General features: G+C 56.4%; 45 protein-coding genes (2 of these 45 running past the window's edge). 21 read left to right on the forward strand and 24 right to left on the reverse strand.

Annotated features, from left to right (window positions below; translation table 11 throughout):
* From nuoG to MKJ04_RS05795, 7 genes are all read right to left on the reverse strand, one after another.
* Nucleotides 1-1,107: the start of an NADH-quinone oxidoreductase subunit NuoG gene (gene nuoG, locus MKJ04_RS05765; RefSeq protein ID WP_241640145.1), read on the reverse strand. The gene continues 1,623 nt to the left of window position 1, outside the view; only the first 1,107 of its 2,730 coding nucleotides appear in the window; it begins with the start codon at nt 1,105-1,107; its stop codon lies off the left edge, out of view.
* Entirely contained in the window at nt 1,089-2,390 is a 1,302-nt protein-coding gene (gene nuoF, locus MKJ04_RS05770) for an NADH-quinone oxidoreductase subunit NuoF (protein WP_241640147.1), read from the reverse strand. Before nuoF ends, nuoG begins: the two co-directional genes overlap by 19 nt.
* A gap of 17 nt (nt 2,391-2,407) precedes the next feature.
* Nucleotides 2,408-2,872 carry an NADH-quinone oxidoreductase subunit NuoE gene (gene nuoE / locus MKJ04_RS05775; RefSeq protein ID WP_241640150.1) on the reverse strand — a complete coding sequence of 155 codons (465 nt, stop codon included), beginning with the start codon at nt 2,870-2,872 and terminating at the stop codon, nt 2,408-2,410.
* 410 nt (nt 2,873-3,282) lie between these two features.
* Nucleotides 3,283-5,031, reverse strand: a complete 1,749-nt coding sequence (gene nuoC / locus MKJ04_RS05780) for an NADH-quinone oxidoreductase subunit C/D (RefSeq protein ID WP_241640153.1) — start codon at nt 5,029-5,031, stop codon at nt 3,283-3,285.
* A gap of 248 nt (nt 5,032-5,279) precedes the next feature.
* Nucleotides 5,280-5,918 carry an NADH-quinone oxidoreductase subunit B gene (locus MKJ04_RS05785; RefSeq protein WP_262918057.1) on the reverse strand — a complete coding sequence of 213 codons (639 nt, stop codon included), beginning with the start codon at nt 5,916-5,918 and terminating at the stop codon, nt 5,280-5,282.
* A gap of 141 nt (nt 5,919-6,059) precedes the next feature.
* Entirely contained in the window at nt 6,060-6,452 is a 393-nt protein-coding gene (locus MKJ04_RS05790; RefSeq protein ID WP_241640154.1) for an NADH-quinone oxidoreductase subunit A, read from the reverse strand.
* 129 nt (nt 6,453-6,581) lie between these two features.
* A complete protein-coding gene (locus MKJ04_RS05795; RefSeq protein ID WP_241640155.1) occupies nt 6,582-7,013 on the reverse strand; it encodes a CBS domain-containing protein in 432 nt (143 codons plus the stop codon).
* 924 nt (nt 7,014-7,937) lie between these two features.
* Here MKJ04_RS05795 and MKJ04_RS05800 point away from each other — a divergent pair.
* Nucleotides 7,938-9,227: a hypothetical protein gene (locus MKJ04_RS05800; RefSeq protein WP_241640156.1), complete on the forward strand. Its 1,290-nt coding sequence runs from the start codon at nt 7,938-7,940 to the stop codon at nt 9,225-9,227.
* A 117-nt stretch (nt 9,228-9,344) separates the two neighbouring features.
* Here MKJ04_RS05800 and MKJ04_RS05805 read toward each other — a convergent pair whose 3' ends face one another.
* On the reverse strand, nt 9,345-10,433 hold the full coding sequence (locus tag MKJ04_RS05805) for a c-type cytochrome (RefSeq protein WP_241640158.1): 1,089 nt from the start codon (nt 10,431-10,433) through the stop codon (nt 9,345-9,347).
* Nucleotides 10,434-10,826: 393 nt separating this feature from the next.
* Between MKJ04_RS05805 and MKJ04_RS05810 the strand changes: the two genes are divergently transcribed.
* Both MKJ04_RS05810 and MKJ04_RS05815 read left to right on the forward strand, forming a co-directional pair.
* Nucleotides 10,827-12,152 (forward strand): OprD family outer membrane porin, encoded by a 1,326-nt coding sequence (locus MKJ04_RS05810; protein WP_241640159.1) that lies wholly within the window; start codon nt 10,827-10,829, stop codon nt 12,150-12,152.
* A 45-nt stretch (nt 12,153-12,197) separates the two neighbouring features.
* Nucleotides 12,198-12,446 (forward strand): hypothetical protein, encoded by a 249-nt coding sequence (locus MKJ04_RS05815; protein WP_241640160.1) that lies wholly within the window; start codon nt 12,198-12,200, stop codon nt 12,444-12,446.
* Between the two features lie 51 nt (nt 12,447-12,497).
* On the opposite strand, the gene MKJ04_RS05820 is transcribed toward MKJ04_RS05815, so the two are convergent.
* The 11 genes from MKJ04_RS05820 to MKJ04_RS05870 all read right to left on the reverse strand — a co-directional run bounded on the left by MKJ04_RS05820 (nt 12,498) and on the right by MKJ04_RS05870 (nt 21,275).
* Nucleotides 12,498-13,418 (reverse strand): sterol desaturase family protein, encoded by a 921-nt coding sequence (locus tag MKJ04_RS05820; RefSeq protein ID WP_241640161.1) that lies wholly within the window; start codon nt 13,416-13,418, stop codon nt 12,498-12,500.
* Between the two features lie 25 nt (nt 13,419-13,443).
* Nucleotides 13,444-13,899 (reverse strand): DsrE family protein, encoded by a 456-nt coding sequence (locus tag MKJ04_RS05825; RefSeq protein ID WP_241640163.1) that lies wholly within the window; start codon nt 13,897-13,899, stop codon nt 13,444-13,446.
* A 30-nt stretch (nt 13,900-13,929) separates the two neighbouring features.
* The gene (locus MKJ04_RS05830) at nt 13,930-14,373 is read right to left on the reverse strand and encodes a rhodanese-like domain-containing protein (RefSeq protein WP_241640164.1); all 444 of its coding nucleotides are present in this window, start codon (nt 14,371-14,373) and stop codon (nt 13,930-13,932) included.
* Nucleotides 14,374-14,448: 75 nt separating this feature from the next.
* The gene (locus tag MKJ04_RS05835; RefSeq protein WP_241640165.1) at nt 14,449-15,081 is read right to left on the reverse strand and encodes a TlpA disulfide reductase family protein; all 633 of its coding nucleotides are present in this window, start codon (nt 15,079-15,081) and stop codon (nt 14,449-14,451) included.
* 155 nt (nt 15,082-15,236) lie between these two features.
* Complete coding sequence (locus MKJ04_RS05840; RefSeq protein WP_241640166.1) at nt 15,237-15,605, reverse strand: hypothetical protein; 369 nt, start codon at nt 15,603-15,605, stop codon at nt 15,237-15,239.
* Nucleotides 15,606-15,733: 128 nt separating this feature from the next.
* Complete coding sequence (locus MKJ04_RS05845) at nt 15,734-16,981, reverse strand: MFS transporter (RefSeq protein ID WP_241640167.1); 1,248 nt, start codon at nt 16,979-16,981, stop codon at nt 15,734-15,736.
* Between the two features lie 156 nt (nt 16,982-17,137).
* Nucleotides 17,138-17,551, reverse strand: coding sequence for a YeeE/YedE family protein (locus MKJ04_RS05850; RefSeq protein WP_241640171.1), 414 nt, complete (start codon nt 17,549-17,551; stop codon nt 17,138-17,140).
* 48 nt (nt 17,552-17,599) lie between these two features.
* Nucleotides 17,600-18,157: a YeeE/YedE family protein gene (locus MKJ04_RS05855; protein WP_241640173.1), complete on the reverse strand. Its 558-nt coding sequence runs from the start codon at nt 18,155-18,157 to the stop codon at nt 17,600-17,602.
* 93 nt (nt 18,158-18,250) lie between these two features.
* On the reverse strand, nt 18,251-18,577 hold the full coding sequence (locus MKJ04_RS05860) for a rhodanese-like domain-containing protein (RefSeq protein WP_241640175.1): 327 nt from the start codon (nt 18,575-18,577) through the stop codon (nt 18,251-18,253).
* Between the two features lie 327 nt (nt 18,578-18,904).
* Nucleotides 18,905-20,317 (reverse strand): MBL fold metallo-hydrolase, encoded by a 1,413-nt coding sequence (locus MKJ04_RS05865; protein WP_241640176.1) that lies wholly within the window; start codon nt 20,315-20,317, stop codon nt 18,905-18,907.
* A gap of 103 nt (nt 20,318-20,420) precedes the next feature.
* Entirely contained in the window at nt 20,421-21,275 is an 855-nt protein-coding gene (locus MKJ04_RS05870) for a sulfite exporter TauE/SafE family protein (protein ID WP_241640178.1), read from the reverse strand.
* A gap of 213 nt (nt 21,276-21,488) precedes the next feature.
* Here MKJ04_RS05870 and MKJ04_RS05875 point away from each other — a divergent pair, with 213 nt between their 5' ends.
* Nucleotides 21,489-21,875 (forward strand): DUF302 domain-containing protein, encoded by a 387-nt coding sequence (locus MKJ04_RS05875; protein ID WP_241640180.1) that lies wholly within the window; start codon nt 21,489-21,491, stop codon nt 21,873-21,875.
* Between the two features lie 64 nt (nt 21,876-21,939).
* On the opposite strand, the gene MKJ04_RS05880 is transcribed toward MKJ04_RS05875, so the two are convergent.
* Together MKJ04_RS05880 and MKJ04_RS05885 are read right to left on the reverse strand one after the other, a co-directional pair.
* Nucleotides 21,940-22,587, reverse strand: a complete 648-nt coding sequence (locus MKJ04_RS05880; RefSeq protein ID WP_241640181.1) for a Crp/Fnr family transcriptional regulator — start codon at nt 22,585-22,587, stop codon at nt 21,940-21,942.
* Nucleotides 22,588-22,859: 272 nt separating this feature from the next.
* On the reverse strand, nt 22,860-24,197 hold the full coding sequence (locus tag MKJ04_RS05885; RefSeq protein WP_241640191.1) for an MBL fold metallo-hydrolase: 1,338 nt from the start codon (nt 24,195-24,197) through the stop codon (nt 22,860-22,862).
* Between the two features lie 744 nt (nt 24,198-24,941).
* Here MKJ04_RS05885 and MKJ04_RS05890 point away from each other — a divergent pair.
* The 9 genes from MKJ04_RS05890 to MKJ04_RS05930 all read left to right on the forward strand — a co-directional run bounded on the left by MKJ04_RS05890 (nt 24,942) and on the right by MKJ04_RS05930 (nt 36,525).
* Nucleotides 24,942-26,261, forward strand: coding sequence for a TolC family protein (locus tag MKJ04_RS05890; RefSeq protein WP_241640194.1), 1,320 nt, complete (start codon nt 24,942-24,944; stop codon nt 26,259-26,261).
* A gap of 5 nt (nt 26,262-26,266) precedes the next feature.
* On the forward strand, nt 26,267-27,442 hold the full coding sequence (locus tag MKJ04_RS05895; RefSeq protein ID WP_241640196.1) for an efflux RND transporter periplasmic adaptor subunit: 1,176 nt from the start codon (nt 26,267-26,269) through the stop codon (nt 27,440-27,442).
* The gene (locus MKJ04_RS05900) at nt 27,439-30,513 is read left to right on the forward strand and encodes an efflux RND transporter permease subunit (RefSeq protein ID WP_241640198.1); all 3,075 of its coding nucleotides are present in this window, start codon (nt 27,439-27,441) and stop codon (nt 30,511-30,513) included. Before MKJ04_RS05895 ends, MKJ04_RS05900 begins: the two co-directional genes overlap by 4 nt.
* A 139-nt stretch (nt 30,514-30,652) precedes the next feature.
* Nucleotides 30,653-31,066 carry an EamA family transporter gene (locus MKJ04_RS05905; protein WP_241640199.1) on the forward strand — a complete coding sequence of 138 codons (414 nt, stop codon included), beginning with the start codon at nt 30,653-30,655 and terminating at the stop codon, nt 31,064-31,066.
* 328 nt (nt 31,067-31,394) lie between these two features.
* Nucleotides 31,395-32,981, forward strand: coding sequence for a hypothetical protein (locus MKJ04_RS05910; protein WP_241640200.1), 1,587 nt, complete (start codon nt 31,395-31,397; stop codon nt 32,979-32,981).
* 112 nt (nt 32,982-33,093) lie between these two features.
* Complete coding sequence (locus MKJ04_RS05915; RefSeq protein WP_241640201.1) at nt 33,094-33,888, forward strand: hypothetical protein; 795 nt, start codon at nt 33,094-33,096, stop codon at nt 33,886-33,888.
* Nucleotides 33,889-33,985: 97 nt separating this feature from the next.
* Nucleotides 33,986-35,392, forward strand: a complete 1,407-nt coding sequence (gene dacB, locus MKJ04_RS05920) for a D-alanyl-D-alanine carboxypeptidase/D-alanyl-D-alanine-endopeptidase (protein WP_241640205.1) — start codon at nt 33,986-33,988, stop codon at nt 35,390-35,392.
* A gap of 208 nt (nt 35,393-35,600) precedes the next feature.
* A complete protein-coding gene (locus MKJ04_RS05925) occupies nt 35,601-35,924 on the forward strand; it encodes a hypothetical protein (RefSeq protein ID WP_241640206.1) in 324 nt (107 codons plus the stop codon).
* 193 nt (nt 35,925-36,117) lie between these two features.
* Nucleotides 36,118-36,525, forward strand: coding sequence for a hypothetical protein (locus MKJ04_RS05930; protein ID WP_241640207.1), 408 nt, complete (start codon nt 36,118-36,120; stop codon nt 36,523-36,525).
* A 70-nt stretch (nt 36,526-36,595) separates the two neighbouring features.
* On the opposite strand, the gene MKJ04_RS05935 is transcribed toward MKJ04_RS05930, so the two are convergent.
* Both MKJ04_RS05935 and MKJ04_RS05940 read right to left on the reverse strand, forming a co-directional pair.
* On the reverse strand, nt 36,596-38,725 hold the full coding sequence (locus tag MKJ04_RS05935) for an FUSC family protein (protein ID WP_241640208.1): 2,130 nt from the start codon (nt 38,723-38,725) through the stop codon (nt 36,596-36,598).
* 161 nt (nt 38,726-38,886) lie between these two features.
* Nucleotides 38,887-40,035 (reverse strand): putative sensor domain DACNV-containing protein, encoded by a 1,149-nt coding sequence (locus MKJ04_RS05940; RefSeq protein WP_241640209.1) that lies wholly within the window; start codon nt 40,033-40,035, stop codon nt 38,887-38,889.
* Between the two features lie 276 nt (nt 40,036-40,311).
* Here MKJ04_RS05940 and MKJ04_RS05945 point away from each other — a divergent pair, with 276 nt between their 5' ends.
* From MKJ04_RS05945 to MKJ04_RS05970, 6 genes are all read left to right on the forward strand, one after another.
* Nucleotides 40,312-41,346 carry a LacI family DNA-binding transcriptional regulator gene (locus MKJ04_RS05945; RefSeq protein ID WP_241640211.1) on the forward strand — a complete coding sequence of 345 codons (1,035 nt, stop codon included), beginning with the start codon at nt 40,312-40,314 and terminating at the stop codon, nt 41,344-41,346.
* 728 nt (nt 41,347-42,074) lie between these two features.
* Nucleotides 42,075-42,968, forward strand: coding sequence for an ROK family protein (locus tag MKJ04_RS05950; RefSeq protein ID WP_241640212.1), 894 nt, complete (start codon nt 42,075-42,077; stop codon nt 42,966-42,968).
* Between the two features lie 55 nt (nt 42,969-43,023).
* Complete coding sequence (locus MKJ04_RS05955) at nt 43,024-45,330, forward strand: GH92 family glycosyl hydrolase (protein ID WP_262918058.1); 2,307 nt, start codon at nt 43,024-43,026, stop codon at nt 45,328-45,330.
* Between the two features lie 48 nt (nt 45,331-45,378).
* Nucleotides 45,379-47,250 (forward strand): family 16 glycoside hydrolase, encoded by a 1,872-nt coding sequence (locus MKJ04_RS05960; RefSeq protein ID WP_241640214.1) that lies wholly within the window; start codon nt 45,379-45,381, stop codon nt 47,248-47,250.
* A gap of 19 nt (nt 47,251-47,269) precedes the next feature.
* On the forward strand, nt 47,270-49,285 hold the full coding sequence (locus MKJ04_RS05965) for a hypothetical protein (protein ID WP_241640215.1): 2,016 nt from the start codon (nt 47,270-47,272) through the stop codon (nt 49,283-49,285).
* A gap of 106 nt (nt 49,286-49,391) precedes the next feature.
* Nucleotides 49,392-50,489: a glycoside hydrolase family 43 protein gene (locus MKJ04_RS05970; protein WP_241640216.1), complete on the forward strand. Its 1,098-nt coding sequence runs from the start codon at nt 49,392-49,394 to the stop codon at nt 50,487-50,489.
* Nucleotides 50,490-50,933: 444 nt separating this feature from the next.
* On the opposite strand, the gene MKJ04_RS05975 is transcribed toward MKJ04_RS05970, so the two are convergent.
* Nucleotides 50,934-52,346, reverse strand: a complete 1,413-nt coding sequence (locus tag MKJ04_RS05975; protein WP_241640217.1) for a glycoside hydrolase family 125 protein — start codon at nt 52,344-52,346, stop codon at nt 50,934-50,936.
* Between the two features lie 776 nt (nt 52,347-53,122).
* On the opposite strand from MKJ04_RS05975, the gene MKJ04_RS05980 reads away from it, so the two are divergent.
* Nucleotides 53,123-56,296, forward strand: a complete 3,174-nt coding sequence (locus MKJ04_RS05980) for a SusC/RagA family TonB-linked outer membrane protein (RefSeq protein ID WP_241640218.1) — start codon at nt 53,123-53,125, stop codon at nt 56,294-56,296.
* 20 nt (nt 56,297-56,316) lie between these two features.
* Nucleotides 56,317-57,671: the 5' portion of a RagB/SusD family nutrient uptake outer membrane protein gene (locus MKJ04_RS05985; RefSeq protein WP_241640219.1), read on the forward strand. 232 nt of this gene lie beyond the right edge of the window; the window shows 1,355 of its 1,587 coding nt (coding positions 1-1,355); it begins with the start codon at nt 56,317-56,319; its stop codon lies beyond the right edge, outside the window.

Below are 57,671 nucleotides of genomic sequence, written 5' to 3' on the forward strand. Positions count from 1 at the left end.
TTTCTCCACTTCTCTCAGCGATGGTGTCCGGGCCGACCCGTCGCGCAGGATGCCCATCGCCAACTCCACCAGGTCGTGCTCCAGATCGGCCACACCGTGGTGGAAGTTATCCTCGCCCACCAGTTTCTTCAGCACGTAATTCGATTCCAGGGAAGCGCGCGGCGACCCGATGCCGATCACCCGACCGGCTTTGATGGCGGAGGCGGCTGCTTCGAGAGCTGTGTGCTTGTCGGTGGCCTCTGGCAGTTGGCTGCGCACGAGCGGCTTCCGCACCCGGCCCGCGCTGTTCACAAACTCATACCCAAAGCGGCCGCGGTCGCAGAGGAAATAGCCGTTCACCTCGCCGTTATACCTGTTGGTGATGCTGCGGATAGTGCCATACCTTTCCCCAGCAATGGTGTTGCAGCCCAGGCTGCAATGGTGACAGATGGAGGGCGCCATCGTCAGGTCCCATTTGCGGGTATAGTGTTGTTTCAGCGTTTTGTCCGTGAACACGCCCGTCGGGCATACCTCGGCGAGGTTGCCGCTGAACTCGCTCTCCAGCACGCCTTCCTCGGCGCGGCCGAAGTATAAATGGTTGTGGGCGGCAAACACATCCAGGTCCTTGCCGCCGGCATAGTCTTTATAATAGCGCACGCAGCGGTAACACTGGATGCAGCGGTTCATCTCATGGTTGAGGAAGGGGCCGAGGTACTGGTTGACGTAGGTGCGCTTGTCGAAGCGGTACTGGCGGTAGTTGTGGCCCGTCATCACGGTCATGTCCTGCAAATGGCAGGAGCCGCCCTCGTCGCACACGGCGCAGTCGTGGGGGTGGTTGGTCATGAGCCAGCCGATGATGTGCGCCCGGAACTCTTTGGCTTCCATATCGGCAATCGACACCCGCATGCCGTCGCGCACCTGCTCCATGCACGACATGAACAGCTTGCCTTTGGTGTCGTTCTCGTCGCGATATACCTTCACGGCACACTGGCGGCAGGCCCCGATGGAGCCCATGGCGGGGTGATAGCAAAAATAGGGCAGGTCGAGGCCGAGGGAGAGGCAGGCCTCGAGCAGGTTCTTGCCTGCCTTCACGTCGTAGGCTTTGTTATCTATATGGATGGTTGCCATGCTTTGGTTTTGCTCCAGGGACAGTGTTGCTCGTGTATGTGTCGTTCAAAATCCTCTCTGAAGTATTTCAGAGCGCTCTGCAGGGGTTCCATGGCACCGGGGGCCAGCGCACAGAACGTGTTGCCGGGGCCAAGATATTTGGTATGGAAATCGAGGGTGGTCAGGTGTTCTGGTTTGCCTTCGCCGCGGTCGATGGCGAGCAGTATTTTCTCAACCCAGGGCAGGCCCTCGCGGCAAGGGGTGCAGAAACCGCAGGATTCCTGCGCGAAGAAGTGCTGCAGGTTGTGCACAAAACCCACGGGGCAGGTCTGGTCGTCCATGATGATCATAGTGCCCGTCCCCAAACGGCTGCCCGCTGCCTGAATGGAGGCGTAGTCCATGGGCACATCCAGGTGTTCTTCCACCAGGAAATCGGTGGAGGCCCCGCCGGGCAGAAGGCCTTTGAACAGGTAGCCTTCCTGCATGCCGCCTGCGTACTCTTCCAGCAACTCCCGTATCGTCACGCCCATCGGCAACTCCCAGCAACCAGGGGTTTTCACGCGCCCGCTCACGCCGTAGAGTTTGGTGCCCGCATCGTCTGTCAGGCCAAGCTGCATAAACCAATCCGCGCCTTTGTTAATGATGTGCGGCAGGTTGCAGAGCGTTTCCACGTTATTCACGATGGTGGGCTTGCCAAACAAACCGCTTACCTGCGGGAAGGGGGGCTTGGCCCTGGGGTTGGCGCGTTTGCCTTCGAGGGCGTTGAGCAGAGCTGTTTCCTCGCCGCACATGTAGCGCCCCACGCCGGTGTGCAGGTGCATCTCGAGGTTAAAGCCGGAACCGAGGATGTTTTTACCCAGGTAGCCCGCCTCGTAGGCCTCGTGCATGGCCTTGGTTACCTCGTGGGCAGCCAGTTTGTAAGCCCAGCGCAGGAAGACGTAGGAGATGCTGGCCTGTATGGCATAGGAGGCCACGATCATACCCTCAATCAGCTGGTGCGGATTGCCCTCCAGCAGCACGCGGTCCTTAAAGGTGCCGGGCTCCATCTCATCGGCGTTTGCCACCAGGTATTTCGGCTGCGCAGCTTCCGGCCCCATCGGCACAAAACTCCACTTCAGGCCCGTGCTGAAACCTGCCCCGCCGCGCCCGCGCAGTTTTGAGTCTTTCACCAGTTCCTGCACCTCGGTGGGTGTCATTTCCTTCAGGATTTTGCGCACCGATTGGTAGCCGCCCACCTTCTCATACTCCTTTAAGCTGAGGGGCTGGCGGCCCGGTACGATGTGTTGGGTCAGGGGCTTCTCCATAGGTGCCCGCTTGGGTTTTAGGTGTACTTGCTTAGTATCTCATCCAGTTGTTCCACCGTCAGGTCACGGTACAGGTCGTTGTCAATCATAAGGGCGGGGGCACGGTCGCAGGTGCCGAGGCAGCAGTTGGGGAGCAGGGTATAGCGGCCATCTGCTGTGGTCTGGCCATACTGTATATTCAGTGCGGTATAAAGATGATCGCGGATGCCGTCGTAGCCCATCACGTAGCAACTGATGCTGTCGCAGAGCAGGATGACGTGCCGGCCCACCGGCCTCCGGAAAATAAGGTTGTAAAAGGTCGCCACGCTGTCCAACTCGGCCGTCGACATGCCCACAAAGTCGGCCACATCTTTCAGGCTGTCATCCGAAATCCAGCCGTGGCTGTGCTGCACGATCTTCAGGGCCTCGATGCAGGCGTTCTTGGGTGAAGGCACCAGGCTGATTTCGTGCTCTATTTTCTGTTTTTCCTCTATACTTAGCATGTTTCAGACACAAGTAGCAAGACGTTAGACACAAGACCTTTTCTGATTTGTGCTCCTGCCAGTGCGAGCTTGCGGTTCGGTTTTGTCAGGACCAAACCAGTAAGCTCGCACCGGCGGAGACTTGAACTTTTTTTATATCTTTTATTGGCCGGTTTTAATGGCCAGTAATCTTTTCAAATAAATGAACCACCCCGCCTGCGGCACCCCTCCTTGAAAAAAGGAGGGGAGTTGGAACGCTTGGCTTTTGCTGGTGTGAGCTTAGGTGTTTATGTTTCATTGTTACTGTTCGCTTCTTTATCAACTGTCTTTCATCCCCCTACCCCCTTCTTCGTCAAGGGCCCCTACCCCCTTCAAAGGGGGACTTTTTCCCATCTTTACCTAATTCGGAATTCGTAATTAGTAATTCGTAATTATCTGTCAATATCCGCCAGCACATAGTCCATGGCTCCGAGTATGGATAGTAGATCGGCGACGGTATAGCCTTTGGTGATATAAGGGAGCATTTGCATGTGCGGGAAAGACGGAGTTCGGATGCGCAGGCGGTAGGGTGAGGTGTTGCCGTCGCTGGTGACGTAGTAGCCGTTTGCGCCTTTTGTGGCCTCGATGCAACTCATGGCCTCGCCGGCAGGCATCACCGGCCCCCAGCTCACACCCAGAAAGTGTGTGATGAGGGTTTCGATATCGTGCATGGTGTTTTTCTTGATCGGTGGCGTAGTGAGCGGGTGGTCTGCTTTGTAAGGGCCTTCCGGCATGTTCTTCAGGCACTGCTCGACAATCCGCAGGCTCTGGCGCATCTCCGCCACCCGCACCAGTGCACGATCGTAGCAGTCGCCGTTGGCAGCGGTCGGGATGTCAAAGTCGAATAGTTCGTAGCCGGAGTAAGGCTGCTTTTTGCGAAAGTCCCAGTCGAAGCCGCAGGCGCGGAGGTTTGGCCCCGTCACGCCCCACTCAATGGCTTCTTCCTTTGTAAAGATGCCGATGCCTTTGGTGCGCGCCTTGAACAGGCTATTCTTGAGCACCATGTTGTCGTACTCTTTCAGCCGTTTCGGGAAGTAGTCGATGAACGTCTGCACCAGTTTTTCCCAGCCCTTGGGCAGGTCCTGTGCCACGCCCCCGATGCGGAACCAGTTGGGGTGCATGCGCCCGCCCGTGATGGCCTCCACGATGTCAAATATCCGCTCGCGGTCCGTGAACATATAGAATACTGGCGAAAGCTGGCCCACATCCTGGGCAAAGGTGCCATACCATACCAGGTGGCTGGCAATCCGGAAGAGTTCGCACAGCATCACCCGAATCACCTTCACGCGTTCGGGCACCTGTATGCCTGCCAGCTTTTCCACGGCCATCAGGTAGGCCAGGTTGTTCATCACGCCACCCAGATAGTCCACGCGGTCGGTATAGGGCAGGTAGGTGTGCCACGACTGGCGCTCGGCCATTTTCTCCTGGCCCCGGTGGTGAAAGCCGATATCGGGGATGGCATCCACGATATCCTCGCCGTCCAGTTGCAGGATGATGCGCAACACGCCGTGTGTGCCGGGGTGCTGCGGGCCGATGTTCAGGAACATAAAGTCGCTGTCCTCGCTTTGCCGTGCCAGGCCCCATTCCTCGGGTTTAAACTGCAGGGCAGCCTGTTCCAGGTCTACTTTGTCGTCATATAGCGCGAAAGGGCCCATTTCGGTGGCGCGGGCCGGGTGCTCCTTGCGCAGCGGGTGGCCCACCCAGGTGCGCGGCATCAGGATGCGCGACAGGTGCGGGTGCCCCTCGAAGCGGATGCCGAACATATCGTATACCTCGCGCTCATACCAGTTGGCGTTGGCCCACAGGCTGCTGATGCTCTGCACGGTGGGGAACTCGTCGCGGAAGCCGACCTTTAACCGGATAAAGCAGTTGCGCTCAAAGGATAGGAGGTGGTAGATGATGGTGAAGGCAAAAGGCGCATGGCCGTTCTCGTGCTTGCGGGTGCGCTCGTCGGTAGCGGTCAGGTCGTAGAGCAGGGGGAAGGGTTGCGGAATCTCCGTTTTCAGGAAAGCCAGCACGTCTTTTATTTTGTCATGCGGCATCCAGAGGGTGAGAATCTCATCCTGGGTGGTTTGCGGTTTGAAGGTGTCTTCTCCGAACCGTGCCTGCAGTTGCTCTAAAATGCCACTTCCGTTTTCCATGTATAGGAAAGTTTAAATGCCCTGTATGCTTATTTCATCTTATGCTATGTGTGTATTGTAAGTTGTTTTTATGCTGCTTTATACTTGGTAGTGAGAAAAAAACCACCCCGCCTGCGGCACCCCTCCTTGAAAAAAGGAGGGGAGTTAGAAACTTGCCTTTGCAGCTTGTGAATGTGCTATGCTCTTTTAACTGTTTTGATTTTAGTTTGAAAGTCTAAAATCTTGTGTCTTTCGTCTTAAGTCTAATTTTACACTTCATCCGGCGAGCGGAATTCGGTCATCTTGGACCGGGCTTCCTGCCGCCTTTCTTTCACATCTATCTTTTCGGGCCGGATCACGCCCTGTTCGCCGATGGTCCAGCTGAGGGGGCGTTTCTCTTTGCCCACTGATTCGGCCAGCAGTATGAGGCCCTCCATAAAAGCGTCGGGGCGGGGCGGACAGCCGGGCACGTATACATCCACCGGCAGGAACTTGTCCACGCCCTGTACTACAGAATAAATATCGAACATGCCGCCGGAATTGGCGCAGGAGCCCATCGAGATTACCCAGCGGGGTTCCATCATCTGCTCGTGCAGGCGCTTGATGATGGGGGCCATTTTGATGAAGACGGTGCCGGCAATGATCATCACATCGGCCTCGCGCGGCGTGCCGCGTATTACCTCGGCACCGAAGCGGGCCACGTCATATTTTGGGGTCATGCTGGTGGCCATCTCCACGAAGCAGCAGGAGAGGCCGAAGTGGAAGGGCCACATGGAGTTCCTGCGGCCCCAGGCCAACAGGTCCTGCATGGAACTCAGCATCACGCTCTGCTGTATAGTCTCCTCGTACGAACTGGTGCCGCTTGTCGCGCGCGCCGGGTCTTCTGGTTTACTTAGCCACCATTTCATAGGCTGTCGGGGTTAGGGTGTTAGTTCATGTTTTCCGAAGGGTGATGGTGTGAAAAGTGGCGCGCAATGCGGTAGGTGAAAGGAGCAGGTGTTATATGGTGTTATATGGTGTTATATGGTGTTATATAAGGTATAGCTGTTTTAGGAAGCGGGTTTCTGTGTCAGGCGTTTGTAGGCGGCCAGGATTTTCTTCCCGTCAGGGCCGAAGTCAAGGGCTCCGTTGCGCCACTCATAGATCAGCACCACAACCAGCATCAGCATGAACACACCCACGCCAGCGTAGCCATACCAGCCCAGTTCGCGGAAAGCGATGGCCCAGGACAGGATGAAAACCGTCTCCACATCAAAAATGACGAAGAGCATGGCAACCAAATAAAACTGAGAGGAAAAACGGATACGGGCAGAGCCAGCACTCAGGATACCCCCTTCGTAGGGCTCGTTTGTGGCATGGCCGGTGTGCCTTTGGCCCAGCACATAGGAGAGGCCGAGGATGATGGCCACCAGGCTAAGCACAATGCCGCCGTAGACCACCATGGGCCATAATAGGGTAGAGTTTTCGCTTGAATTGCCCAATGCTACTTCGCCTCCCTGCGAATATTTAAGTTTCCGTATATAGTAAAGGTTAATCGTAAAAATAAAAGGGTATGCTGCATCTGCCGGCTGTTAAGAACCAGCAATATAGTGTTCAAGGTTTTCGATGATAAACTGCTGGTCCTCAATGATGTATTTCACGATGTCACCGATGGAAACCAAGCCTACCAGTTTGTCGCCTTCTATAACGGGAAGGTGCCGGATGTAGCGCCGGGTCATCAGGGCCATGCACTCTTCCACTTTTGTATCCGGTGTCACCGTTATCGGGTGCTCGCTCATGATATCCCGGATATACGTGTCGCGCGACGACTTCCCTTTCAGCATGACTTTGCGGGCGTAGTCGCGTTCCGTGAAGATACCCATGAACTTGCCGTTTTCCATCACCAAAAGCGAACCCAGGTTCTTTTCAACCATCAGTTCCAGTGCATTGTACACGGTAGAGTTTGGCTCTACTGAAAAAACGTCGTTGCCTTTTTTTTGCAGAATGTGCCTTACTGTTCCCATACTGCCTCCTTTTGTTTAAATTAATGTTCGAAAAATTTAATATTGTTTGTTATACGGGCGCAAAACAAAATATGTATGATTTATCCTGAAAAAAGTATATAGCCGCATGGTATCGTATCTGCCGGTCACGCGAAGGGCTGTTCTGGACGGCATGCAGCGGGCTTGTTTTGTAATATACTGTATATGAATAACTAAGTCAAGAGTGAGGAGGCTCTGTCAGAACTTAATTTATTTTTTAAAAGGCCAATAGTGCTACATTTTATCGATAAAGTTAAGGTGGTGGCTCCTGATAAGCATTTTGCTGTTTTTGTAAGAAATAGAGTTTAGTGTTGATAATTAGTTAGAATTGTTAAACAAAAACGCCATAAACTTATGCTTCGCCAAATTAAAAAATAGAAATTGAGAATTAGAAATGAGGTATAAAATCCGTTTCTATGCATATAAAAGCTAACGCTACTTCTGGTAATTAAATTGGTTGAGTTCTACTGCGCGCTGTTTTTCAAACAGCGGCCTTGCCCTTTACCCCTTAAGGGTGCAGGTACACCCACTTACACAGATAAAGTACATAAACAGGATGAATTAGGAGGCTAAGAGTTAAACTCATTTGGTTCATCACAGTAAAATATAAAGAAGGCTTTGTACTGAACCGGTTTATCTATAGGAAGCAGGAAGCGAGATTCACCCCCCTGCCTTTGCCCTGCGAGGTGATCCGATGATTCCAAACAACACGTAGGTTTTTGCCTCTCACATCAAACAAAACCTCAGGGTAGCCCCGCCTTCCAACTCCAGAGCAATCAGGCCCCTATAACTATTTCATGCCGGGTTGGCCGGGCACAGCAGATTTACTGAAGCAGGTGCAACATGGGGTGTAGAGGCATGGATGAAGCGCTTTTGTTTGATGTGAGTTAAAAGAAAGGAGATGGTATGGCTACGCACAATGTTCCCCCTGGTTTTCAGGATATGATGCATTTCGGTTTGGTGGAGGCTTTGTTGGGCCGCCGCTCCCGCCGTTTTTTTATGGGTGCGGAGATTCCCGATGGGGTGCTCGCTTATACCTCGAAGCACAAGCCGATGCCGCTCAGCGAGCTGGAGAAACTACTGGTGGTAACGGCCTGTGGCGGCAACACGGGCTGGCACCACATGATTTACCGTGCGCAACGCTACGCGCCGCACCTCTCCAACTATGCCGGGGCGGCAGGCGGACGCACGTTCCCGTCGGCTGCGGGCTTCCATACCAGCAAGACTTTTTTTACGGATGATACTGGCGTGTACGTGCTGGATAACCGCGATGCGCCTGCCGCCGCCGACAAGTTCGAAGACGGTTCGCTGGAACTCGACGCAGTAGTGGACGCACTGAAAAGCCACGTCCGGAAGCTGCGCGATGGCCGGATGACGGTGCCGCCGGAGGTGCCCTATGTGGAGGCGCACAACACGTGGGTGGCCAACAGGGAGGGCACGCTGCTGGTAATTCCGGTGGCCGATCTTGCCCAGCACGTGCTGCTGAGTCTCTGTTATATGCTGCAGAACGGCCTTGTCCTGACCGACGACATAAACAAGCGCCCGATTCCGGGCATCGAGAAGTATAAACACCTGGTCGATATCAACAACACCTGGAGCATCACGTTTGTGGAGCAACTGTCGCTGGCGGAGGTGACGGCCGAACTGTCCACAAGCTGCTACGCCGGGGCCCTCATGCTGCAGGCGATGGGGCTGGGTGGCTGGATGTACGATGGGATCGACCTGTTCAGCGTGCTGGGCGCGAGCGGCGTGCCCGGTATAGACGGCCTCGGCTTCCGGTATGACACCGACGCGCGGTGGCCATACCCCAACCCCACAGGGCTGGCGGGCGTGATGGAAGGGTTCTGCCCACCGCATTACCCCGACATGCGCGCGGCTGTAGAGGCCGTCTGCAACAGAAAATTCGGTGAAGGCGGCCCGTTTAACGCTAGCACCCCGGGGCCCTGGAAAGACGCTGCCAAGGTGCGGGGAGCGGCCGAGGTGCACAGCGAGGAGTTCAGGGAGTGTGTGGCCCTGCAGGCACAGTATGTGTACGACACGTTCGGCAAGTTTCCGGGCACGGTTCCGTCCATGTTCCTGCTCACCTACCTGCAGGCCCACCACCTCGACCTGGATTTCTATGACAAATTTTACAAGCCTGGTGCCTACCTCAGCACCCACGCCAACCACATGAAACGCTGGCACCCAGAGGTATAAGCAATTAGCGGCACATGCCAGGGTATAGAATGCTTTTATATGAGAAGTAGCTGAAAGCGCGTTTTGGTCAAGTGAAACTACCTTGGAAGGCAGACGCTGCATGTAACATGGTATACCTTACTTCTTCATCTCTTTAGCCGCCAAAATCTCCTGGTAAGGGCCGAATTTATGCTGCTTTTCTGAGAAGGAATCGGCGTAAGGGCCAAAGGGATGGTCCATTGGTTTCTTCGAGATGTCCGGCCAGTCTTTGGTGTTGCCTTTGGGCTTGACGGGGCGGGGCAGAGAGTTTACATACGCCCCCAGGTCCCAGGACTCTTCGTCCGTGAGTTGCGGACGGTCGTAGGTGGCACCCAGCGGCATGTTGGCTTTCACGTACTTGGCGAAGTTGGATACACGGTATAAACCGGCCCCATTGTTATAGCTGTGCTCGCCCCAAAGCGGCGGGTACTGGTACTCTTTGCCATCTGCCATCAGTTGGCCCTCGCCATTCGCGCCGTGGCATACCTGGCATTTCTGGGTATACACCAGCTTTCCTTTCTCGGGGCTGGCGGCACGGTCCAGCAGCTCAATGTCAATCAGGCCGGAGCCTTTTACTTCCTCCTCTTTCTGCACATCCTTCCCCACCCACTTGATATAGGCCACCATCGCTTTCATTTCCTTTGATTCGGGCTTCAGGGCCTCGCCGTTCAGGCTGCGCTCAAAGCAGTCGTTGATGCGTTTCTCTACGCCCTCTTTGGTGCCCGATCTGGACCTGAACTTTGGATAGGTGGAAGCCACCAGCGAGTAGTTGTTGCCATAAGGTTTGGTGCCGCCGTCGAGATGGCAGTTCTGGCAATTCATACCGTTGGAGATCTGCAGCACGCTGCCCTTCGGGCCCAGATACTGGGCTGTGTGGGCCACCAACTCACGTCCGTAGCGTATCTCGTCGCCCTCCGGCGTGGCCGGCAGCGAGGCCAGGTCCGGCGCATGCCACATGTCATCGGCAGGGACATTGTTTGTGAGAGCATCGGTACTGGCTATTGCAGGTGCTGCATCTGCGGCGGCGGGCTCACTGGTGGCCAGCTGTATTTTCGGAACGGCGGCGGGGTTTACCACCAGCAGAATAACCAACCCGAGTAAGAGAATGACAGCGAAGGAGGTCAGCGCTAAAATACGGCTGATCTTGACTAAAAAGCCTCCCATGTTATGTTCCTGATTCGATTTCATATGGTACGTTTTAAAATCGTGCGAAATGTAGAAACAAGTTACGCAAGTGTGCTATGCCGTTACGTGACTTTGATCACAAAGCCTCTCATAAAATAAGAGCAACTTACAGCCATATATGGCGCTTCGGGCAAACCAATGGCTGCCAGTGCCAATGCGCTACAACTGAAAATGCCGTATGGCGATGAACAGAGAATTACTTTTTATACCTTCATGACACGTTTTAGCAGACACCCCGCTGCCAAGCGAAGGGAAACCCGCAGGCTGTTGCTTACAGCAGCTGTACTAGTGCTGCAGTTGGGAGTGGCTTTTGGCCAACCTGTCCCCGTTGATTCGGCTTTAAAAACGGAGCTGCTTATCAGCAAAGGAGATACCGCAAGGCTACCGACTTCTACTATGCCCGCACCGGACACCACACTGCCCCAAAACCTAACGTCCTTTTTAAAACAGGGGAAGTTCAGTGGGCAGGTGCGCAACTTATTTATGTTCACAGATAATGAGGCTGACTTACCAGACTATCATTCGCTGGCATTAGGTGCAGGGCTGGGCTATGAGTCTGCGAAGTTTCATGGCTTTCAGGTGGGGGTGAGCGGTTTCTTTATCTTCAATGTGTGGTCCAGCAACCTGGGCACAGACCCCGCAACAGGTTTTAGGAGCCGCTACGAAATAGGAAACTTCGACCTGCTTGACCCCGATGACCGCTATGATCTGGGGCGAATGGAGAATTTATACCTGCGCTATACCTATAAAAAGTCAGCGGTAACGCTTGGCAGGCAAAAGATCAACACGCCTTTTATCAACCCACAAGACGGACGTATGCGCCCTACCTTGATAAACGGGCTTTGGCTGGAGTATAAAGAACTGGGAAAGCTCAGTTTTAACGGTGGTTTGATCTATGGTTTTGGTCCGCGGAGTACAGCTGATTGGTTTAGCGTGGAAGAAAGCATCGGCTCTATAGCTGCGGCCAGGAATGTCTACGGCACACCCTCGCAATATATAGGAAATATCAGCAGCAAGGGGATAGCTGTCGGGAGCATAACCTACCAGCCTGCCAAAACTATAAAATCAAGCCTGTGGCACTATTATGTGGAGAACCTGTTTACCCTTTCCTTTTCTCAAACCGACGTATCGATACCAGTTTCTCAAGATAAAAAGCAAAGCGTTGTGCTGGGTTTTCAGGCGGGCTACCAACGGACCTCTGGCGATGGGGGCAATGCAGACACGCTGAAAGCCTATATGCCAAAGGGCGCCAACACCTGGCTGTTTAGCGGAAGGCTGGGGTATAAAACCGATAAAGTAGAAACGACCCTGAACTATACCCGGATTGCAGACAGGGACAGGTTCCTGTTTCCGCGGGAGTGGGGGATCGAGCCTTTTTACACCTTTCTGTCTAGAGAGCGCTTCGAGGGCGGGGCTGCCAGTATGGCCATTGCCCTAAAAACAGAGGTCAGACTAAACCCCCAATGGAAAGCGAGTGTAGGGTATGGGCTTTACGATACACCTGACGTTAAAAACGCGCGCCAAAGCAAGTATGCCATGCCCTCTTACAGCCAACTTAACCTGCTGACAAACTACGCTTTGAAAGGCTACCTGGATGGGCTGGTTTTGCAGGCGCTCTACGTGTATAAAGGCGCGCGTGGCGAGACCTACGGAGACCCTCGGTTTATCGTGAACAAGGTAGACATGTCGCACTATACCTTCGTGATGAATTACCAGTTTTAAGAGGCCATATTACCCTTGTTTATTGAGCCAACACACCACTATACTATGAAAAAACTAACCATAATACAGCTAAATGATAGCCATGCTTACCTGGAGCCACACCAGGAAATGTTTTGGGAGGGAGGCAAGAAAGTATACCGAAAAACGGGTGGCTTTGCCCGCATGGCATTGGCTAAAAACCTGAAGCCAGACGATAAGCTAAACGCTGTGGGCGGCCTGATCTGGATAAAACCGAGCATATTAATTTACCCACCCCTGCCCCTCCGAGGAGGGGCAGGGGTGGGTTCTCCCTAGCAAATAGTCTTAATTATAAAGAGAGAGCAGCCATACCTGGCTGCTCTCTCTTTATGCTGTTTCCCGTTTTTGATTGTTCACAGCGTCGGGTTTAGGTTTGGCTTCCATGTTCTCCCGAAAGGGGTATAACTGCTGCTCCATAAACGACTTCGGGTAATGTTCCACCTCGTCGAAGCCCAGTTCAATATCACGGCCATCTTCAGGCTCGTAAGCTGTTCCGAAAAGGTAATCCCAAACGCTTAGCGTGATGCCATAGTTGGCCCCGAAGCGCCGTGGCATGTGCTTGGCGTGGTGCCAGATGTGCATCTGCGGATTGTTGAACAGAAAGCGGAACGGGCCTAGCGGCACCTTAAAGTTTGAGTGGTTAAAATGGCCTACTGCTGTGGCGAAAATGTGCACCAGGAAAAAGTCCTGAATGCCAAAGCCGATCATGGCCAGCGGAATATACTCTAAGGTACGGTATACCACCGTTTCGCCCCAATGGAAACGCAGGTGAGCGGCAAAACCCATCTGCTGAACCGAGTGGTGTACCTTATGGAAATTCCACAGAAACTCAAAGCGGTGTAGCAGGCGGTGCACGTTCCATTGTATAAAATCGCGCACCACAAATAGCGTAAGCAACTGCGCCCATACCGGCCACGACTGCACCTCAAAAGCCACGAGGTTGGTTATCCCAAACAGGCTTAGGAAATCGTTAAACGCCTCGACGCCGATATTGGAGACCGCATTGAAACCAACCAGTGAGAACAGGAAAAAATTGAAGAACATGTAAAAGCCATCGAGCCAGAAATCCATACGGATCTTGGCCTGATGCTGTCGCCAGGGGGCAATAACCTCCAGCAGCCAGAAGAACAGCGACAAGCCGATCAGCCAATAGAAGTAATTGCCCCAACTCGGGTTCAGGACCTCACGCCAGAGGTAACCCCCATAGTCAGCGAAAGAGTTGATGAATATGTTTCCGTATTTTTCCATGTAATGGATAAAAGTTTAAAGGCTTTTACAGCTTGATGTAGCTATAGCCCTCTTCTTGTTTTTCGATAATCTCTACAACGCCCATCGGCACCGTGATCACACCGGGCAGCAACTGCTCTTTTTGCACATTGTGGGCACGCATCGCATTCTCGCAGGCTGCAAAAACCACGCCTTTCGCCTGCAATGCCTTCAACTCTTCGGCATTGGCGGCTTTGTTTTTCATCAGCATCTCCAAGCCGTTGCCGTGCACCACTACCTCCAGCCTGGCCTCGGGCCAGTGGTCCATCATTCTGTCCAGGTGCTGCATAATCTTGCCTTGCCGTGCGCTGTCCGCCGATACCACATCATACACCACGCGGTGCTGCTTGGCGGCTGGTGCTGTTTGGCTGCCAGCAAGCTTTGCCTTTGTTTTTGTCTGGGCAATAGTAGCCTGCGCTGCCAAAAGAAAAAGGGCTGCAAAAAAGATCAGTTTAAGTTTCATGGGTTTTTAGGTTAGGTGAGATTTATACAGTTATTCGACAGGAACACCGGCGTTTTTCAAATTCGAGAAGCCTTCGGTGGCATCGTATACCTGCTTAAAGCCGAGCTGTTGCATTTGCTGGGCTGCCTGGTGGCTCCTGCCTCCAACGGCGCAGTATACCAGGTAGGATTTCGACTTATCCAAGGCCTGCAGCCGCTGCGAGAAATCGGCGGCGCTGATGTCAACCAGCGTGGCGTTCTGCAGGTGGCCGGCGGCAAACTCCGCGGGCGTGCGCACATCCAGCACAACGATGCCCGGCTCTTGCGCCAGCAAAGCCTTCGCCTCCTGGCTGTCTACTTTTTTCGCTTTTGCCGTTTCTGCAGCCGTTTGGGTTTGTGCCGCGACTGCTACCGTAGTATCGCCGGATGAGGCGGACTCGGCACTGCAGGAGGCCAGAAGCGCGCCTGCTACCAGAACTAAGGATAATTTTTTCATATGGTTTTTTTAAAGAGGGTGTTTTAAAGTATGCTGACCGCCGACAGGCAGCAGCCAGCATACCCTTTGTTTCTATTATTTTGCCATTCCCTGCAGGAAATCCCGCACTTCCTGGGTGTCGTATTCGGCCATACCCTCCTGCTTGGCCACAATCTTGCCTTCCGGCGAGATGATGAACGTGGTGGGGATGGCGTTGCTGTAAAACTCCTGCGGCAACTGGCCGGCCGGCATGTATACCGGAAACGTGAAGCCTTTCTTGTCGATAAACTTCTTCACTTTCTCCGGGCCGCCCTCATCCACCGACAGCATCACAAAGGCGATTTTGTCGGAGCCTACCTTTTCGTAAAGCTTCTGGATGTTCGGCATCTCTGCCACGCAGGGCGGGCACCAGGTGGCCCACATATTCATGAACACCACTTTCCCTTTCAGGCTTTCGAAGTTCACGGTCTTGCCATCCAGGGTCTGCATTTTAAAACCGGCTCCAGCCATAGGCGAGGCGCTCATTTCTGACGTCTTAGCAACGTCTCCGGCAGTTTTTGCAGGCAGATTATCGGGCATGTCAGCGTTTTTTATACCTGTTGCCAGCAGCAGGCGCTGCACCTGCCCGATGGCCTCGGTATGGAGGCCGGTGAGGTATAGCATCCCAAAAATGGCCAGCGTAATAGCCCAGCCCGGTATGTCTTTGAATGAAAATCTCTTCTTATCCATCTTATAATATTTGTGCGTTTACTACTTGTTTAACTGAGGCATAGCTATACCATACCCGTGTTCCTGATGATACAGGATGCACACAGCACCAGTTGAGCAACAAGCATATGTTTGCCCATGCTACTCAGTGCGCGTACTGATTTATCGGAAATAGTTTAAGAAAACCGGGGTGGGTCAGGGTCTGTCGCCAGATCGGGGGGGAGATGGATGCGGACATCCTTCAGGAAGCGTGTTCGCTCCACCTGAATTGTGTATGAAGCGTTGTGATCCGATGCCGACAAAACAGCATATACCTGCTGCCCGCAATCAGTGGCAAAGCTGGCCGCGCCCTGCTGCTCGGAGTGGGTCTGGTGCTTGATGCACTTTTTGCGGCATGTGCGCTTTAAGGCAACTTTGCTTTTGCTGCAAGAACTGTTCAGTTCGCTCTGCCCGTTACCTCCATTGCCCCGCAAGCCACTGTTGTTTTTCGGCAACGCGAAAAGCAGCAGGAGGGTGCTCAGGAATAATAACAGGTATGGCTTCATAGGCAGATTAGGGCAATATTATTTGCAGTTTTATACTTGATCTTAGTTTGAACAACAACCCAAGGGGTATAAATCGTTTCAGCGGATTGGTTTACAGGTATAAATGTAGGCATTTTGGGGTTCTAATACTACCCGATACCGCATTCGCGGCTATGCCAGAGCAGCTTTTTGGTGCAGCACATTCGCACCTCCGAAAGCACACCCGCACCGATGGTCAGCAAGGCCGTACCCAGCAATACCGCCTGCAGGCCAAACAGGTCGCTGAACACACCGGCTATCACGGCACCGGCCACGTAGCCGAAATCACGCCAAAATCGGAAAATGCCCAGGCTCTGCGGCCGTTGGGCTGGGTGCGTGTTCTCGGCCACCACCGACAGGAAGTTAGGGTATACCAACGCAGTGCCCGCGCCCAGTATCACCAGCGCCGAAACCAGGATAGGGTAGGAGCCGGAAAAGTACAGGAGCCCGATCGCCGCGCCCTGTATCATCATGCCCAAACTCAACAGTTGTTTTTTGCATACCATATCCCCGAGCTTTCCCGTCACCAGTTGGCCCAGGCCCCATACCACCGGGTAGATACCTGCCAGGAAACCAGTCTCCGTCAGGCTATACCCCTTCGACAGCAGCAGCACAGGCAACAGGCCCCACAAGATGCCATCGTTCAGGTTATTCACAAAGCCGTTGAGCGTAACAGAGCCCAGGTTGCGGTGGCGCCAGGTCGTGTCCTTCCAAATGTTGCGCAACAGCGGGATGCTGGTTTTGGCCGCTTCGGTTTTCACGTGCGCGTGCGTATCCCGGATAAAGAAGACCGTGAGCAGCAAGCCGATGATGGAGAAGGCGATGCCCGGTGTGAAGGCATAAGACACAACGCCCGTTGTAGAGGCGATGTATCCCGCCAGGAACGACATCAGACCCACCGCCAGGTAACCGGCAAACTCGTTGATGCCCATGGCCAGGCCACGGTTCTTTTCGCCAACCAGGTCAATCTTCATCACCACAGTGGCAGACCAGGCGAGCCCTTGGTTAAGGCCCAGCAGAAGGTTGGCGGCAATTACCCACCACCAGTTACCGGCATACAGCAACAGCCACGGCACTGGCAGGGCAAAGAGCCAGCCCAGGGTTAACAACTGCTTTCGGGTATACCTGGTAGTCAGGCGGCCCATCATCAGGTTGGCAAACGATTTCGCCAGCCCAAAGGCCACGATAAACGACAGCAGCGCGGTATGGCCGCTGATGCCGAAAACAGTCTCGGCAAACTCCGGTATAACCGAGCGTTCCAGCCCAACCATCGCGCCCACAAACCCGTTGATCAGCACCAACAGCCAGAACTGTGTGGCGTTTTCCCTTAATCCAAGTTGTGTGTCCGTTGAACTCATCTTTCTGTTTCTGTCGTCAGTAATATGTACGTGCTGCCGGATAGGGTATGGCTTGGGCCAAATTGAAGCACCAAGTTATACCTACGCAACCGCCTATAAGCACAGAACCGATGGACTTTGCAGGGCCATCGGTTCCGGGTTTGTTTTCATTATTGCTTAATGCGGGAGCCTGTCGCGCAGCAGGCCATACAGGTATGTGCCTATCAAGGCGCCGCCAATGGCGATCAGAATGGCCCAGTAGCCATACCCCAGGTTCACGAACATCGGGCCCGGGCAAGCGCCTGTCAGTGCCCACCCCAATCCGAAGATGGTGCCGCCAATCAGGTAGCGCGGAACTGATTTCTCCTTCGGCGTGAAGATGATCGGGTTGCCCTGATAATCCTTCATGTTATACTTCTTGATCAGGTAAGTGGCAATGGCTCCCAGCACAACGGCTGTTCCGATGATGCCATACATGTGGAAGGCCTGGAAACGGAACATCTCCTGAATTCTGTACCACGAGATCGCCTCTGACTTACTCATCACGATGCCGAACAAAATGCCGGCTACTATAAATTTTAATCCTTTCACGGTATAAACTCTTAGTTGATGGATGTATGATTTAGCGCGCTGCTGTGCTTACAGTATGAACGGCAGCAGTAGGTGTGTCATGATCAGGCCACCGATGAAGAAACCGATAACCGCGATCAGCGACGGCAGCTGCAGGTTAGACAAACCGCTGATGGCGTGGCCCGATGTACAGCCACCTGCGTAGCGTGATCCGAAACCGATCATCAAGCCACCGATCAACATGATCAGGAAACCGTTTGCCGTGAAGAGGGCCTCCAGACTGAAGATCTCATCCGGCTGCATGCCATCCGGGGCTGCCACCCCCAGGGCGTTCAGGTCCTGGATGGTAGCCTGCGAGATCTGTACAACGTCGCCGTTAGACAGGAACTCAGAAGAGATCCATCCGCCCAGTACAGCGCCCACTACAAACAGCAGGTTCCAGGTTTGCGCGCGCCAGTCAAAATCGAAAAAATTGACTTTCTTGCCCGCGCCGCAGGCTGCGCAGATTACGCGCAGGTTAGATGAAAAGCCAAACGACTTCCCGAAAAACAGGAGGATCACCATCACAAATGCGATCAAAATTCCTGATGTGTACCAAGGCCAAGGCTGGCTAAGTAATTCTAACATTTTCCTTATTCTAAATTATTGGGAGTGTACGGTTGAAGTAGGTATGAACAGGCCACTTGCTGTTCTGTTCATACCCAGGCTTTATTTCGAAAACTATCTTGGCCAGGAGCCTACGCCGCCAACCAGGTTATGGGCTTTAAAGCCTTGGTCTGCGAGCAGCTTGCAGGCAGAGCTGCTGCGGTTGCCGCTGCGGCAAAACACGTAATACTCCTTGTCCTTGTCGAGCTTCCTGGTGGCAACCTGAAACTGGCCAGACAGGAAGTCGAGGTTTTTGGATCCGGGGATAGTGCCAGATGCAAACTCACTTGCGGTGCGCACATCCAGCAGCTCGGCCTTTGGGGACTTATCGAACTCAGCCTTGAATGTCTTCCCGTCCAGGTCAGCATAATTCTTTGGAGTTGATTTGAATATATTTAGCATGGCTATATTTCTTTAGATGGTTCCTTTACAACTTACTATACAAAGGTCCGGGTTTTCCAGCCCCAGTTCAGTGACTTAGGTCACGTAGTGGGGAATTTTGAAATTTGTAAATCTTTGATGCAATCCGTGTTTGAAAAATCATCCCCCTGCCCCCTTCTTTGTCGAGGGCCCCTACTCCCAAGGGGGACTTTTTTCTGCTATATCAGTTTCCATACATTAAGCTTTGTAGGGACGATGAATTACACATAAATCTTAGTGTGTTCTACTCGTGCAGAACGTCCCCCTTTGAAGGGGGCAGGGGGATGAATTACATTCCCAACATAGCTCTTACTTCAGCGTAGAAGGGCAAACGAAAGCCGTTTTCGGAATGGCTGTTTCGCTGATGGACTTAAAGCCACCTTCCACATTTACAACGTTGTCAAAACCTCTTGCCTTCAGGATAGAGGCGGCGATCATGGAGCGGTAGCCACCAGCGCAATGCAGGTACATATCCTCCGTCTTTGGCAACTCAGCCAGGAAGTCGTTCAGGAAGTCTAGGGGCGCATTTTCCGCTGTCTCCACGTGCTCCGACTGGAACTCGCTAGGCTTGCGCACATCCACCACCTTGATGCTGTTGTTCTGGGTATAGCGGTCCGCAAACTCTGTAGCGGCGATAGAGCTGATCGTGTCTACTTCCTTGCCTGCGTTTGCCCAGCTTTTAAAACCACCTTTCAGGTAACCGATCGCGTGGTCGTATCCCACACGGGCCAGTCGGGTTACTACTTCCTCCTCGCGGCCTTCCTCCGCCACAAACAGGATCGTCTGCTTGATGTCCGGGATCAGGGCGCCTACCCATGGGGCAAAGTTACCGTCGATACCGATGTTGATGGCGTTCGGGATAAAGCCTTTGGCAAAGTCCTCCGGCTTACGGGTGTCCAGTACCAGGGCTCCGGTCTCGTTCACGGCTGCCTCAAACGCGTCCGGCGCTAAGGCCTGCAAGCCCTGCTCCATCACGTCGTCGATGTTGGCGTAGCCTTCTTTGTTCATCTTCACGTTCAGTGGGAAGTAGCTTGGCGGCGGTGCCAAACCGGCTGTCACTTCTTTCACGAACTCCTCTGCCGTCATGTCTGCGCGCAGGGCATAGTTGGTGGCCTTCTGGTTGCCGAGTGTGTCAGACGTCTCCTTGCTCATGTTCTTGCCACAAGCCGAGCCCGCGCCGTGCGCCGGGTATACGATCACGTCATCCGCCAACGGCATGATCTTGTTGCGAAGCGAGTTGTACAAATGCGTTGCAAGCTGCTCCTGCGTCAGCTCCGATTTTGCGGCCAGGTCCGGGCGGCCCACATCCCCGATAAACAGGGTGTCGCCGGTGAAGATGGCATAGTCCTTTCCTTGCTCGTCTTTCAGCAGGTAGGTAGTCGATTCCATGGTATGGCCCGGCGTGTGCAGCACAGTGATTGTGACATCCCCGACTTTCAGCACCTCGCCGTCTTTGGCGATGTAGGAGTCAAAACTGGTCTGGGCGTTCGGCCCGTAAACGATCTGCGCATTGGCGGCTTTCGCCAGGTCGATGTGGCCTGAAACGAAGTCGGCGTGGAAGTGCGTTTCGAGCACATACTTGATCTTCACGCCGTTCTGCTCCGCTTTCTCCAGGTATGATCTGATCTCGCGAAGTGGATCAATGATGGCGGCCTCGCTGTTGCTTTCGATGTAATATGCGCCCTGTGCCAGGCAACCGGTATATAGCTGTTCTACTTTCATGGTATGTAGTGTTTTATGGTGTGAGTGCCATCGCTAATCCTTGATGACAGTACAAATATCGTAAGATAATAAGCCCGGGTCAGTGACATTGGTCACGCGGGGGTTAGGCGAAGAATATTTCCTTGGCAATGATGTAGACACCCATCGCCAGCACAAACCAGCCGAAGGAAGTCTTCAGTTTATCCGCGTGGATTTTGGTGGACAGGAAGGAGCCCAGAAAGATGCCGACCACAGAGAAGGCGGAGAAGATAGCCAGGAACATCCAGTCGATCTCGTAGTTGTAGATGTCGCCGACAAAGCCGAACAGCGATTTGGCCGCAATGATGAGCAGGGAAGTGCCTACCGCCATTTTCATGTCCAGCTTACTGAACAGTACCAGCGCCGGGATGATCAGGAAACCGCCCCCGGCCCCCACAAGTCCCGTCAGGGTACCTACCACTAGGCCTTCGGCCAATATCCCGATGTAGTTGAACTTAGGCTTTGGGTGCGGTGCCGTGGCGCTCTCGTACTCCACATCAATCGCCGTGTCGATATTATCGTCCACGCTGCCGTTTGCCTCCTTTTTCTGACGGATCATGCTGATAGACGCGAACACCATGAGCGCGGCAAAAAGCAGCATCAGCATCACGCCTTTGGTAACGGCAAAATCGCCCACGTGAAAGAGGTTTTCGGGGATGGCAGGCACCAGGTAACGGCGCGTGGTATACACCGCAATGATAGACGGTATGCCAAACACAACCGCTGTTTTGAGGCTTACGAGGCCCTTCCTGTAAAACCGGTAGCTGCCAAAAAGGCTTGTAAGCCCTACGATGAACAGGGAGTAAGCCGTGGCGATCACCGGACTCAGGCCCAGCAGGTAAACAAGCACCGGAACAGTAAGGATAGAGCCGCCACCACCAATCAAGCCCAGGGAAAGCCCGATGATGAGGGCCGCAATGTAACCGAGTATAACAATCATATGCTTTTAGTTTAATTTTCAACACTACAAAGGTACGGCAGGCGAACCCCGATCACTGTGACAATGGTCACATAGATAGGAAACACAGAATATATTTTCGGCCCGCATTTAGGATTAATTGTGGCATGTGCTGCGTCTATGCCGCGATTGGTTAACGGTTCAACCACACGCCGTGCTGCGCGTATGCTAAAAGGCACAACTTAAGCGATAACTATGAATTACAACTTCACGAAAAAAGTAGACTATACCTTTCAGGAGGCACTGGAAAAGACAAAAGAGGCACTCAAAGCCGAGGGCTTCGGCGTAATCAGCGAGATCGACCTGAAAGAGAAATTCAAGGAGAAACTGGATCTTGATTTCAGGGAATACATGATACTGGGCGCCTGCAACCCGGCCCTCGCGCACAAGGCCATTGAGCAGGAAGACAAGATCGGGACCATGCTGCCCTGCAACGTGCTGGTGCAGGAGCACGCTGGCGGAAACGTGGAGGTCACTGCCATCAACCCGATGGAGTCGATGTCGTCGGTCGGGAACGATAACCTAACGGAGGTCGCCAAAGAGGTAAGCGAGAAGCTGAAAACAGCACTCGACAAGCTGTAAACCGGCATCCATACCCATACATACAAAAAGCCCTGGCATTTGAATTTGCCAGGGCTTTTTGCTTTTAGATATTGTCCAGGTCGTGTACCTCCAGGTAGCTGCGGTGCAGGGTAATGGCCCCGGTCTGCTCCAGCTTTTTGAGCAGCCTCGAGATCACTTCGCGGGAACTGTTGAGCTCGTAGGCGATCTGCTGGTGCGAAAGGCGTATCTCGTTGCCGCTCACTTTTACATGGCGCTTCAGGTAAAAGAGCAAACGCTCGTCAAGGGCCTTAAAAGCAATGCTATCGAGTGTTTGCAGCAGTTCATCAAAGCGCTGGCGGTAGGAGGCGATCACGAAGTTGTGCCACGTTTTATACTTGGCCAGCCAGGCCTCCGAGAAGTGGGACGGGATGAGGATAATTTCTGACGCGGCCACCGCCTGGGCCTTTATCTGGCTTTTCTCGTTCTTAGCGGTACACATCATCGAGAGGGCACAGGCGTTGCCGGGCTCCAGGTAATACATCAGGAACTCGTTGCCCTCTTCATCCTCGCGGTATACCTTCAGCAGGCCGCTCAGCAGCAGTATCGTGGATTTGATGTATTGGCCCGTGCGCATGGCTTCTTCGCCTTCCTCAAGTTCTTTCAGCGTGCTCTCACTCATGATCTCTTCCAGCAGGGGTTGCTCCAGTTGCGGGAAGATTTTGTGCAGAATGTGTTCGGGAATCGTTTCCATGGACGAGGGTATAGGTATGGTAAAATGTGTGTTTAAATATACGAGGTTAAAAAAATAAAACCAGTATGGGCAAATGTATGCCCATACTGGTTTGTGTATCAGGGGTATAAAGTAATCTGTTTTTTATTTGAATGCTTGCCCTCGCTCGCCTCTGGCGAGTGTGAGATTTTCAGAGGCGTCCCGCCACGTGTGTTTTTTGCAGCGGCCAGAGGCCGAACAATGACGCACACTCGCCAGAGGCGAGCGAGAGCATGCATAGGCTAACCCGTTTCTTATTTGAAGTCGTTCACGGCTTCGCTTAGGTCCAGCACTTTGGTTTTAGGCAAGGCGGATTCCACGATGCTGCTACCAGCCGCAGAACGGTAGCCGCCAGCGCAATGCACCACCACAGGCTTGTCGTTCGGTATCTCGTTGGCGCGCTCACGCAACTCCGGCAGCGGAATGTTGATGGAGTCTTTAAAGAACTTCTGGCTCTTTACCTCCGATGCGTTGCGGATGTCCACGATGGTATACTTATCCTGATTTTCCTTGAAGTCAGCAAGGTCAATCTTTGGAGAGTCAACCGCCGCCTCGGCATCCAGCACAAAGGCTCCTTTTATCAGCGCCTCATACCCGATCTTGGCTGATTTCGCGATCACGGTTACCAGTTGCTCCTCATCGGCAGCCACTAAATAGAACTGCTCCTCAGGGCCTGCGATGCTTCCCAGCCAGGTCTCAAATTTGGCTCCCTCCTGTATGTTGATTGCGCCTTCCTGGTGGCTCTTTTTGAACGTCTGCTGGTCGCGGGTATCCACGATGATCGCGCCTGCTTCCGGTGTGAAGTTCTTCTCCAGCCGCTTCACTTTTTCGATGCTTTGCCGGTAAGCCGGAGCGCCTTTCTTGTTCAGGGCCACATCATACCCAAAGTATTTCGGCACGAACGGCTGTTCTTCGGTAATGAGCTTCACAAAAGCCTCCTCCGTCATTTGCTGCAGGGCATAGTTGCCCATTTTCTCAGCGCCGATGGTGCTGCTGTTGGCTTCGCTCAGGGCTTTTCCGCAAAGCGTTCCGGCTCCGTGCGCAGGGTATACCAACACATCGTCTGCCAGCTTCATCAGCTTGTCGCGGGTGCTGTGGTACATGTCGCGGGCCAGTTCCTCTCTTTTGGCGGTCACGTTACCGGCGCTCTCGCGCAGGTCGGGGCGGCCCACATCGCCAATAAACAGGGTGTCGCCAGTAAACACGGCCTTGTCCTTTCCGTCGTGCTCCAGCACAATGCTGATGCCGTCGGGCGAGTGGCCGGGCGTGTGCAGCGATTTCAGCTTGATCTTTCCGATCTCCAGCTCCGCGCCTTCGTCAAAAGCCTCGAACGGGTAATCTGCGCCTACCAGGCTGTGGGCGTATATCGTGGCCCCTGTCTTCTGGTGGATCTCTAAATGCGCGCTCACAAAGTCGGCATGGGGGTGCGTTTCGATCACGCCCACAATCCGGGCATTGTTTGCCTCGGCGTAAGCATAGTATGGCTGCGGGTCGCGGGCCGGGTCTATCAAAACAAGCTCGCCTGCGCACTCACTCAGAATGGCATACGAGTAATGCGCCAGGCCTTTATCTTCAAACTGTTTAATCTTCATAAATAATCAGTTTTGGTTTGTTGTCCAGTTTATAGGGCCGGATGTTGTGCCTGCCCTTGGGTGAAGCCGCGAATGTGCAGCTGCTTTATACTTACAAAAGTACGATGCTTTCGCCCCCGGTACTGTGACGTTTGTCACACAGCGGCGGCGGGGCTGATTTTATACCTTTTTTTTCGGCGGCACTACCTGCACCCAAAACGGCATCCGCCTGAAATTCCTGCCCCTTCGTCCAAAAGAGTCTCGCGCGCGCTTGGCGTAAAGCTATTCTCAGGCCGCCAAATTCCTGTTAAAGCAAATCGGGGGTATAGCGCATATAAGGCAAAAAAGAAGCAGCGTCGGAGGTATACCTCCCAAACATTTGGAATTGCTGCCATTAGTTTGATTTTTTATGTAGAAATTACGCTGTAAAGTCTACCCATTGAACTACCGGCTCCTGCGGCATTGGTTACACAAGGTCTTTGGGAAAAGGAAAGGGGCGGGAAGAAAAGCGCTCTGATCGGGGTTAGTGGCTGGAGGCACGAATCAGTTGCCTGCTAGCGAAGTTGTCGCGCAGCACCAATTCCAAAAGCTTCCTTCTCCCTTGCTGCGTGCCTTCAACAGCAGGCCAACAGCGGTTGTTAAAGTTAGCAGATTATTTTGGTCCGAGATTTAAGTTGCCGATGCTAACCGGGCTTTACAAAAGGTGTGATAATAGTAGGACGGTATAAAAGGGGTTGTGGGGAGAGCGTAAAAAAAGCGATTATAATGCGACAGAGAACAATAGCTTCAGTCTTACTCAGCGCCCTCCTCTTCAGCGGCTGCGTTCGCACGTCCTCTTTCGATAGGACGTATGTCGGGCAGAAAATTGCCGCGCAGCGCCACGGTGCGGTGGGGGAACAGGCCGAACCTGGCCTCCTCTTGCTCCCAGAGGGTGTGAACCTGCAGGACGGACTCACGCAGCAGGAAGCCGTGTCCATCGCGCTTTTCAACAACGCGCAGTTCCAGGCCGACCTGCTGAGCATCTCCATCGCGCAGGCCGATTTGATTGAAGCCGGGCAACTGCCCAACCCTCTCCTGAACGTCATCTTCCCCACCGGCACCGACGTGCTGAAGGGTACCCTGAATTTCTCGCTCGACGTGCTCTGGCAGCGCCCCCTCCGGGTGAAGGCCAGCCGCCTCGAGACCGAGCGCACGGCCGAGAACCTCGTGGCGCTGGGGCTGCGCCTGATCCGGGATGTGAAGCTGGCGTACGTGGCGTATACCTACGCCCAGCAACGTGCCGGGGTAGGGGCTGAGAGCAGCCGGCTTCGCAGCGAGATGGCCAGCATCACGCGCAAGCGCTACAACGCCGGTGACCTCAGCCAGATGGAAGCCTCCATCGCCACCGCCGACTCGTTGCGCGCGCTCGATGACCAGCTGCAGTTCGTGATGGAGGAAAGCCTGCAAGGGGCCAGGCTCTACAACCTGATGGGTATAGACAGTGCCGGGAATGCGCTGAAGCTGGCTCCCATACCGCCTCCCGCCCCGCTGATCCCGCAATTGGACACGCTCATGCCCCTGGCGCTGGCCTCCCGGCCCGAGCTGCGGGTGGCCGCCCTGGCCATAGAGGCAAAGGCGAAACTGATCGGCTGGGAGAAGGCAAAGGTGCTGAATTTCGTAGGTATTCTGAACGCGCGCCGGGAGCACGAGGGCGGACTCGCGCTCGGTCCGGGGTTTCAGCTCCCCGTGCCCGTCTTTAACCTGAACCGGGGCCGCATCATGCGGGCAAGGGCCGAGATGGAGCAAGCCGCCTACAGCTATGTGGTGGCCAAACAGCAAGTACAGCTGGAGGTGCAGGAAGCGCTGGCCCGCTACCAGGCGGCAAGGCAAACTGCAGCCCTCTGGCAACAGAACCAGGCACCTGTTCTGGCTACCGCCGGGCAGGCGCGCAAAGCCTTTGAGGCCGGGGAGGTGTCGTACTTTTTTTACCTGCAGACCGTGCTGCAAGTCACGGACGTGCAGCTGCGCATCGTCGATGCCACGGCCGCCCTCAACCGGGCAGCCGTGCAGCTGAACTATGCTATCGGACAACAAGTGATATACTAGAGCGCATGAAAGACAACGTGTTCCTATTCCTGGCGCTGGCGCTGCTGACCGCCGCCTGCAAAGACCAGCCGGAGGCCGAGAAGACAGCACCTGCTGAGGTAACCTCTCCCGTGAAAGAAGCAGCCCTGACCTCTGTTACCCTTACCCCGGAAGCAGTGAGAAACCTGGGCATCAAAACAGTGACGGTGGGCAGCGAGGCCGTGTCGGGTATGCTGGAGGTGGGCGGGAGTGTGCAGGCCGAGCCAGGGCAGGCGGCTACCATCTCGGCCCCCATGAAGGGAACGCTCGCCCTGCAAAAGGGGGCAGCCATACCCCAGACAGGAAAAGCCGTGAAGCAGGGGCAGGTGCTCTACCGCCTGACCATACTCCCCGCCGAGGGCGACCTTGCCAACAATACGCAGGAACTGGAAATGCGCCGGGTGCAGCTGGAAACAGCCCAGGCCAAGGCCGCCCGCATGGCACAGCTCCTGAAAGACGGGGCCGTGAGCGAGCGCTCGAAGCAGGAGGCAGACGCCGAGCTGGCCGTGGCCCGGAAAGCCTATCAGGATGCGTCTGGCAAGCGGGAGCTCCTGCAGGGCGGCACAGGGCCATCCGTCAACCAGTCCGTGTTTATCATCAAAGCCCCCATCAGCGGCGTGATCCAACAGGTGTACGCCAGCGCCACGCAAACCGTGGCCGCTGGCACTCCCTTGCTCGACATCGCTGGCCTCTCCCCGGTGTGGGTGCGGGTGCCGGTATACATGGGCGACCTGGAAAAAGTAGACCAGCGGCAGCCCGCGCAGGTCAGGAGCCTGGCGGGGGCGGACAAGGCGGTACGAGAGGCCATACCTGTCTCCACGCCCGTGGCCAGCGGCGGCGCAGCAGCCCTCACCGACCTGTTCTATACCTTCCCCAACACCGACAAGGCCTTTTACCCCGGCGAGAAGGTGATGGTGGCCTTGCCCACCACGGAAAGCGCGGAGGGTCTGGTGGTGCCGTACGCTGCCCTGGTGTATGATATCAACGGTGGCGAGTGGGTGTATGTGCAGACAGCGCCGCAGGTATACCAACGCCAGCGGGTGGAGGTGAGCGCCATACGTGGCCAGCAGGCAGTGCTCTCCAAAGGGGTGGAGGCAGGTATGAACGTGGTGACGGACGGCGCGGCGGAGCTGTTCGGGACCGAGTTTGGAGGTGGTAAATGATGCGCTGGCTGGTTTCCTCGTCCCTGCAGCTCCGCGTGATTGTGGTGGCGCTGATGTTTGTGCTGCTGTACGTGGGCTTCGATAGGCTCAGCAACACCCCCATGGACGTGTTCCCGGAGTTTGCCCCGCCCTACGTGGAAGTGCAGACCGAGGCTCCCGGCCTGTCCACGCCCGAGGTGGAGGCCCTGATCACCATCCCGCTGGAGAATGCGCTGAACGGCACGCCGCAAATGCAGAAGCTGCGTTCCAAGTCGGTGCTGGGGCTCTCGTCGGTGGTGTTGTATTTTGAGAAGGGGATTGACGTGATGGAGGCGCGGCAGCACGTGCAGGAGCGCCTCTCCCGGGTGGCGGGCACCCTGCCCTCGGTGGCTCGCCCGCCTGTTATGCTGTCGCCGCTCTCGTCCACCAGCCGCATCCTGAAAGTGGGCGTTTCATCGGATTCGCTCTCGCAGATGGACATGACCACCATCATCCGCTGGAATGTGCGGCCGCGCCTGATGGCCATACCCGGCGTGGCCAACGTCGCCATCTGGGGCCAGCGCGACAAGCAGTACCAGATCCTGATCAGACCTGAGCGGCTCCGGCTCCACAACATCACCATGGCCGAGGTGCAACAAGCCGCCAGCGGTGCCCTGCAGTTGGCCGGAGGCGGGTTTATGGATACCCCCAACCAGCGGCTGGCCATCGCCAGCACGCAAGGCATCGGAGGCGTTTCGGCGCTGGCCCAGGTGCCGGTCTCCACCCGAAACGGAAACATCATCCGGCTGGGCGATGTGGCCAACATCACCATCGGCACGCCCCCGCCCATCGGCGATGCCGTCATTAACGACGGCCCCGGCCTCCTGCTGATCGTGGAGAAGCAGCCCGGGGCCAACACCCTGGAAGTAACGCACAACGTAGAGGCCGCCCTCGCCGCACTGAAGCCCGGCCTGCCGGGCATGGAGCTGGATTCCACCATTTTCCGTCCGGCCAGTTTCATCGAGATGTCGCTGGAGCACCTGAATACCGCGCTGCTGCTGGGCTGTCTGCTGGTGGTGCTGGTGCTGGCGTTCTTCCTCTACGACTGGCGCACCGCGCTCATCAGCGTCACGGCGCTGCCCTGCTCGTTGGTGGGGGCGGCGCTGGTGCTGCACTATACCGGCAAAACCCTGGACACCATGGTGCTGGCGGGCCTCATCATTGCGCTGGGCGAGGTGGTGGACGATGCCATCATCGATGTGGAGAACATTGCCCGCAGGCTGCGCCTCAACCGGATGGCAGAAACCCCGGAACCTGCCTTTAAAGTAGTGCTGGAGGCCTCGATGGAAGTGCGCAGCGCCGTGATTTACGGCAGTATGATTGTGGCCCTGGTGCTGCTGCCGGTGTTTATGCTGCCCGGCCTGGCCGGTTCCTTTTTCCAGCCGCTGGCGCTCTCCTACATCACGGCCATCCTGGTGTCGCTGCTGATCGCGCTTACCCTCACGCCGGCACTCTCCCTGCTGCTTTTGCCCACTGCCCCGCTCCGCGAGAAAGAGCCGCCTGCGGCATCGTGGCTGAAGACGCGGTACAGGAGGTTGCTGCCGGCGCTGCTCGCCCGCCCGAAACGGGTGGTGGCCACGCTTGCGGTTACCTTGGCGGCTTCGGCCCTGGTGGTGCCCTTTTTGGGAGAGGAGTTCCTGCCGCACTTCAAGGAGTATGATTTCCTGATGCACTGGGTAGAGAAGCCGGGCACCTCGCTGGAAGCCATGAAGCGCGTCACGGTGGCGGTGAGCAAAGACCTGCGCGGCATAAAGGGCGTGCGCAACTTCGGGGCGCACATCGGCCGGGCCGAGGTGGCCGACGAGGTGGTGGGGCCCAACTTTACGGAGCTCTGGATCAGCGTGGACCCCGACGTGCCGGACTACGACGCCACGGTGGCTGAGATCCAGCAGACCATCGATGGCTACCCCGGCCTCTTCCGCGACGTGCTGACCTATCTCCGTGAGCGCATCAAAGAGGTGCTGACGGGCACGAGCGCCTCCATCGTCGTGCGCCTCTACGGCCCGGACCTGGACACGCTCTATGCGAAAGCCACCGAAATGGGTGCCCGTATACAAAACGTGGAGGGCGTAACGGACCTGAAAGTGCAGCAGCAGACGCTGGTGCCGCAGATACAGGTCAGGTTCCGGCCTGCCGCCGCGCTGCAGTTCGGCGTCTCGCCCGGCGATGTGACGCGGGCCGTGTCTACGCTGATGCGGGGCACCAAGGTGGGGGAGGTATACCAGGAGCAGAAGGTGTTTGACGTGGTAGTATGGGGCGAGCCGGCTATCCGGAACGATATCAACGCTTTCCGCAACCTGCTGGTGGACGTGCCGAACGGGGCGAAAGTGCCGCTGCGCGACCTGGCCGACATCCGGATCGTGCCCGCGCCCAACGAGATCACCCGCGAGAACTCCTCCCGCAAGATTGACGTGACCTGTAACGTGAAAGGCCGTGACCTGGGCAGCGTGGCCCGGGACATTGAGGCCAGCGTGGCCGCCATGGACTTTGAGGCGGGCTATCATCCCGAACTGTTGGGGGAGTATGCCGAGCAGCGGCGGTCGGCCAACACGCTCCTGAGCATCTCCCTGATCTCGCTGGTAGGCGTTTTTCTGGTGCTGTATGCCGATTTTAAGTCCTTCCGGCTGGCAGGGCTCGTGATGGGCAGCCTGCTGTTTGCCCTGACGGGCTGTGTGGTCGCCACCTTGCTGAGCGGCGGCGTGTTGTCGTTGGGCTCCATCGTCGGATTTGTGACGGTGCTGGGGATCGCGGCCCGCAACACCATCATGCTCATCAGCCACTACCGCTTCCTGGAGTTCAACGAGCAGGTGCCATTTGGCAAGGCGCTCATCATGCAGGGCGCCGAGGAGCGCATCATGCCCATCATCATGACCGCCCTTACCTCGGTGCTGGCGCTGCTCCCGATCATCCTTACCGGCAACCGCTCGGGGCAGGAGATCGAGTACCCGATGGCGGTGGTGATCGTGGGGGGCATCCTGACGTCTACACTACTGAACTTGCTGTTTATGCCTACGCTGTATTACCGCTGGGGCGGCAGAACCGTTAAAAGGTAAGGTTCGTTGGCGCATGTATACATTCGTTTTTTAGAAGCGGAATCTATACATGCGCTTCAGATTCCTTGAGGGATATTTTGCAGCCCAAGGAATGAATTTTATACATGCACGCTCGTCCCAACCGAAAAACCCTAAACCTATGTGGAAATACTATGCCCTGCTCTCTGCCTTCTTCGCGGCGCTCACAGCCATCCTGGCCAAAGTGGGGGTAAAAGGCATCAATGGAGACATCGCCACCGCCATCCGGACAGTGGTCGTGCTGGTGGTGGCCTGGGGCATTGTGGCCGTCACCGGCGACATGCGGGAGCTCAGGGCCATCAGTCGCGCCAACCTGCTGTTTCTGGTGCTGTCGGGCATCGCCACCGGCCTGTCCTGGATCTTCTACTTCAAGGCGCTCGAGACAGGGCCCGTGTCCAAAGTCGCCCCTGTCGACAAACTGAGCGTTGCCATCGCCATCGGGCTGGCTTTCCTGTTTCTGAACGAACCGGTGGAGCCCAAAGTGCTGCTGGGTGCGGCCCTGATTACGGCAGGCACGATTGTCATTATCCTGTGAGGGAGGGTATGGCTTGCCGCGTGCCGCATGCGGCCCAATGTATACCCTTTGGCTCCTCTGTCGCCGTTATGTTTTTCGAGGATAGGCGGCCCCAACTGCCGCTCAGGCGTGTAGTACGCTGATGTGCCCTTTCCCCGGCCGTTCTGCTTTCTGCTCCCGGCACCTGCCGTGCGGCTGGAGGCGCGCCGCATGCCATTGTACCCCAGGCGGTAAGAAGTAGGATGCAGGCAAGATGATTTACATATTTGCCTGTTGCGTTTTCACCGTAACGTCCGCTTTATTACCTTTAAGGTTCATTCACTGCCTGAATCCTTCCACTGGTTTCTATATGAAAAACATCCTCCTTCTCGTACCCTTTTTAGCACTGCTTTGCACAGGGGCTTTCGCCCAGGACACAGCGGCACCCGACACCCTGGCCAAGGTGCCGCCGCTGCATCTTGTCTTTCCTGCCAAAGCCGGATGGAACGTGCTGCAGGAAGGCGAGCCGCTGGAGTTTACGGTGAAGTCGGCAGGGGGCTCCGGCACGCGGCCCACCTATACCCTAAGCCAGGGAAGGGTGGAGGGCATCGCCTTCGACTCGCTGGGCCATTTCTCCTGGACACCCAGCTACAGCTTTGTGGACCGCCTGGGCGGCAGCCGGAAGGTGCAGCTGCTATTTGAGGTGCGCAACGAGAAAAACGAGAGCGTGAGCCAGGTAGTGGAGCTGGAGGTGAAGCACGTGAACCGCCCGCCGGTGGTGGGGGAGCTCAAGCCGCTGTACGTGCTCTACAACACGCAGAACACCTATACCATCGAGTCGTCGGTGGTGAAGGACGATGACGGCGACCCGGTGGCCTTTGTGGCGATCGGGGAGGGGATGCCCGAGGGAGCCAGGCTCTCGACGCAGGGCGAGTTTACCTGGAAGCCCTCGTATACCCAGTTCCGGAAGCTGCAGAACAAGCCCATCCTGCTGGAGTTTTACGTGGAAGACCAGCCGCACAAAGCCCGCACCAAAGGCGCTTTCCGGATTGAGCCGACGCAGCAGGACCTGCCCCCCAGCATCCAGATGATCCCCTCGCAGAAGCGGTTTGTGTATGAGGAGGGCGCCACGATCAACATCAAGTTCCAGCTTTACGACCCGAACGGCGAGAGCGACATCACCTCCTTCAGCTTCCTGTCCGAAAACCCGGATGTGCCGGCCAGCGCCCTGGTGCGCAACACGCCCTCACAGTATGAGTTTATCTGGAAGCCCGGCTACGACTTTGTGAAAGACCCGCTGGACTCCCTGGCTTTTGCCATCAACTTCGTGGTGATGGACAAATCCAACAAGCGCGAGGAACGGAAGGTGACCTTCTCGATACGAGACGCCGTGAACGAGGCCGAGCGCGACAAAAAGCTCTACCAGGAGTACCGCGCCCCGCTGGTGAAAGCCTGGGACCTGATTGAGCAGCTGAAGGAAGTGGAGAAAGACCTGAAGAAGAAATACAACCGGGCCCGGAAAGGCAAAAAGGGCCGCTCCCTCACTAACGCCTCCCTGGGCGCGGTCACGGGCATTTCGCCGGTGATGGTGGAGGAGCCGGCCACCTCCAAGAAAATCACCGCCATTGGCGGGACCATGGTGATGACCATCGGCACGCTGGAGGCCACGGAGGTGATCGGCCGTTCCACCAAAGACCTGATCGAGCGCCTGAACTACATCATCGAGAAACGAAACGAGCTGCAGACCAAAGGCGATATCTTTGCCCGGAAGTATGCCCTGAAATCGTCGCGCCGCAAGCCCGAGTTTCTGAAAGACGCCGATGAGCTGGTGGCCGCCATGAACCTGAAGGGGCTGGTGGTGCTGGAGCTGGACGCGGGCTGGCAGAACAAGCACAAGCCGACAGACGAGAACGTGGCCCGCACCTTCAAGGACTTCAGCCCCGAGAACAGACCGTAGCCAACCGCCGGGAGCGAAAGCCCGAAAATGCTGCTGAAGGCGGCGGCGCTTTTCGGGAGGGCGCGTATAGGGTATGGCGGAAAAGCAAACTGATCGCCGCCATACCTCAGCTATGTCGAAAAAATTTGGAGTACTGACGATCCATGGGATGGGCAACCAGAAGCCCGATTATGCCAACGACCTGCAGCATAACCTCTACCAGCAGCTCCCCGACGCCGTGATCAAAGACCTGTCGTTCAGGTCGATCTGGTATCACGGCGACTTCCAGCAGCATCAGGATACCGTGTGGGCCAACATGCGGGAGAGCGGCAACCCGATGCACCAGCGCTGGCTGCGGAAATTCTTCCTCAACTTCCTCAGCGACGCGGCCACCTCCGAGTTCAGGCCCGGAGACGAGGAGAGCCCGTACAGGCGTATCCAGCGCACCATCCTGCGGAACATCAATGCCCTGCGGGCAGAGCTGGGGGATGCGGACCGGCCTGTTGTCGTGCTCGCCCACTCGCTGGGGTGCCAGATCATCTCGAACTACATCTGGGATGCGCAACAGGGCATCGGGATCTGGCAGGGCCAGCGTCCCTCGGCCTTTCAGCAGCTGCAAACCACCCAACTGATGGTCACGTCGGGGTGCAACATCCCGCTCTTCGTGTCGGGCCTGGAAAAGGTAGAGGCGATCCGGAAGCCAAACGACCAGTTTGCATGGTATAACTTCTACGACCGCGACGACATCCTGGGGTGGCCGCTGAAGCCCCTGAGCAAGGGCTTCCCGAACGCCTATGCGGAAACCGTGACGGAAGACATCGAGATAAACACTGGCCTGACGCCTCTGAGCCACTCCGCTTACTGGGAAGACGATGATTTTGTTAAGCCAGTCGCCGGGCATATCCGCCAACTCCATACCCGGCTCTGACAGGCCATACCCCACTCCGGCCGGCAGATGAACGGCTGCCGGTTTTATACCGATGAACACACATCCGCCCGATCACGGCGCGAACTATTTTTGCCGCATGAAGTCCCAGACACTCCCAACCCTGAAAGCGCTGCTCCTACTGCTTTGTACCCTGTGCGGGACAGAACTCATTGCGCAAACCATACCCCAAAAACTCGCATCGGCCTTCGAGGCCTTTGCAAAAGACCCGCAGCTGCGAAACGGCATTGCCTCCCTGTATGTGGTGGACGCGAAAACCGGTGAGGTGGTGTTCGGGAAGAACGAGCTGCTCGGGCTTGTGCCCGCCTCCACCCAAAAGGTGATCACGAGCGCCAGTGCCTACGAACTCCTGGGCCGGGACTTCCGGTATAAAACCCGCTTTGCCTACCGCAGGGAGGGCGCGTCGGCGGCGCTCTTGGTGCTGCCCGGCGGCGACCCCACGCTTGGCAGCTGGCGCTGGCCCTCCACCAAAGAAGCCGCGGTGCTGGCTGGGCTGGCCCGCGCCACCGCAAAGCTAGGGATAAAGGCATTCGGCACGGTGCGCCTCGACAACAGCGGATGGCAGACAGAAGCCATACCCGATGGCTGGATATGGCAGGACATCGGCAACTATTACGGGGCAGGGGCAGCCAAGCTGAACTGGCGTGAGAACCAGTTCGACGTGACCCTGAAATCTGGCAGCAGCATTGGCGACCCGGTGGCCATCACGGCCGTGGTGCCCCCGGTCAGCGGCTACCGGCTCACGTCTGCCCTTACCTCGGCCGCGGCTGGCTCCGGCGACAAAGCCTACATCTACTTCCCAATCCAATCCGCTACCGGCACCATCCGGGGCACCATCCCCGTCAACCAAAGCAGGTATACCATATCGGGAGCCATGCCGGACCCGTCGGGGCAGTTTGTGAGCGCCTGGCAGGAGGCGCTGGCCGGGAGCGGCGTGCAGCTTCCGCGCAAAATCACGGAAGAGGGCGATCTGGCAGCGGAAGCCGGGAAGTATACCGTGTTTCATACCATCACCTCCCCGCCCCTCGACAGCATCGTGTACTTTTTCAACCGCGAGAGCATCAACCTGTATGGCGAAGCCCTGCTGAAAACCATGGCCCATGCACAAGCGGGCGCAGGCGCAACCGCCAAAGGGGCGGAGCTGGTCCGGGAGTTTTGGAAGCAGCGCGGAATCCCGGACACGGAGCTGTGTCTGATGGACGGCTCCGGCCTCTCCCCCCTGAACCGCGTGACGGCGCATGCCCAGGTAAGCGTGCTGCAGCATGCCCGCAAACAGCCCTGGTTCGAGGGTTTTTATACCTCCCTGCCCGTGTACAATGGTATGAGGATGAAGAGCGGCACCCTGCAGGGCGTGAAAGGGTATTGCGGCTACCACCGGGGCAAAGACGGGAGGGAGTATGCCTTTTCGTTTCTGGTAAACAACTACAACGGGCCGTCGGGCACGCTGGTGCGCAAGATGTATGGTGTGCTGGATGTGCTGAAATAAGCCCCTCGCCATACCTGCAAGGGGCTCCACACCCTGTGGTGAAATGCCCCAGGTTGTGGAGCCCCTTGCCCATTCTCAGCACCCTAGCTGATCACCGCCAGGAAGTTTATTAAGACCATAAATTCATGTATGTCAGTGCCTTATGATATATATAGGGTTTTTGGCATGGTTCTGCGAGTAGACAGGGCATCACATACCTATTACATCTATGAAACGATTTGCATTTTTTGTGGCAGCCGTTGCCGTATGGGGTTTTTCCACTCCAGAAGCCATGGCGCAGGCCGGGCAAACGCCGGTACAGCAGGGCCAGAAAGAGAAAGTGACGCAGGAGCAGCTACCGGAGCCGGTGCAGCATACCCTGAAAAGCGACACGTACCAGGCATGGACGATTGGCGACATCTACAAGGTTTCCGCAGCCGACGAGGCCGGCAAGGCTGTGTATGAGGTAACCATGACCAACGCGCAGGGCCAGACCGGCGTGGTAAGACTGAACGAGAAAGGCGCTGACGCAAGTGAAAGAACAGAAAAGTAGCACACAACTTTTAGCCAGGACAAAAGCCTCCGTACTGCGGGGGTTTTTTTGTTTGTAGCTCCCTGAAACTGATCAGGGGAGTAGAGCCCGGCAGACAGACGCCTATATATGGAAAGGCGTGCCGGTAAACTGGCTTTTTCTTTCGGGCACGAGCCCATGCGCAATTATTTTTCATCTGTAAACATCCGGAATTATGCCTTACACAACAGCGTACGAATCAGAATTTTATAGGATTGAGGTAGACCTGGAGGCAAACATACTCCGGTCTGCGTGGCTCAGGCAAATAGATGAGGTGGAGATGAAGTTCGGCGGGAGGAAACTATACGAGGTGCTGCGCGACACAGGCGTGGAGCGGGCCCTGAGCTGCGGGCAGAGCATTGGGGTGCTAAGCGCGGCGTCTAAAGACTGGCTTGCTACCGATTTTTACAAGATGCTTTCCCATACATTCCTGAAAAAGCTTGCCCGGGTGCTGCCAACCACCGTCTTCCACCGGATCGCGCTGGAGTCGGTGGTGACCAGGGCAGAGGCGCTGGGCCTCACCAATTTTATGGTGAAGAACTTTACGAACTACGAGGAAGCCCTGGCCTGGCTCAGGGCATAGCGTAAACCAGCGGGATAGTGTATGCCGGCGGCATACACTACAGGTAAGCCATACCTGGCAGGAGTCATGCTCAGCCGGGTATGGCTTCTGTCGTTTTGCAGATATCCTGACTCACTTTCTGTACAAACGCCAGCTGGTCCCGCAGCAGGCTGCCCTCCTCGTTCAGCGTGGTGGGTGTGTCTGGCGTGGGCGAGGCCGGGGCGAGTGCATCTGTTTCCATACCCTGGCCCGAGAGCCGCCGTACGCTTTGCCGCAGGGCCGCCTCCGCCTGCCCAATGGGCAGCAGCAGCTCGGGTAGGTATGGGCGGGGCTCCCCGGCCAGCAGCGCTGACGTGAGCGAGGCGATGTTAGAGGACAGGATGTGGTTGAGCACCAGGAAGGATTGGATCTTGTCTACGTTGCGTTGTTTCTGCTTCGGCTCCGACACCATGCGCTGAAAGGCGGCAGAGAGGTTGGCGGCGCTCACGTATACCTCTTTCCGGGCAAGCTTGTACTCGGTCATCCGCACCGCCTCGCCAGCCACGCAGGCGGCAAGCTGCTGCAGGTAGCTCCTGTTGGCTTGCAGCACCCGCAGCATCAGTCCGCTCAGCTTCTCCGACTCCCAGTTGGGGAACAGCAGGTAACTCGCCGTGAAGGCGATGGCCGAGCCCAGCAGCGTGTCGACGATGCGCTCCCGGGCGATGGTGAGGTTGGCTCCCCCTAGGAAGCCGAAGATAATCAGGATGAAGGGCGTCATGAACACCACGCTCAGGAAGTAGCTGATGCGCTGCAGGCTAAACGTGGCAACCATGAAGAGCACCACCAGCCCGAACTGGATCACCTGGTCCTGCACCACAGCCAGAATCAGGACGCCGAGACCGCCGCCTATCACCGTGCCCACCAGGCGCTGGTAATTGCGCTGCTTGGTCAGGCTGAAGGCGGGCTTCAGGATCACGATGATGGTGAGCAAAACCCAGTAGCTGTGGAGGCCCAGGGGCAGCGCCTTGGTGAGCAGGTAGCCGAACAGACAGACCAGCGCCACCCGCAGCGAGTGCCGGAAAATAGACGAGGAAGGGGTGAGGTTGTCGCGGAAAATCTTGAGGTCATACCCTTGCCTGGACACAAAGCGGGCATACTCCAGCACCTCCTTCCGGTCAGCGAGCACAACGGGCTGCTCCGGGGTGAAATAGCGCTGCAACCCCTCGATGCACCGGGCCATATACTGCATGTTGGCCAGTATCTTCTTCAGGACGAGGCTGGCGTTTCCGGCAGTGGGCTGTAGTTGGGCGGTGAGCTGCTCCAGCTCGCGGGTGGGGGTAAAGCGGTGCCTGAAGCGCGTGTCGGACTGTATGGCCCAGCCGATTTCGTTCAGCTCGTCGGCCAGCAGCCGCACCATCCGGCCAATGTGCTCCAGCGTGCCGGTATGCGCGAACTCATGCCGCATGGCGGAGTAGTCGTACTGTATGGCCGCGATCTGCTCGTACAGGTCCACTACGTCCACAAACGTCAGCACCAGCACATTGTCGCGGGGCGTGGCCTCTTTCGAGAGCATGCGGCCCCGCAGCAGCAGCTCCCGCACGGCATCCTGCTTTTCGCTGACCACCGTCTGCTGCATGATCACTTTCCTGTAATCGTCGTCCAGGTTGGTGGAGAGGCTGTAGAACTCGGCCTTCAGTTTGAGGAAGCGGGCCGTCTCGCGGATACACTCCCCGAGGGCGTGCTGCGCGGGGCGGTAGGGCAGGATGCGGGAGAAGGCCATGCTCAGGAGCAGGTACCAGAGGCCGCCCGCCGCCAGCATGCCCCCAAACACCAAGACGTTCTCCGGGGCCAGGCCCATCACCAGCACCAGCACCAGCAAGCCGGCGGTGCCCACCAGCGCGGCCCGGTTGCCATACACCGAGAACATGGACAGGACAAAGCACAAAACCAGGATCGCGGCGCCCATCGCCACCATGCTTGCGTGGGCATACCCGATGAGCACCGCCACCGAGAACACCACCAGGGTATAGATGAGCAGGCCGTTGCGCTTGTGCGGCACGGGCCCCGGCACATCGGTCAGGCTGCCGGCCAGGGCACCTATGGCCATGGGCAAGCCCAGCTGCAGGTGCCCCAGCTGCACGAACACCAGCGCCGGCGTGAGCACCCCCAGGGTGGTGCGCACTCCCTCCGCAAAGTACTCGCTAAAGAAAAAGCGTTTCGCCGTCCATGTTTCGCTATTCATGCATGCTTGTTTCTGAGGGGGGCAGGCTATACCTGTTCTCGGGCATGGTATAGGGCCCAAAACCTGACCTGGCGCGAAGTTAAAGAAATTCACCTGCTTTGGCCGTCTAAATTATACCTGCCGGGAGTGTGGCGGGACCGGTGGCGCAAGGCGCTGCCTGCTCAGAGCAGCAGCGTGTCGATGCGGTGGGCGGACACCACCTCCTGCGCCGCAGACCATGAAAATACCGTGAAGCGGCCGTCCTGCGAGGCGACCAGCGCCAGGGCATCGTGCTGGTCGTGGGCGAACTGCGCCGCCGACAGGTGCCGCGTGCCGCCCAGCTGTGCCGGGTGCACCACGGCGGCCGCATCACCTACGATCGGCTCGGAGATGAGGATCTGCGCGACGGGCACATTCCCCTCGGGCCGGCCGATTTTGGCCCCAAAGGCCAGCAACTCATACCGGTCGCTTATGATGGTGGCCCCGTCTACTGCCGTCAGCCCGGAAATCGCGTCTACGGTGCGCTGGACTCTGCTCTGCCACTGCGTGCTGCCAATCTCCTGCGTGCTTTGGTTCAAGAGGTCGGCCAGGCCGTTAAAGGCGGGGGCCACGGCATAGGGGATGGGGTGGATAATGGAGTGCTGCCACGCCGTAGAGCCCGCCGGCACGATGAGCAGCGACCCCCCGCGCCCGTGGTTGCGCATCGACACGGCCAGCTGGATGAGGACGTTGGCGGCATGGTCGCGGGAAGAGGGGGCGGGCGTCGTGAAGCCGAGCATCGAGGTCAGCAGGTCGGAGCTGTCGGTGGTGCTGTTGCTGTTGCCGTCCACCACTTTCACCTGCTCTCCCTTCAGCACGGCCACGTTGGCGAACTTGCCATACCTGGCGATGCGGCGGTGCTTGATCACGAGCAGGCCCGGCTCCACCACCTCCAGCACAAAGCAGATGCTGGGAATCTTGCGCGTGGTGCCCCATATATACAGGGTGCCGTCCTCGCTCCATACCCCCAGGTGGATGCCGGGGCGCTCCACGGCGGGGGCAAGCTTGGTCAGGATGTCGGGGGTGAGGGGCAGGCGCTGCTCAAAAAGCATGGGCTGCTCTGCCTGCCGGGGCGGCAGGTAGGCCAGCGATATTTTGGGCGATATCCCTTCTTCGCGCAGCAGGCTCGCCCAAAAGGCCGCGTCAACAATCGCCTCGATGGCCTGTGCCTGCGGGTGGGGTGCCAGCGCCGTCTCGCCACGCAGCTGGGCCGCGGCCAGATGGCGTGCAAAATGGTCTTCTATGGTTGCCGCCACAGCACGGGCCGCCTGGTAGGTGATTTTCTGATTCATGCTCCTGTTTACGGTTGTTTGCGCCAAACTGTACACTGCTGCTGCCCCCGGCTCCATACCCTTCCGCCAATAGCAGCGGAAGGGTATGGAGCCGGGGGCAGTGCTTCTGGAGCGCCATGCTGGAACAACCGGGCGGCTGGCTGAAAGTTTAAGGGGGGCGTGTTTCCTAAAAATGCCTTACCTTGGGAGTGGTATGGCGTGTCTCGGCCTCGCACCGCGCTGCGGCCTGCCCCAACGCGTACCCGTTAACCTATTGTGTCCCCTGCTTTTGCACCCATGAAAAAGAAACTCCTCATCAGCGACATTGCCAAGCAGCTGAACATTTCCATCACCACCGTGTCTTTTATCCTGAACGGGAAGGCGAAAGAGAAGCGCATCAGCGACAGCCTGACGGCCAGGGTGCTGAAGCTGGTGGAGGAAGTGAACTACAAGCCCAACCAACTGGCCCAGAGCCTGCGCACCGGCAAAACCAAGACCATCGGCCTGATGGTGGAGGACATCTCCAACACGTTTTTTGCCAACATTGCCCGCCTGATTGAGGAGAAAGCCTACAAGGCGGGGTACAAGATCATCTACTGCAGCACCGAGGACGACACCGCGAAAACCCGCGACCTGATCAGCATGTTCCGCGACAAGCACGTGGACGGCTACATCATCACGCCCCCGCCTGGGGTGGAGGAGGATATAAAAGAGCTGATCGCCGAAGGCTTGCCCGTCGTGCTGCTGGACCGCACCCTCCCCGGCCTCCCGACGAACTTCGTGGGCGTGGACAACCGCATGGGGTCTTACAGCGCGACCGAGCACCTGATCGGGCAAGGGTATAAAAAGATCGCGCTGGTGACCACTGAGTCCGGGCAGAGCCAGATGCTGCAGCGCCTGGAGGGGTATGAGCAGGCCATGGCGCATCATCAGTTAGCGCCTAAGCTCCTGAAGATCCCCTTTCGGGTGACGACTGAAGACATGATCCCGAAGATTATGGCCTTTCTGGACGACCTGCGCCAACGCGATGACCTGGACGCCGTGCTGTTCGCGACAAACTACCTAGCCCTGCGCGGGCTGGAGGCGATTGACAAACTGGAGCTGAGGGTGCCTGCAGACGTGGGGGTAGTGGGTTTCGACGACCACGATATTTTCAGGCTTTACAAACCATCGGTCACGGCTGTGGCGCAACCCACCGAGGCAATCGCAGACCAGGTCATCAACATGATGCTGGACCAGTTGGACACAGACGACAGGAAGCAGGCGACGACCACCCAAACGGCAGTGCTTCCCACCAGCCTGATTGTCCGCAACTCCACCACACGCAGATAAAGCGCCTTGCCCCTCGGTAAATCAGCCCAACTGTGGCCGGAGTGGTATGGCCATGTGCCCGCGGCAGCCCTGGTTTGCTCCTTCGGGTACGGGGCGCAGCCCGGGCTTTTCACTGCAGGTATGAAATTTTTGTAAGGAAAATATTTTACTTTTCGATATTACTGTTAAATTTGGATAACTAAATGATAAATTAAGATCATAGTGGCGGCAGTAGGCAGATAGTATCACGTTGATATTCGCCCTGCATGCAGCAATAAAATGCGGTCTTTTTTTAGCTGTCTCTGGGGTATAAGATGCAGAATTTTCCGCTGCACGTTGCTATTAAATGCCAGTGAGGCACAGCGCCAAAAATGAAAACTGTCCCGGATCTCCCGGGTAAGAGCATGTTTAAATTTCATTTTTGGAAGCGAAAAAGGTGAAGTCAGGTTCCTTGATGAACGTTTTGTAGCCCAAAAGATGAATTTTAAACATGCTCTAAGATTACATAGCGTCATCAAAGCAATACATCTACTCTCATTGCTTTTTTTTTAATCGGTATGCTAAAATGATTTAGCATACCTGAAATTAGGAAGCTTTATATGAGTGATTCATCGCGCTCAGGTATAAAAAAGCTAGAAAAACAGAGAAGCATGAATGCCTTGCCAACCGCCTGTGCGCGAGGCGAGGGGTATAAAAAAGGGCGGAAGAAGCTTCGCCAGGTTTATCATGAGAAAAAGAAAAAAAGGGAAATGTCTCACGAAACAATTGTAGGGGTAGACATAGGAGGCTCGCATATCACATCCGCGCTGGTAGCGCTACAAACCTCCTCCATTGTGCCCGGCACCCGGGCGCGGGCGCTGGTAAACGCGGCCGGGACAGTGCAGGAAGTGCTGGACAGTTGGTGCAGCGTCATCAAAGAGACCCTGGGCACGCTGCCGCTCGCGTCCACAAAGCTAGGTGTCTCCATGCCGGGACCCTTCGAGTATGAGGAAGGCATCTGCCTGTTCCAGAACCAGAGCAAGTACGATTGCCTGTATGGGTTGAACGTGAAATCCTTGTTGGCTGAGCAGCTGGGCATGGATCGGCAGCACATAAAACTCCAGAACGATGCAGGCTGCTTTCTGAGGGGGGAAGTGGCTGGAGGCGCTGCCAGGGCTGTTTCCTCAGCTATGGGCTTCACGCTCGGAACAGGCCTGGGCTCGGCGATGCTTGCCGACGGGGTGGCCGCCGACGCGGACCTTTGGCGTGCCCCTTTCAAGGACAGCATCGCGGAAGAGTACCTCTCCACCCGCGCGTTTGTGCAGGCGTATCAGCGGCTCTCGGGCAAGACGGTGCCCGACGTGAAGGCGCTGGCCGCGCGCTGTCCGCACGATGCCGATGCCCGTCAGGTGTTTCAGGGGTTTGCCGAGGATCTGGCCCTTTTCCTGGAGCCCTACCTGCGCCAGCATACGCCTGAGGCAGTGATCATTGGGGGGAACATCGCCAACGCGTGGGAGCTGTTTATGCCCATAACCAAACGCGCGCTGGCAGCCCGGGGACTCACGGTGCCGATATACCATGCCACGTTAGCCGAAGACGCGGCGCTGATCGGCGCAGCCAGCTCGTGGCGCGCGGCACCGGCGGCGCTGAAGCCCAGGCTCTGACGGCCCCCGCGGGAGCCAACTTCTAAAAGCGATTTTTTACTTTATGAGTATCAGCATGAAAAGACGCATACAGCACGTTGCCATTGCCCTGCTGGGGAGTTTGATGTATACCTTCGCCGCCGCCCAAACCGTGTTGGTGGACAAGGTGACAGACCCTGTGGAGTGGGTGAACCCGTTGATAGGCACCGACTCCAAGCACAGCCTCTCGAACGGCAACACCTACCCGGCCATTGCCCTGCCCTGGGGTATGAATTTCTGGATGCCGCAGACCGGCAAGATGGGCGACGGCTGGGGCTATATGTACAGCGCCGACAAAATCCGGGGATTTAAGCAGACCCACCAGCCCTCGCCCTGGATGAACGACTACGGCCAGTTCGCCATCATGCCCGTAACGGGTAAACGGAGGTTTGACCAAGAGAGCCGCGCCAGCTGGTTTTCGCACAAGTCCGAGACCGTGAAGCCCCACTACTACAGCGTATACTTGGCCGACCATGACGTGACCACTGAGATCACGCCCACCACGCGCGCCGCCGTTTTTCGCTTCACGTTCCCGCAAACCGACAGCGCTTATGTGGTGTTGGATGCCTTCGACAAAGGCTCCTATGTGAAGGTGATCCCTGATGAGAACAGAATCGTGGGGTATACCACCAAAAACAGCGGCGGAGTGCCCGACAACTTCAAAAACTACTTTATCATCCAGTTCGACAAACCTTTCAGCAGCGCGGCTACCTGGAGCGGCGACAAACTGGAACCCGGTAAACTGGAGTTGCAGGCCGACCATGCCGGGGCCGTCATCGGGTTCAAAACCACAAAAGGTGAGCAGGTGAGCGCGCGCGTCGCCTCGTCATTCATCAGCCCGGAGCAGGCGGAGCTGAACCTTCGGGAGGTAGGTATGGATGACTTTGAAGCCGTGAGGCAAAAGGCAAAGCAGGCCTGGAACGAGCAGCTCAGCCGCATCGACGTGGAGGGAGGCACCCCGGACCAGATGCAGACTTTTTACTCCAGCCTATACCGCAGCCTGCTCTTCCCCCGGAAATTCTATGAACTGGACGCAGCCGGAAAAGTGATGCACTACAGCCCTTACAACGGCAAAGTGCTGCCCGGCTACATGTATACCGACACGGGCTTCTGGGACACGTTCCGGGCGCTGTTCCCTTTCCTGAACCTGATGTACCCAACCGAGAATGCGCAGATACAGGAAGGACTGGCCAACACGTATAAAGAGGGCGGCTGGCTGCCGGAGTGGGCCAGCCCCGGTTACCGCAACGTGATGGTGGGCAACAACTCCGCCTCCGTGGTGGCCGACGCCTACCTGAAAGGCGGGCGGGGGTATGACATCAAGGCCCTGTACGAGGCGATGGTGAAAGGCGCCAACAACGAGGGCCCGCTCACCGCGGTGGGCCGTGCCGGTGCCGCCTATTATGCCAAGCTGGGCTATGTGCCTTACGACGTGAAAATCAACGAGAACGCGGCCCGCACGCTGGAGTATGCCTACGATGACTTTGCCATTTACCAGCTGGCCAAGGCGCTCAAACGCCCGAAAAAGGAAATCAACCGCTACGCCAAACGTGCCCTCAACTACCGCCACCTCTACGATTCTTCCACGGGCCTGATGCGGGGCAAGAACCAGGACGGCACCTTCCAGAAACCGTTCAACCCCTTTAAGTGGGGCGATGCGTTTACCGAGGGCAATAGCTGGCACTATAGCTGGTCGGTGTTCCATGATGTGCAGGGCCTGATTGACCTGATGGGCGGCAAGGCGAACTTCACGGCCAAGCTGGACTCGGTGTTCACGCTGCCGCCGGTGTATGACGAGAGCTATTACGGCAGCGTGATCCATGAGATACGCGAGATGCAGATCGCCAACATGGGGCAGTATGCGCACGGCAACCAGCCCATCCAGCATATGATTTACCTCTACAATTACGCTGGAGAACCCTGGAAGACGCAGCACTGGGTGCGCGAAACCATGAACCGCATGTATACCGCTGCCCCGGACGGCTACTGCGGCGACGAGGACAACGGCCAGACTTCCGCCTGGTATGTGTTCTCGGCCCTCGGGTTTTACCCCGTAACCCCCGCCACCGACCAGTATGTGCTGGGTGCGCCGCTGTTCAAAAAGGCAACGCTGCACCTGGAAAATGGCAAACAGGTAGTGATCCAGGCGCCGGAGAACAGCGCAGAGAACAGGTACATAAACGCAGCTCAGATGAATGGAAAAACATACGAGAAGAACTGGCTGAGCCACAGCGAGCTGATGAAGGGGGCAACCCTGGACTTCGAGATGGCAGCGGAGCCGAACCGGCAGCGCGGCACCCGGGCAGAGGCCTTCCCATACTCCCTCTCTAAGGAGCAGCGGTAGCAGAACTTACAAGAACAGACGATGTATATACTTTCAAAAAAACGATATATGACTAAACGCAGAATAACACCTATCCGCAGCGTGTTGCTGGCGGGTATGGCCCTGCTGTGCAGTTCGGGGGCAGCCTGGGCACAGCAAGGGGCGAACCAGCCCGAGGAGATATCCCTGAGCAGTCTGTCGGCTTTCCGGAACCCGGGCAAGAGCTGGCACCTGGCCAGCGACGTGACGGCGAAACTCGACAAGGAGAACGAGCTGGACACCAAAGACGGCACCGGCGTGCTGGTGAATGAGCCCAGCCGCAGGAACAAGGGCGCTGACCTGCTCACCAACCTCGAGCATGGCGACATCGACCTTGAGCTGGACTACATGATGGCGAAGGGGGCCAACTCGGGGATATACCTGCAAGGCCGGTATGAACTTCAGCTGGAAGACAGCTGGGGCCTGAAAAAACCGACTTCGGCCAACAACGGGGCCGTGTATGAGCGCTGGGACGAAAGCCGCCCGAACGGGCAGAAGGGGTATGAGGGGTATGCGCCCCGCCAGAACGTGAGCAAAGCGCCCGGCCTGTGGCAGCACCTGAAAGTCTCCTTCCAGGCCCCCCGCTTCGATACAAGCGGCAAGAAGGTGGAGAATGCCAGGATCTTGCGCGCCGAGCTGAACGGCGTGACCATACATGAGAACGTGGAGCTCTTTGGCCCGACACGCGGCGCGATGGGAGGCAACGAGGTGGCCATTGGGCCGCTGCGCCTGCAGGGCGACCACGGCGCTGTCGCTTTCCGGAACATCAAAATCATGAACTATGGCAAGCCGCGCCCGGAACTGGTGAACCTGCAGTATAAAGTGTACAAAGGCAAGTTCGAGGCGGAGCCCAACTACGACAGCCTGCCGCCGGAGGCCGAAGGAACCTCGGTGGTGTTGACCTCCGACATCAGCCCTTTTCCAAGCGATTTCCTGATCCGCTATACCGGCACCCTGAAAGTGGCTGAGCCCGGAGAATACACCTTTAACCTGAACGCAGGCGGCGGCGGGGGTATGATGCGGCTCAACGGCAAAGAGGTGATACCGGTTGGCGGCAGAAACCAGAGCGGCACCGTGACCCTGCCCGCAGGCGACATGCCGTTTGAGTTGATTTATGTGAAGCCGGTGGAGTGGGGCAGACCCGCGCTGGGCCTGGCCGTGGTGGGCCCCGGCATCCGGGAGTACCTGATCGGCGACCCGGTTGCCGGTGGCAACAACGCAGCGGGCCCCATCCTGGTGGCCGCCCCCGTGAACACGATCCTGCGCAGCTTCATGGACCTGCCGGTGAAAGGCAAAGACGGCAAGTCCGGTGTCCGGGTGGTGCATGCCGTGAACGTGGGCAGCGCCGACCAGGTGCACTATACCTACGACATGGACAAAGGCAACATGGTGCAGGTATGGCGGGGCGATTTCCTGGATGCCACCCCGATGTGGTATAGCCGTGGCGACGGCTCCTCGCGCCCGGTCGGCACGGTGCAGCACTTCGGGCAGCCGGCCCTGGCGCTGGCAAAGCTTGCCTCGCCGCAGGCCGCCTGGGCAGCAGACACCGCCGGCACCGGCTTCCGGACCGAGGGGTATGAGGTAGACAAAACAGACCAGCCAACTTTCATCTACCAACTTTACGGCACCACCGTGCGGGATGCCATTCGGGTGCTGGAAGGGGGCAAGGGGCTTCGCCGTGAGCTGACCGTGCAAAACCCGACCGATAACCTGTACGCCCGCCTGGCGGAAGGCAGCTCTATCGAGGCGGTTTCCAAAGACATGTACCTGGTGGACGGCAAGGCCTACTACATCCGGGTGGACGAGACCGGTGGCGCGAAACCGGTGGTGCGCGACGCCAACGGGCAGAAAGAACTGCTGGTGCCGGTGAGCGGCAAGCTAAGCTATTCCATCATTTTTTAACCTCACACGATTCAAACGCATGAAACATACAGATCGAAAATCATTCCGACAGGCCACCCTGAGCTTCCTGCTTACTGCGGCCAGCATCACGGGCATCTGTGCCGCGGCTGTGGCGCAGGAGTCGCCCATGGAAGAGGATTTCTTCCGGATTGCCGGTGTCCGATCGCCTGAAGGGGCCTTGCTCGAAGTGGGCGGCCTCACGGTGCTTCCGTCCGGCGACCTGGGCATCTCCACGCGCCGCGGCGACGTGTACATCGTGGAGAACCCCACCACCCAGCGGCCCTACTTTCGGAAGTACGCCTCCGGCCTCCACGAGATCCTGGGGCTGGCTTACAAAGACGGCTCCCTGTACGCTGCCCAGCGCGGCGAACTGACCAAACTGATCGACGTGGACGGCGACGGCCGCGCAGACAAGTATAAAACCATTTATTCCTGGCCAATTTCCGGGCACTACCACGAGTATAGCTTCGGCCCCAAAATAGCGCCGGACGGCGACTTCTTCGTGACGGGCAACGTGGCCTTTGGCGACGAGGAGTGGTGGCGCGGCGAAAGCCGGGTGCCGTGGCGCGGCTGGACGATGAAGATCAGCGAAGACGGCAAGATGGAGCCCTGGGCCACCGGTATGCGTTCTCCGGCAGGTCCGGGCATCATCGACGGCGAGCTTTTTTATACCGATAACCAGGGCGAGTGGATGGGCTCCGGCGGCCTGTGGCACGTGCCGAAAGGTGCCTTTACCGGCCACCCGGCTGGCCTGCGCTGGACCAGCATGCCCAACTCACCCGTGAAGATGACAGAGGAGCAGATGTACGCCAAACTCGACCCGCGCAAAGTGCGCGATGCAAACGGCCGCTACATCAAACCAGAGAATGTGGTGGACGAAGACTACGTGGCCATGTATGAGATGAAGGAGGCGTTCCCGGAGTTGCGCACGCCGGCGGTATGGTTGCCGCACGGCATCCTGGGCATCTCCAACTCAGAGCCCATCAAGATACCGGAGGAGAACTTCGGACCGTTTGGCGGGCAGGTGCTCGTTGGCGACCAGGGGATGAGCCTGATCTCCCGCGTGTTTCTGGAGAAAGTGAACGGCGAGTACCAGGGCGCGGCCTTCCTGTTCCGGACCGGTTTTCAGTCGGGGGTGCTGCGCATGGCCTGGGCCAAAGACGGCTCGCTGTTCGTGGGGGAGACCAACCGCGGCTGGGGCTCAGCCGGCGAGGCCAACCAGGGCCTGCAGCGCCTGGTATGGAACAACAAGGTGCCGTTTGAGATGCGCGCCGTGCGGGCCATGCCCGACGGTTTCGAGATCGAGTTTACCAAGCCCGTGGACAGGAAATCGGCCGAGGACATCGCCTCTTACAGTGTGTCGAGCTTTATCTACAAATACCACCCGGTATACGGCAGTCCGCCTGTGAACACTGAGGAGAATCCGGTGAAGGGCGTGAAGGTGTCGGACGATGGCATGAAGGCCCGCATTGTGGTGGATAACCTGCGCCGCTACTACATCCACAACATCACGCTGGGCGGCGTGCGGGCAAAAGATAATTCGTACACGCTGGTGCACCCAACGGCCTATTACACGCTCAACAACATCCCGGAAGGGCAGAAACTGTCGGTGAGCGAGCTGAGTACCAGGAACGCTGCCGCTGCACCGAAGACAAAGACCGCCGCGGCTCCCAAAAAAGCAACGGCAAACGCGCCTGCTGCGGCAAAGCCGGCAGTCAAAAAAGCGCCGGTTAAGGCAGCAGCCAGCCAAAGCGCGCCCGCTTACGAGGAGGTGAAGGGCCTGCTGGCCAAGTATACCTGCCTGGCCTGCCACAACACCGACAAAAGGCAGGTCGGCCCGGCTTACGTGGACGTGGCCAAGCGGGGGTATACCCCCGAAAAGATCGTGCAGCTGATCCATAACCCGGAGCCGAAGAACTGGCCGGACTACGCCACCGAGATGCCGCCGATGCCGCAGGTTCCGAAAGAGGACGCCCTCAAGATCGCGAAGTGGATCAACTCGCTGGCACCAAACGGCAAGGCTTCATCCAAATAGCGGCTGGCCATTCAGCGGCAATTGATTTTTCATCTCCCATACCCTGCTTTCCTGCCGGGTATGGGAGGTATGTATCGGGAGTAGCCATTTTTCAAACAAACTGCCCATGAAAAGTGAACACAAACTGCTGGCACGAACGGGCATTGGCAGTCTATACCTCAAATCCCGGCCATTTCACGCGTTCGGTAGCCAAAAGCTGCTACCCGTTTGTCTCGGGCTTTTCATTGGGTTGCAGGCATGCACTACGAACAAAACGCCGGGGCAAGCGACTGCGCCTCAAAAGCCGCAACGCCACGAAATATCCGGCAACCCCGTCTTCCCTGGTTGGTATGCCGATCCGGAAGGGGTGATCTTTGGGGAGACCTACTGGGTATACCCCACCTATTCAGCACCCTATGCTGAGCAGGTGTTTATGGACGCCTTCTCTTCCCCCGATCTGGTTCACTGGACGAAGCATAGCCGCATCATAGACACTACCCGCGTTGCATGGGCCAAAAAAGCGATGTGGGCACCCGCGATTATGGAAAAGGACGGGAAATACTACCTGTTCTTTGGGGCAAACGATATCCAGAGCGACAGCGAGCGCGGAGGCATCGGCGTGGCTGTGGCAGACAGTCCGGCCGGGCCGTTCGAGGATCATCTGGGCAAGCCGCTTGTCAGCGCGTTTCACAACGGGGCGCAGCCCATCGATCAGTTTGTGTTTCAGGATGCGGATGGGCAGTATTACCTGATCTATGGCGGATGGGGGCACTGCAACATCGCCCGACTCAATCAGGATTTTACAGGCTTTATACCCTTCGCAGACGGCACCACCTTCAGGGAAGTGACGCCGGAGGGGTATGTGGAAGGCCCTTTTATGTTCAAGAAGGGAGAAAAGTATTATTTCATGTGGTCGGAGGGCGGCTGGACGGGCCCGAATTACAGCGTCGCATATGCCATCAGCGACTCCCCGCTCGGGCCTTTCAAGCGCGTGGGCACCATCCTGCGGCAGGACCCCGAGGTGGCTACCGGCGCGGGCCACCATTCGGTTATACACAATGCCGCCCAGGACCAATGGTATATCGTCTATCACCGAAGACCCCTGCAGGAAACAGACCCGAACCACAGAGTCACCTGCATCGATCGCATGACCTTTGATGCGCAAGGGTATATAAACCCGGTTAAAATCACCAGAGAAGGGGTGGCCGGACTTCGCATAAAATAAGGTGTACTCGGTAATATCGCGGTGGTATCAAGATTTGAAACTCCTTCTTTTCATAGTTTGCTTTGCGCTCCACGCCAGGGGTAGGGGCCCTTCTTAAGCTGGGGCGCGTTTTCCCGCTCGGCACTGTGTACATTTCCTGCTTAACGGCTGCCACTGACGTGGCACCGGAAATCTACAAATAGAGGGCCCCTACCCCCGGTACCTCCCGGAAAAACTGGGAATCATTTTGCCCTGATCTAGCTAAACCATACTTCCCCAAAGCAGAAAAACTTATTCAAAAGCAGGTGAACGTAGAGCTATTCCCTAGGTCACGTTAAAATAAGGCGCTTTTGCCCTTCCCCTGCCTGCGCTTATACTAAAGCAGGCAATTGTTCTTTGAGGTTTTGATGATAAAAGCGGATGCAAGCAGCCGGTACTCGGGCTGCCGACACCCGCTTTCCAGGGCTATGCCAAAAGCGATGGCTGTTGCTCATACGTCTTCCAGAGCAGCTCCCCAAACAATGTGTTCGCCCAGGCAAACCAGGCGCGGGTGAACTTCGTCGGGTCGTCTTTGTGGAAAGACTCGTGCATGAAGCCAGTGCCCCCGTGGGTTTTCTTTAGCATGTCGATGCAGCTCCGGATCTCCTGTTTGTCTGTGCTCGTAAGGGCCTGCATCGTGATGCTCATGGGCCAGATCATGTCCAGGCCCACGTGCGGCCCGCCAATGCCTGCCGCAGCCTTGCCTTTAAAGAAGAATGGGTTGTTCTCGGACAATAGCATTTTCCGGGTGTTGAGGTAAATCGGGTCCGTGGCTTCCATGGCGCCCAGGTATGGCAACGAGAGCAGACTAGGCACGTTGGCGTCGTCCATCAGGTTATAGCTGCCAAAGCCGTTTACCTCGTAGGCATACACTTTCCCAAACTGCGGGTGATCCACGACGGCATGTTCCTGCAGGGCTTTCTCCACCTCGTTGGCCAGCGCCGTGAGCTCGCCGGCTGTTTGCGCGTCTTTGGCGATGGCCTGCATCATGGTGGCGGCCTGCCGGAGGCTCACCACGGCAAAAAAGTTAGACGGGAGCAGAAAAGGGTAGATCGTGGCGTCGTCGCTGGGCCGGAACATCGAGCAGATCAGCCCGACAGGTTTTACCGGGTAGCCATACCCACTCATCGGCACACCGTCCGTAGCCCAGGCCGTCTCCCGCTGAAACTTGTAGGGGCCCAGCCCGTCTTTGCGCTGCTGCTCCCGAAAAGTCTTCAGCGTGGCCTGTATCGCCTGCTGCCATTTCGCGTCGAAAGGCTGGGTGTCGCCGGTGATGCTCCAGTAGGCGTGCGCCAACCGGATCGGGTAGCACAGCGAGTCTATTTCCCACTTGCGCTCATGGATGCCCGGTTTCATGTCGGTCAGGTCCGAGCTCCATTCGCCCACCTTCGTGTCGTCGTTGTAAAAAGCGTTGGCGTAGGGGTCGCGCAGGATGCTATACGTCTGGCGGTTAATCACGCCAGCGATGAGCTGCCGCAGCGGGGCGTCTTTTTTGATGAACTTCAGGTAGGGCCATACCTGCGCCGAGCTGTCGCGCAGCCACATGGCGTCAATGTCGCCCGTGATCACATAAGTGTCCGGCCTGCCGTCTTTGAGCTGGTAGGTAACCGTCGTGTCGAGGGTGTTGGGGAAACTGTTTTCAAAGAGCCAGGCCAGTTCTCTGTCCTTCACATTTTTGCGGAACTCCGTGATGGCCTTCTCCACAGACTTGCTCTGAAAGTTGCGTTGGGCAACGGGTGTGCGCACAGTAGCGAAATCTGCCGCTACCGCTGTAAGCGGGTTAAGGTACACGCCAGCGCCCAACAGGGCCGTGTTTTGTAAGAAAGTTCTCCTTTTCATGTGTATTTTGTATTTGTTAGGGGTATGGTGGATTTTGATTGACAGGTGCGGGGGCTATGTCCTGAAGATAAGAAAGCTCTGGCAAAAGCAGGGTAGTGCTTCGCCAAATTAGAAATTAGGAATTAGAAATGAGGCATAAAAGCCGTTTCTATTGCTATAAAAACAAACGCTAATTCTGGTAATTACATTGGTCGAGTAATAGGCGCAGTAGTTTTTTCTCATGTCCACGCGGTGCGTGAGCTGATCCAACACACCCGGGCGAAAGACATGCCTTCTGGTCGACCTGTAATAACGCAGTCTGGCAGGCACTCCTTTAGAAGTTTAGCGCTTCGGCGGTCATTTTTTCTGTCCAGCCCGCTACTACAATTTGCCTCTAAAAAGCCTCCTGCGGCGGTTTTTACGGGGTATTGAGACTAGGATGATTGACTGCTTACTTTTTAAGGTTAAAAATAACATTTAAAACTTTGACTTCTTGAGTATCATTGTTTAATTTGAGCTAAAGAATGATAAAAACATATTACCTCTACTAAGGTCGTCTGACCTCCTGAACTACTGATAGGTTCATAAATTAAATAATTTTTTTTCACGGGATAAACATACCCTGCACTGACAATGAAATAGAACAGTAGCCATACACAATGTAAAGTGCGCTATTGATATATCATATTGGATTTTCAGGATACGGAAAAACAAATAATACCGAACAAAATTAACATTTTTTATGCTTGCTAAAACGTTTTAGTAAAATTATTTTTCATTTAAATCATCATAGAACTATGAAACACCGATTTACAAAATTGTTCAAGGGCAATTGCGTAAAAGACGGAAGGCTCGCACTGTGTGCCGGTATTCTTTCTTTTGCCATGTGTGCGGAGGCGTCTGCTGCGCAAAGCCAGGAGGCCACCTCGCTTCCGCTGCAAATGTTCTCCTCGGCGCGGATGCCCGACGCAGGGCCTGCCACAAAACCCGCCGCGAAGTATGAGATACCGGTGCGGGGCACAGTGAAAGACGACAAAGGCATGCCCCTCCCGGGCGTGACAGTTGTGGTGAAGGGTACAACCATTGGGGCCGCAACAGACATAGAGGGCAATTACAGCCTCAGCGTGCCCGACGCGCAAAGCAGCGGCACCCTGGTGTTTTCTTTTATTGGCTATGCTACACAGGAGGTCTCTATAAATGGGCGGTCGTCCATAAACATTACCATGCAGCCTGACATTAAGGCTTTAGAAGAAGTGGTGGTAGTGGGGTATGGCACGCAGAAAAAATCTGATGTGACGGGTTCAGTAGGAGTGGTTAGCTCAGAAGACCTGCTAAGAGCCCCGGTCACTAATGCGCTGCAAGGGCTTCAGGGAAGAGTAGCAGGGGTAAACGTGAAACTGAACTCAGGGTCGCCAACCAGTAGCCCGCGTGTCATTATCAGGGGAGTAGGTACCATTAACGCGTCGTCAGGGCCGCTCTATGTGGTAGACGGCGTGGTGATGGAGAACATACAGTTCCTCAACCCAAATGACTTTCAGAGTATGGAGGTGCTGAAAGACGCATCTTCCACGGCTATATATGGCGCACGTGGCGCCAACGGGGTGATCCTGATCACCACCAAAAGAGGAGCGGCTCAGGAAGGTGTGACGGTAGGGTATGATGGCTGGGTGAGCATTGGGGAGATCCGGAAGAAAATGGACTTGCTGAATGCGGATGAATGGCTGCAGGTGGTAGAGACGGGTATGGCAAACACGCCTAAGTATAGACCTGACGCCAGCCCGGTTTTCACAAGAAACGACCCACGGCTCTTTGATGCGAACGGCAACCCGCTGTACGACACCGATTGGCAGGATGAATCCACACGGACTGCAGTGTCGCACAACCATCAGGTTTCCCTTCAGTCAAGATCAGAGAAATCTTCCTTTGGCACGTTCCTGAACTACGCGAAGCTGGAAGGCATTATGCTGAACAGCTGGCTGGAAAGAGTAAGCGGCAAGATTGCCTACGATGCGACTCCTAAAAAATGGCTGTCGGTGGGCACAAACCTTTTGGTGAACTACACGAACGAAAATGAAGCGGAAGAAGGCGGCGGACATCAGATGCCGCGCCGCACGATGATTGAAATGCCACCGATTTTCCCTGTTAAGTTTCCGGATGGCACCTGGAGTAACAGCAGCATGGTGAGCGATGCATATAACCTGGAAGGTATGGCCAACCCGGTGCACGTGCTGGAAACCCAGGAACGCCTGAGGGAGCGTACGCAATTGTTTGGGAACACCTATGTTACGTTCCATATTCTGCCTGAGCTGGACCTGAGAACACAGTTCGGCTTCGACAGGCATAATAGAAGCTTCAAGGAATATTACCCAACAGACCTGCTGAATATCTCCTCTCCGTTGGGACGGGCTTACCTAGAAGACCAAAAGGTGAATTATTGGCAAGAGGAAACGTATTTGTCTTACAACAAAGAGTTTGGCAAGCACAGCCTCAACTCGGTGCTCGGGCTTAGCTGGCAGGAGCGAACCTATGAGGCCAATTGGGTGGAGGCCAGAGGCTTTGCCGATGACTTCTTTAAATACAACCGCATCCAGGCCGCCAGCCAGCCTGGCGCCCCGGAGTCCGCTTACGACAAGTGGTCGATGAACTCCTACTTCCTTCGCAGCGGCTATGCCTACAACGACAAATACCTGGTTACGCTGACCGGGCGGGTAGACGGCTCTTCCCGTTTCGGCGAGAAGAACAAGTATGGTTTCTTCCCCTCCGTTGGACTTGGATGGGTGGTATCGAACGAACCGTTTTTGCAGAATGTTGACCAGCTCAACCAGTTTAAGCTGCGGGCAAGTTTCGGCATCACCGGCAACACAGAAATCCCTACCTATCAGTCTCTGGCCACCGTTTCATCAGGCACGGTGCTCATTGGCGGCAACCGCGCCTCAGAGAGCTACCTGAACAGACTGCCAAACCCCGACCTGAAGTGGGAGAGGACCAAGCAATTCGATGCTGGCTTTAATGCCAGGATGTTCAATCACAGAGTTGAGCTGGAGTTTGATTACTACTACAGGCTCACCACCGACCTGCTGCTCGACAGGCCAGTGCCACACTCCACAGGCTACTCCGCAGTGCGGGACAACATCGGTTCGGTGTCTAACAGAGGTATAGAAATGCTCGTGACCTCCACCAACATGGAAACCAGTGACTTTAGCTGGCAGACCACCCTCAACCTGAACTACAATAAGAACGAGATTGAGAAGCTCGGGGAGAACAACGAAGACATAGAGCCGGGCCCATGGTGGGTGTCAGGAAGCCAGACCATACTGCGGGTAGGCGAGTCGCTGAGCTCGTTCTGGGGCTATGAGCGCCTTGGCACCTGGGGGACAGATGAGGCCGATGCCGCTGCCAAAGTCGGTGCCGTTCCTGGTGAGGCAAAGCGCTCCACCGAGAAATCCATATTGGGGAAAGGGCTGCCTGATTGGACAGGTAGCTTTATCAATACCTTCAAGTATAAGCAATTTGATTTTACCGCCGACCTGCAGTTCGTGTACGGGGTAGATATTCTGCAGCAGTTTTACCACTCTACCGAAGACAGGTCGGGGATTGCAAATGGCCTGCGCACAATTCTAACAGAGGGCTGGACTCCACAGAACCAGAACACACCTGTTCAGGAGATCAGAAACCAGGCATATGCAGGGCAAAACAGTGAGATTGACAGCCACTGGGTGGTGGACGGCTCCTATCTGCGTGGCAACCTGTTTTCGGTGGGCTACAATTTTGACAGTTCCTTCCTTCCGGGCCTGAAAGGGCTGAGGGTATACGGCAGCATTCAGAATGCATTTGTGGTCAACTCGGATGAGTTCCAGGGGTATGACCCTGAGGCTACATCGTGGGGGGGCAACCAGTGGGGGCAGAATATTTTCTTCTTCCAATACCCGAAGCCCCGCACCTACACGATGGGATTCAATCTTAAATTTTAATCAACGAGAAAGATATAGCCATGAAAAAGATACATGCACTTATATTTATCGCGGGGATGCTTTGCTTTTCCTGCGAGGACTTTCTGGATGAAGTTCCAAAAGATGAGCTAGCCGCCAACCAGAATTTTACGCAACCCGCGCATGCTTACAGCGCCGTGAACTCGCTATACAGAACGGGTGCCACCCAGCTGTACGACGGAGGGGTGTATAACGGGGCACAGGCCATGCTGGGCAATTATATGTCAGGCTTCTTCGATAATGAGTACAAGGGCCAGGAGGTCCATGTGCAGCATGCCCAGCAGTTGACGCTCAACGGGAATAACCTGAACGGCTACATAGGAGGTATATGGGACAACATGTACAGGGGTATATCCAGGGCCAACAACGCCATAAAGTATGTGCCTACTACACCGGGCCTGACAGACGCCGAACGGAAAAAGCTTGAGGCAGAGGCGAAGTTTTTCAGGGCATACGCCTACTTCAATCTGGTTAAGATGTTTGGGCAGGTGCCTGTGGTTACAGAGCCATACGAGTCGCTGGATAACCTCTATCTGGAAAGAAGCTCCATAAAAGAAGTCTACAACCTGATCGAAAGCGACCTGAAATTTGCCGTAAACGAAGGAGGGCTTTCGGAGAGCTCCATGGCAAACAACGGCGGACGTGTGACGCAGGGGGCTGCGGCTACTTTGCTGGCGGATGTTTACCTGACCATGAGCGGGTACCCGCTACAGGAAGACCGATATGCCGAGGCAGCCGCCCTCGCAAAAAGTGTGATCCAAAGCGGGAACTATAGCTTGACGCAGCATGATAAGGATGCGAACGGGAATGTGATACCAGAAAACAGCGCATACAACAAATTGCGCATGGGAGACGCATCAGAAAATGAGTATGTCTTCTACCACGAATTCGCCGTGAATATCTCAGGCAGCAACTATCCGCAGTGGGCATACCCGGTCTCGATGGCGCAACATGTGGCCTATGCCATCACCAACAATGCCTATGCACCCGTGAATGATTTCCTCTGGGGATACGATGCCTCCAACGACCTGAGGGCGCAGGAAAAACAATACTTCCATTCTAGCCTGACACTGAGCGATGGCGAAGTGAAAACGTTTGACACGGCCCCCTATATGTGGCACGACGACCAGGCGCTTTTTGAGACGGCCAGCTCCGGCAAAGACGCCGTCATATACAGCTATGCAGATGTGCTTTTGATTGCCGCTGAGGCGATTGCGCGCTCCCAGGGCGTAACTGCGGAGGCAGCCGACTATGTAGCCCAGGTCAAGGGACGGGCCTATTGGAAGAAAGGTGCCGATCAAATCAGCGCTGAGTTACGCGCGTTGCCGGTAGAGGAATTTGTGGAAGCGGTTTGGGG

Origin of the sequence: Pontibacter sp. E15-1 (assembly GCF_022601975.1) — a bacterium.
In the GTDB taxonomy this organism is placed as follows: domain Bacteria; phylum Bacteroidota; class Bacteroidia; order Cytophagales; family Hymenobacteraceae; genus Pontibacter.

Bases quoted from the DNA above. Each gene is read 5' to 3' on its own strand.
- MKJ04_RS05815 (WP_241640160.1), top strand. From the start codon at position 12,198: ATGAAAAAACTAACCATAATACAGCTAAATGATAGCCATGCTTACCTG.
- MKJ04_RS05795 (WP_241640155.1), bottom strand. From the start codon at position 7,013: ATGGGAACAGTAAGGCACATTCTGCAAAAAAAAGGCAACGACGTTTTT.
- MKJ04_RS05865 (WP_241640176.1), bottom strand. From the start codon at position 20,317: ATGAAAGTAGAACAGCTATATACCGGTTGCCTGGCACAGGGCGCATAT.
- MKJ04_RS05830 (WP_241640164.1), bottom strand. From the start codon at position 14,373: ATGAAAAAATTATCCTTAGTTCTGGTAGCAGGCGCGCTTCTGGCCTCC.
- MKJ04_RS05870 (WP_241640178.1), bottom strand. From the start codon at position 21,275: ATGATTGTTATACTCGGTTACATTGCGGCCCTCATCATCGGGCTTTCC.
- MKJ04_RS05805 (WP_241640158.1), bottom strand. From the start codon at position 10,433: ATGAAATCGAATCAGGAACATAACATGGGAGGCTTTTTAGTCAAGATC.
- MKJ04_RS05960 (WP_241640214.1), top strand. From the start codon at position 45,379: ATGACTAAACGCAGAATAACACCTATCCGCAGCGTGTTGCTGGCGGGT.
- MKJ04_RS05945 (WP_241640211.1), top strand. From the start codon at position 40,312: ATGAAAAAGAAACTCCTCATCAGCGACATTGCCAAGCAGCTGAACATT.
- MKJ04_RS05905 (WP_241640199.1), top strand. From the start codon at position 30,653: ATGTGGAAATACTATGCCCTGCTCTCTGCCTTCTTCGCGGCGCTCACA.
- MKJ04_RS05980 (WP_241640218.1), top strand. From the start codon at position 53,123: ATGAAACACCGATTTACAAAATTGTTCAAGGGCAATTGCGTAAAAGAC.
- MKJ04_RS05800 (WP_241640156.1), top strand. From the start codon at position 7,938: ATGGCTACGCACAATGTTCCCCCTGGTTTTCAGGATATGATGCATTTC.
- MKJ04_RS05880 (WP_241640181.1), bottom strand. From the start codon at position 22,587: ATGGAAACGATTCCCGAACACATTCTGCACAAAATCTTCCCGCAACTG.
- MKJ04_RS05935 (WP_241640208.1), bottom strand. From the start codon at position 38,725: ATGAATAGCGAAACATGGACGGCGAAACGCTTTTTCTTTAGCGAGTAC.
- MKJ04_RS05840 (WP_241640166.1), bottom strand. From the start codon at position 15,605: ATGAAGCCATACCTGTTATTATTCCTGAGCACCCTCCTGCTGCTTTTC.
- MKJ04_RS05845 (WP_241640167.1), bottom strand. From the start codon at position 16,981: ATGAGTTCAACGGACACACAACTTGGATTAAGGGAAAACGCCACACAG.
- MKJ04_RS05965 (WP_241640215.1), top strand. From the start codon at position 47,270: ATGAAACATACAGATCGAAAATCATTCCGACAGGCCACCCTGAGCTTC.
- MKJ04_RS05910 (WP_241640200.1), top strand. From the start codon at position 31,395: ATGAAAAACATCCTCCTTCTCGTACCCTTTTTAGCACTGCTTTGCACA.
- MKJ04_RS05925 (WP_241640206.1), top strand. From the start codon at position 35,601: ATGAAACGATTTGCATTTTTTGTGGCAGCCGTTGCCGTATGGGGTTTT.
- MKJ04_RS05855 (WP_241640173.1), bottom strand. From the start codon at position 18,157: ATGTTAGAATTACTTAGCCAGCCTTGGCCTTGGTACACATCAGGAATT.
- MKJ04_RS05955 (WP_262918058.1), top strand. From the start codon at position 43,024: ATGAAAAGACGCATACAGCACGTTGCCATTGCCCTGCTGGGGAGTTTG.
- MKJ04_RS05820 (WP_241640161.1), bottom strand. From the start codon at position 13,418: ATGGAAAAATACGGAAACATATTCATCAACTCTTTCGCTGACTATGGG.
- nuoF (WP_241640147.1), bottom strand. From the start codon at position 2,390: ATGGAGAAGCCCCTGACCCAACACATCGTACCGGGCCGCCAGCCCCTC.
- nuoC (WP_241640153.1), bottom strand. From the start codon at position 5,031: ATGGAAAACGGAAGTGGCATTTTAGAGCAACTGCAGGCACGGTTCGGA.
- MKJ04_RS05835 (WP_241640165.1), bottom strand. From the start codon at position 15,081: ATGGATAAGAAGAGATTTTCATTCAAAGACATACCGGGCTGGGCTATT.
- MKJ04_RS05970 (WP_241640216.1), top strand. From the start codon at position 49,392: ATGAAAAGTGAACACAAACTGCTGGCACGAACGGGCATTGGCAGTCTA.
- MKJ04_RS05785 (WP_262918057.1), bottom strand. From the start codon at position 5,918: ATGAAATGGTGGCTAAGTAAACCAGAAGACCCGGCGCGCGCGACAAGC.
- MKJ04_RS05885 (WP_241640191.1), bottom strand. From the start codon at position 24,197: ATGAAGATTAAACAGTTTGAAGATAAAGGCCTGGCGCATTACTCGTAT.
- MKJ04_RS05860 (WP_241640175.1), bottom strand. From the start codon at position 18,577: ATGCTAAATATATTCAAATCAACTCCAAAGAATTATGCTGACCTGGAC.
- MKJ04_RS05810 (WP_241640159.1), top strand. From the start codon at position 10,827: ATGCCCGCACCGGACACCACACTGCCCCAAAACCTAACGTCCTTTTTA.
- nuoE (WP_241640150.1), bottom strand. From the start codon at position 2,872: ATGCTAAGTATAGAGGAAAAACAGAAAATAGAGCACGAAATCAGCCTG.
- MKJ04_RS05895 (WP_241640196.1), top strand. From the start codon at position 26,267: ATGAAAGACAACGTGTTCCTATTCCTGGCGCTGGCGCTGCTGACCGCC.
- dacB (WP_241640205.1), top strand. From the start codon at position 33,986: ATGAAGTCCCAGACACTCCCAACCCTGAAAGCGCTGCTCCTACTGCTT.
- MKJ04_RS05790 (WP_241640154.1), bottom strand. From the start codon at position 6,452: ATGGTGGTCTACGGCGGCATTGTGCTTAGCCTGGTGGCCATCATCCTC.
- MKJ04_RS05940 (WP_241640209.1), bottom strand. From the start codon at position 40,035: ATGAATCAGAAAATCACCTACCAGGCGGCCCGTGCTGTGGCGGCAACC.
- MKJ04_RS05900 (WP_241640198.1), top strand. From the start codon at position 27,439: ATGATGCGCTGGCTGGTTTCCTCGTCCCTGCAGCTCCGCGTGATTGTG.
- MKJ04_RS05825 (WP_241640163.1), bottom strand. From the start codon at position 13,899: ATGAAACTTAAACTGATCTTTTTTGCAGCCCTTTTTCTTTTGGCAGCG.
- MKJ04_RS05975 (WP_241640217.1), bottom strand. From the start codon at position 52,346: ATGAAAAGGAGAACTTTCTTACAAAACACGGCCCTGTTGGGCGCTGGC.
- MKJ04_RS05890 (WP_241640194.1), top strand. From the start codon at position 24,942: ATGCGACAGAGAACAATAGCTTCAGTCTTACTCAGCGCCCTCCTCTTC.
- MKJ04_RS05875 (WP_241640180.1), top strand. From the start codon at position 21,489: ATGAATTACAACTTCACGAAAAAAGTAGACTATACCTTTCAGGAGGCA.
- MKJ04_RS05930 (WP_241640207.1), top strand. From the start codon at position 36,118: ATGCCTTACACAACAGCGTACGAATCAGAATTTTATAGGATTGAGGTA.
- MKJ04_RS05915 (WP_241640201.1), top strand. From the start codon at position 33,094: ATGTCGAAAAAATTTGGAGTACTGACGATCCATGGGATGGGCAACCAG.
- MKJ04_RS05950 (WP_241640212.1), top strand. From the start codon at position 42,075: ATGTCTCACGAAACAATTGTAGGGGTAGACATAGGAGGCTCGCATATC.